Genomic DNA, 55,697 nt, shown 5'->3' on the forward strand with positions numbered 1-55,697 from the left:
GCGTCCTCCGGTTCGGGTGCTTCGGGGCACGATCCTGGCTTCCGGGGGCGCGGCTGCGCATCGCGGGAAGGCGGGAGAAAGTGCCCCCCCGATCGGGGGAGGCCACCGGTGAACTGCCCGGTCATACTGGCCCGATCATGATCAAGGGACTCCGGCCGCTGCTGCGCGGCTCCACGTACTCGGGCATGCTGTTCGCCTCTTGCGGCGCGCTGGCGAGCCTCTCGCTGCTGCCCTTCGCATTGCCGGTGCTGGCATGGCGATCCGCTCCCGAGGGAGTGCAGACCGTACTGGTCCTGCTGTCTGGGGGGCACTGATCGGCGTGGCGGGGCTGGCCCGCTTCACGCGGCGGGCGCTGATCGTGTCCGCGCGCCGACTGCTGAGGGTGCCGTTGCCGGATCCGGTGGCGCCCGGTGTGCCGTCGGCCGCCGACCGCTGGCGGACTCCTCTGTGGCTGCTGCTGCACGTGGCACTGGGGTGGGCGGGGATGCTGGTGAGCGGACTGCTGCTCCTCGCGGGCCTGACCCTCCCCGGAGGCCGGCTCGGTGCCGAGGTGGGACTGAGCCTGTTCGGCCGGTCGGTGCGGGTGGAGGGCGGCTGGCAGAGCTGGGCGGTGGGGCTCGGCTGCCTGCTGCTGGCGGCGACCGTGTGCGCGCTCGTGACGAACGCCCTGCGGTGGCTGGCGCCCAGGCTGCTGGGGCCGTCCTCCGCCGAGCAGCTCGCGCTGGCGGCCGAGCGGGAACGGCGGCTGGCCGAACGCAACCGACTCGCCCACGAGCTGCACGACTCCATCGGACACACGCTGACCGCGACCACGATCCAGGCCGCGGTGGCGGGCGAGGTGCTCTCCGCCGACCCGGTGGCTGCGCGCGCCGCACTGCGCAGCATCGAGGAGTCGTCCCGGGCCGCGCTGGAGGACCTGGACTACGTACTGGGCGTGCTGCGCGAGGGGAAGGCGGAGGCGGCGCCGACCCGGACCCTGGCCGACCTCCCCGAGCTGCTGGACCGGTTGCGGCACGCGGGCGCGGTGGTGGAGCCGGAGCTGTCGGGCGAGTTGGCGCAGGTGCAGGGGACGCTCTCCCGGGCGGCGTACCGGATCCTGCAGGAGGGGCTGACGAACGCGCTGCGGCACGGGGCGGGCGGTCCGATCGAGGTCCGGGTGGCGGCCGCACCGGACGGACTGGAGCTCAGTGTGGTCAACCGGACCGGGGCGGGGCCGAAAAGGGGCCCGGGCCAGGGTGCCTTCCCGACGTCCGGACACGGCCTGCCCGGGCTGGCCGAGCGCGTGCGGCTGCTGCACGGCGATATCGAGGCGGGTCCGCAGGGGCCGGCGCACTGGCGGTTGGCGGTCCGGCTGCCGGTACGGTGGTCGGCATGACCGGCACCCCCGTCACCCTCCTGATCGCGGACGACGACGAGGTGACCCGCAGCGGGCTGGGCACGCTGCTCGCGGCACAGCCGGGGATCGCGGTGGCCGGGGAGGCAGCCGACGGCGTCGAGGCGGTCGAGCAGGTACGGCGGCTGCGGCCGGACGTGGTCCTGATGGATGTGCGGATGCCGCGTCTCAACGGGATCGAGGCCACGCGGCAGTTGCTGGCCGAGTCGGCCGAACCGCCGAAGGTCGTGGTGATCACCACGTTCGAGAACGACGACTACGTCACCGCCGCGCTCAGTGCGGGGGCCAGCGGGTTCGTACTCAAGCGGCGTCCGGTCCCGCAGATCGCGGAGGCGGTGCGGGTGGTGGCGGCTGGGGAGGCGATCCTCTTCCCGACGGCACTGCGCAGGATGGTTGCCGCCCGCCCGCTGGATTCCGCCCGGGCGTTGCCGAAGGCGGCGCTGACGGGGCGCGAGGAGGAGGTGCTGCGGTCGATGGCCACCGGCCTGTCCAACCCGGAGATCGCGGAGTCGCTCACGGTGAGCCTGGAGACGGTGAAGACGCACGTCGGGAACGTGCTGACCAAGCTCGGCGCGCAGAACCGCACCCACGCGGTGGTGATCGCGTACGAGTCCGGTCTGGTGGTGCCGCGGTTCGCCGGCTGACGCGGACCGGCCGGCCCCGCCACCGGGTACCGGAGGTCCGGCCGCGGGCCGGACCGCCGGTACCCGTCAGGTCAGGCCGGTTGTGTGACGGCCCCGCCGAGATGGCGGACGAAGAAGCGGACCGCGCTGTCGGCCTCGAACCTGGGCAGGTCCTTGTGCAGGCCCGCGTTGGCATGCAGCGTCTTGTCCTTCGAGGCGAAGGCGTCGAACAGTGCGAGACCGGACTCGCGCGGGATGTGCTCGTCGTCCCACTGGAGCGCGAACTCGATCGGCACGGTGATCTGCCGCGCCGCCTCGACCAGGGACTCGGGCCAGAAGAGGCCGAAGACCGCGGCGGTGATCCGGGGTTCGACCGCCGCCAGGGGCACGCCGATCGCGGTGCCCATGTTCAGGCCGTAGTAGCCGACCTGTCCTTCGGCGCCGATCTCGGGCAGTTCCTGCAGGGCGTCGAGCGTCGCCTGCCACTCCGGTACGGCGCGCTCCGCCAGGTGGGCGTTGTACCGCCGGACGATCGGGCCGACGGGCTCGCCCGCCGCCATCGCCTGCTGCATCACGGCGATCTCCTGCTCGTCGTGCGCCGTGCGCGGCCGGCCGCCGTGGCCGGGCGCGTCGATGGCGGCGACATGGAAACCGCCGTCGGCCACGAGACGTTGCGCACGGCCCGTCATGGCCGGAGCCTTCCTGTGCATGCCGCCGCCGTGGCCCATCAGTACCAGAGGCGTGCGATCGGAGCCGGAAGCCGGCGACCAGAGTGCGCCGGTGACCTCACCCACGGTGAAGTCGCGTTCGATGACACCGTTCGACGATGTCTCCGCAGTGAAATGCGCAGAATGCATGGGGTGTTGCCTTTCGGGAGGGCCTTGTCGAGGCGCTCCCGGCGACACCGGTGTCAGTCGCCGACCGAGACGAAGAGGGGGAGCACCCACATGAATACTGCGTTCACGGGTCTCACCTCCTCGCACGATGTCACGGCCTTGCCGCACGCTACCAACGCGGCATCGCCGCGCCCAACTCCTTTTCCGGGGTGGTCGCGGATCAGCTGCCGGCAGCCAGGGCCGAGGGCGGGGCAGCGCCACTCCGGAGACCGGGCGGCGCTCAGTCCGTGCCGGATCCGGTCTTCCACGCGAGGCGGAGATGCTCTGAGGCATCGGCGGCTTGGCGAAGGCCCGCCTGGTAGGCCGGTTCCCAGGCCGTCCGGTCATTCAGGTCCGAGCCGAAAGCGCGTACTGATGCCGGATCGGGCTCGATGGTCACCGCTGTGTGCGCACCGGCGACCGCCAACTCCTGGTGGAGCAACTCGCGGGGAAACAGGTGCGCCTGCGGGTCGATCACGACGAGCGTGCGGGCTCCGGCCGCGAGCCGGGCGTTGGTCGCCGACTGCAGGGCGCCGTCCATGTACCGGCGGCCGTTGACGGTGATCGGTGGGTAGATGCCCGGGAAGGCCGTGCTTGCCGCCACGGCGGAGGGCAGCGGTGCGCCACTGGCGCGGTCGAAGACCTCCTGCTCGCCGGTCTCGGCGTCCAGTGCGGTGATGAGCAGCTTCCGGTCCGGCCATTGGTCAGCGCCGACCATGGCGCGCATCCGGGCGACATGTGCCTGCTCAGGGCCGGTCTCGGCGGCGAGCGCGATCCGGCCCGCTCGGCGCCGCGCCTCGGCCGGGTTCGACGCGGCATCGCCGAGCACGGCGAACGCCTCGCCCAGCCGGCGCCCGTCCACCTGGGGTGGGGTGCCGTCGGAGCCGGCGGGGCGCACAGGGGTGGCGAGTCGGCATGGGTCCTGACCGGTCGCCAGCACCGTGCCGACGATCGCGCCAGTCGACGTGCCGACGATCAGGTCGGCCTCGCTGAGATCCACTCCGCCGCGGCGCAGGCCGCCGGCCAGTCCGGCCATCCAGGCCGCGCCGACGGGGCCTCCGGCACCCAGTGCGAGCGCCCGGTCGAGCGTGTACATGACTGTCTCCTCCCGTTGTTGAAACAGTCGTACCATATATTGACGCAGGCTCAGATCCGAAGTACGGAGAGGACGATCCACCGTGGGGCGACCCTCAGATCCCACCCGGCGAGAGCGCACGCTGGCGCGAGCTACCGACTACGTACTGGGCCATGGCCTGGCCGGGTTGAGCCTGCGGCCGCTGGCCGCGGCTCTCGACACCAGCCCGCGGATGCTGCTCTACGACTTCGGCAGCAAGCAGGAGTTGGTATCTGCGGTCCTCGCCGAGGCCCGCCGCCGCGGTGCGACACGACTGGCCGAGAACCTCCCGCCGGAGGCAGCCTCTCCGGAGGAACGACTGCGCGGCATCTGGACCTGGATCAGCGCACCCGAGCGCGCCGCGTTCGTCCGGCTGTTCTTCGAGGTGCACGCCGACGGCCTGGCCCACCCCGAGCACTACCCGGACCGGGCCGAGGCGATCACGGACTGGTTCAACACGCTCAGCGCCACGTTCCGCGACATCGCCACCGGCTCTGACGACACCGTCACCCCCACGCTGGTCATGGCCGTCATCCGGGGCCTCCTGTTCGATCTCACGACCACCGGCGACCGCCGCCGTACCGACCGCGCCCTGGACCGCTTCTGCGAACTCCTCCGGCCTTGAGCGGGCCGTCAACGAGTTCGCGCAAGGACTCCGCACGTTGGACGATGTAGGGGCAGCCTCGGCGGTAGGCCTGCGGCTTTCGACCGCGAGCTCCACAAGCAGCGGAACAGGTCGGGCGATGCATCGGAGTCCGGTCTCCACCGCCGCTGTGAGCGCAAGGCAGCGCCACCGGTGTCCGAGTGGGTGAGCCGGTTCATGCAGCTCCGAGGAACCCCGGGTCGGCGCCGTCGAACTGGAGGCCGGAGTCGCGGCTCAGGTCGAGGAGTTCCGCCATGGGGACGGCACGACGGCTGGTCGCCGGTATATCCCGGCGAGCCTCGGCCGACCACGACGGCGGGAAGAACGACAGTCCTTGCCGGCCGTTCAGCATGGAGACCTCGCTGCGCCAGCCGTCCCATCGCAGGCCCTGGTAAAACTCCTCCAGCCCTCCGGAGAGGGTCCAGGACAGCCATGCCGAGTGGCCGGCACCCAGGGCCTCCCAGCGAAGGGCGTCGGGGGCGAAGTAGAGGATCTCGCCCGGCTCGCCGGGCCGACCGGCCTCACGGGGGTTACTCCCGTTGAGGGCGAAGACCCCGCCCAGTACATCGTGCGCAACCACGAGACCTGCACCAGGCTGCCATGCCGGATCGAACGTCGAGGGCATCGCGTTGATCTCGGCCAGGCCGGGCAGTGCCCGTCCTGGCCGGGCTCCTCGGCGACGCGCAGACAGCGGAGTCGGCGGCCCGGAATCCGGCGCTGCCGATGGCGGTCATGCGGCGCATGACCGCCTGAGCAGGCGGCTATCCGGCCGTGGGCTCCGTGTAGCCGTACGGGCGGGTGATGATCTCCATCCCGTGGCCCGAAGGGTCCAGGAAGTAGACGCCGCGGCCGCCGTCGTTGTGGTTGATCTTGCCCGGCTGCTTCATGTACGGGTCGGCGAAATACGGGACGCCGCCGTCCCGGATCTTCCCGAACGACACGTCGAACTCCTCCTCGGAGAGGAGGAACGCGTAGTGCTGGGAGGTGATGGAACCGGCCGGGACGGTCGCGAAGTCCAGGGTGACCCCGTTACCGGTGTCGACGGGGACGAACGGGCCCCACTCGGCCCCGACCTCAAGGCCGAGGATGTCCGCCAGGAACTCGGCGGCTTCCCGGTTGTTCCGGGAGTGGATGATCGTGTGGTTCAGCTGCACTGTCATGAGTGAATGCCTCCGCAAGGCACATCACGGGCACCTCCATGCCTCACCCGGTCGGTGACCGACACGCGATGCCGTGATCATGATCCTAAACGCCGCTTCCGGGCGGAGTCCACCGCATTCCGGTCACGGTCAGCCCCCGTACACCGCCTTGACATTGTCCTGAGCGGGATGCGTGCGCCCCGCCGGGCCCGCCGCGAACGCCCGCAGCAGGTTCTCCGTGACCCGGGTGGTCAGCGCCCCCGCCTTCGCGTCGAGGCCGTGATTGGCACCGCTGCGGCCGTCGCCCGTCGCATCGAGGGCCTCCACCCAGCGCATGGTCCCGGTCGCGAACACCCCGGCGCCGCTCGGCACGGTGTAGTACGCCGTGTCCTGGTGGCTGGGACGGCCCTCGCACACCACGGGGGAGTGCGCCAGGATCTCGATCGGCCGCGGCGTCGGGAAACCGGTGTTGACCTTGTCGTACTCCACCCCCACCAGGTGCGCGAAGTGGTCGCCGGCCCGCACGCCGGTGCCGTCGAACAACCAGTGGCCCGGGTTGGTCACCACGTACGGGGCGTCCACCGGGTAGCCGTCGTAGATCACGCCGAGCAGGGAGCTCTCCGGGTCCGCGCCGGGCGCGGAGCGGAAATCGACGGTGGCCGGGTGGCCCCGCTTGAACCCCGGGTCCTGGTCGTAGGAGGACTTGTAGCAGACCACCGTACGGTCCGGCCCGAGGTCGGACGGCTCCAGTCGGATCCTGCGGAAGCAGCAGTTCGCGCCGAGGAACGCGAGGTTGGTCCCGGAGTCCCGGGCCGTGGTGAAGTGGGCCCGCTGCTCGGGTGACCAGTACTCGTCGTGGCCGAGCGAGAGGACCGCCGCGGCCCCTTCGAGCAGCCGCTTCTCCCGTGCCACGTCGCTGGTCGTCGTGTAGGCCAGGGGTATGCCGAGCCGCTCGGCGAGGGCGAGCAGCGGGGCCTCGTACACCAGGAACAGGCCCGCGCCGTCGTCGTACTCGTACGGCCGGTCGAAGGTGACGGAGAGGGAGCGCGAGGCGTAGCCGCCGCCGGGGCCGTCGTAGCTGCCGTAGCCGCCCCAGCGGTTGTACGCCTGCCAGGTCGCGACCGCGTTCACGACGACCGTACGGCCGGCGGTCGCCGCCGAGCGGACGGTGACCGGGACGAAGCGCTGGCCCTCGCCGCCCTGTGCGTCGAGCCGCAGCAGGTAGCAGCCCTCGGGCCAGTCCTTGGTGTCAACGGTGGTCGTACGGGGCCACCGGGTGCGGACCATCCGGGTCGCGGAATCGACCGTGTGCTCGGGCTGGCGCACGCCCGGCAGGGCCTCGGACTTCCACACCAGGCGGGCCCGGGCGCCGCCGTACCAGCCCATCCGGTAGGCGGAGACGGTGAAACGGGGCGCGGTGGTGGACACGTGTAGTCCGAAGGACTCGCCGGGCAGGACGCTGACCCTGTCGGCGAAGCCCTCGATGGCCCGGGCCGGACCGGCCTTGGTCACGTGCCAGTCGCCGTGCCCCGGCTTGGCGTTCTCCGCCTTGACGTCGAAACCGGCCGGGCCGTCCTTCCTGTCAGCCCCGCCGGGCGCCGGCCCCCTGCCCTTCCCCTTGCCCGCTGCCGCGCCGTCGGCCCCCTCGGCGGCTCCGTTCGCGCAGCCGGCCGCGGCTCCGAGTCCGGCGGCGGTGGCTGCCCCCGTCGCGAGCGCGAGGAAGCGCCGCCTGCCCGCGCCGTCGCCGTCCCCAGCTATGTGCTCCTGATCCATGGTGGGCACGTTATGTCACGCTTGACGCCCCTCTGGCTACCGGCCCCGGCGGTCCCGCCTCACTCCAGCCGCACCACCACCTGCTGGCCGGCCCCCGCCGCCGTGGTGAGGTCCCCGAACCCGAGCCGCAACCGGGCGCCGACGGCCTCGGAGACCACACTCGGCGGCCGGGACAGCACTGCGGCGACGGGCCGGTTCCACACCAGGGTCAGCGAGGTCAGCACCCGGGCCGGGTCCGAGACGCAGACCGAGGCCGTACCGTCCGGTTTCTCCCGGACCGTCACCGAACAGGCTCCTCCCGCCTCCAGCGGGCCGGCCGATCCGGCCTGCCAGAAGTTGACCCCGGTGAAGCCCAGCGACGGTACCGAGACGCCCTGGGCCGTATCCGAGTTGGCGAGCACGGAGAGCCAACCCGGAGAGGCGGCCCGGGCGGCGGTCTGCGCCGCCCCCGCCCCCGGCAGCAGCTGGTGGACGTATCCGGCGCCGGCCGGGGCCGTGCCGTGGTCGTACCAGAGGGTCAGGTAGCGCCGGGTCAGCGCCGTGCCGGACCCGCCCCGGTTGACATCGCTCCACCGGCCGGTGCGCGCCTCCCGCAAGGCATTGAACGACCCGCCGCCCGACATCACGTACCCGCCGAAGCCCGCGAGGTGCGCCCATCCGGGGGAGGGGAAGGCCGCCGACCAGCCCAGGGCGGAGGGCTGGCCCCTGCCGTTCACGGTCAGCGCATGGGTCCCGGCGGCTCCCAGGTTGCGGTTGTCGACCACGGACTCGACCGCGGCCCCGTCCGTACAGCGGATCCCGGCTCCCAGACAGACGATCGTGTCGTCGAGGAAGAACCAGGACTTGCGGGCCGTGAGCGTGCTGCCCAGGCCCCGCAGGTGCTGGCCCACCGAGGCGTACTCCCCGTCGGTCGTACCGCCCACCCAGGCGGTGTCGGGCCGGGACGCCCCCCAGTCACCGCCCGCCCCGTCGGCGAGCACCTTCCGCGACACGGTGGTCCCGGGCAGCCGATACGGGTCCACCGTGGGCCAGAAGGCGTCCGAGTACTGGCCGTTGCCGTACGCGGCCCCCCACCAGGAGAGCATCCCGCTCCCGGTGTGCCAGCCGCGCAGGTTCTCCCCGTTGCCCGTCTCGTAGTGGGCGATCCGCTTCGAGGCCATGGACAGCGACGCCGCCCAGCCGGGCCGCCGGTGCGTGGCCCGGTCCATGGAGGCGAACAGCCGGTGCCCGACCGGCTCGGGCAGCGGCGTGACCGACGTGTCGGAGTCGACCTCCGCCAGCCGGGCGAGCGAGGACAGGGCGAGCGCCGGGTCCGCGAGGGGGCGGCTGTAGTGGTCCCGGGCTGCCCAGCCCTTCACCAGCCCCCGCCAGCGCGCCCGCTCGGCGACGCTCGCACCCTCCGCGAGGAGCAGGATCGCGGCGAGCACCGCATGCCCCCGGGCATGGTCGTCCTGCTGGACCTGCCGCGCGTCGGCGACCATCAGACCCCGGCTCACCGCCCGCCCCGACACGGCGTCCATGACCAGCCCGTTGAACAGGAACGGCGCCCAAGCCCGCTCGACCGCGTCGAAGACGATCTGCGCCCCGGGGTCCGTGACCTGCCACGGCGTGCCCTTCAGCAGCGCGAACAGCAGCCCCAGCCCGCCGAGCAGCACCGCCCCGTACGTCCCGGTGTACGGCACCCAGGTGTGCTGGACGAACGACCCGTCCCGGTAGAGCCCGTCGCCCGCGGTGACGTACGGGAACACCGGCGCGAGCGCGTCCCGGGCCAGGGCGGTCTTCGCCGAGTCCCCGCCGACCACCCCGCGCAGGGCCAGCACCCGGCACAGGTCCACCCGGTTCGCCCCCGTACTCGTCCCGGTGTACGAGCCGACGGCCGAGTCCGGGACGAAGTGGTCGACGGCCGCGCAGTACTCGGCGACCCGGGCGGCCGGCAGCTCCTCGTACAGCAGCACGCACAGGTCCAGCAGGGCCTGCGGGGCACCGATCTGCCAGCAGTACCAGTTGCCGTACCGCAGCCGGCCGGCGTGGTAGACGTCCGTGTGCAGATGGTCCAGCCCGGTCAGCAGGGCCGAGCGCAGAACGCCGTCCCCGGTGAGCCCGGTCCCGGGCCGGAGCCAGGCCTCTGCCATCGTCCGCAGCCGCTGGTAGCTCTGCATCATCATCTCGGGGTCGCTGCCGTACCCCAGGTCGGGCCAGAGCGAGCCGGCCTCCGGGGCCATGGCGGACCGCCATCCGCCGGCCAGGGCGCCCAGATCGGCGAGCCTCGAACGGAACGGCTCGGCCGTGGCGATGATGTCACCGCCCAGGAAGAGCCCGTGCCACACCGCCCGCATGGCGTCGTGGACCTCGTCCGCCGGCGTGGCTCCCGCCCGCGCGGAGGGAGCCCCCAGCAGGAGCCCCCCGCCCGCGGCGGAGAGAAAAGCGCGCCGACTCCACACGTCTGTCATCGCATGCTCCTTGTCCGATCCCGTACCCGGGCCCGCAGGCCCGTCGCCCGTCCCACTCGGAGTGCCTCACGCCACGTGCTCCCGGTAGCGGTCGATCACCTCCCCCAGCACCTCGGAGCCGTCCCGCTCCCACAGCCCCGGATGGAAGATCTCCACCTCCACCGGGCCCCGGTAGCCGGCCGAGTCGGTCAGCTTCCGGAAGGCCCGCAGATCGATGCAGCCGTCGCCGAGCTGCCCCCGGCCCAGCAGCACCCCCGCGGGGAGCGGGGTCACCCAGTCGGCCACCTGCACCGACACGATCCGTCCGCCCGCACCCGCCCGGTGCAGGTCGGCCGGCAGCCGCTCGTCCCACCACAGGTGGTACGCGTCGGCGACGACCCCCACCTGCCGTGCCGGGAACTGCTCGGCGATGTCCAGCGCCTGGCCGAGGGTGGAGACCACGCAGCGGTCCGAGGCGAACATCGGATGCAGGGGCTCGATCCCCAGCCGTACCTCGTGCGCGGCGGCCCACGGGACGAGCTCGTCCAGGACGTCGACGATCCGCCGCCTGGCCCCCACCAGGTCCCGGTCGCCGACGGGCAGGCCCCCCGAGACCAGGACCAGCGCGTCGGCGCCCAGCTCGGCCGCCTCCTCCACGGCTCGGCGGTTGTCGTCGAGGGCCGCCGCCCGCCCCGCCGGATCGGAGGCGGTGAAGAACCCGCCGCGGCACAGCGAGCTGACCCGCAGCCCAGCCCCGGCGATCAGCTTCGCCGTCTCGCGCAGCCCGAACTCCCGGACCGGATCCCGCCACAGCCCGACCGCGCTCACCCCGGCCGCCGCGCACCCCGCGACCAGCTCGGGTATCGACCACTGCCGGACCGTCTCCTGGTTGAGGCTGAACCGGGCAGGGGCCGGCCCCCCGCTCACGAGGCCACCCCGTACATCGCGAGGAGTCGTCTCATCCGCGCCTCGGCGAGCTCGGGATCGGGGAACAGGCCCAGCAGGTCTGCCTGTTCGTACGCGGTGGCCAGATGGGGGAGCGGCCGGGCCGACTGGAACCCGCCCACCATCGTGAAGTGCTCCTGGTAACCCGCCAGCCAGGCCAGCAGCACCACGCCCGTCTTGTAGTAGCGGGTCGGCGGGGCGAACAGGTGCCGGGACAGCGCCACCGTCGGATCCAGCAGCTCCCGGAAACCGGCGGGGTCGTCCCGGTCGAGGGCGAGCGCGGCCCGGGCGGCCAGCGGGGCGATCGGGCCGAAGATGCCCAGCAGCGCATCGCCGGTGAACTCCCCGTCGCCGGCGATCAGTTCCGGATAGTGGTGGTCGTCGCCCGTGTAGCAGCGCACGCCCGGCGGGAGTCTGCGCCGGATGTCCCTCTCCCGCTCCGCGTCCAGCAGCGAGATCTTGACCCCGTCCACCTTCTCCGGGCAGTCGGCGACGACCTTCAGGAAGACCCCGGTCGCCGCTTCGAGGTCGCGGTGGCCCCAGTACCCGGCCAGCTCCGGGTCGAACACCGGGCCCAGCCAGTGCAGTACGACCGGCCGGGCACTCTGCCGCAGCAGGCCCCCGTACACCTCCAGGTAGTCCTCCGGGCCGCGCGCCGCGGCCGCCAGGGCGCGGGAGGCCATCAGCACGGCCCCCGCCCCGCACGCCTCGGCGTGCGCGAGCTGCTCCTCGTAGGCGGCGGCGATCTCGCTCAGCGCATGCCCACCGGCCGGGTCGAGCTGGTCGGTGCCCGCGCCGCACAGGATCCGGCCGCCCACCGCCCGGGCCTCGGCGGCCGACCGGCGGATCAGCTCCGCGGCCGTCGGCCAGTCCAGACCCATCCCGCGCTGCGCCGTGTCCATGGCCTCCGCCACTCCGAGGCCCTGCGCCCACAGCCGGTGCCGGAACGCCAGCGTCGCCTCCCAGTCCACCACCGGACGGGCCTGCATCGAGGCAGCGAGCGGATCGGCGACCACATGCGCCGCCGCGTAGAACCTGCGGCTGCGCGCCGGACCGCAGACCAGCGGCGCGAGCGGGTCGGCACAGGGCCGGTGCAGGCGGTATCCGCCATCCGCCGCAGGGAGCCGGATGCTCACAGGACCACCTCCGGCACCGGCAGCCGCCGGCCCTCCGCAGAGGACCGCAGCCCCAGCTCGGCGAGCTGCACCCCGCGCGCGCCGGCGAGCAGGCCCCACTGCCAGGGCTCGTCGAGTACGACATGGCGCAGGAACAGCTCCCACTGGGACTTGAAGCCGTTGCCGACCGGGCCGTTGTCCGGGACCTCCTGCCACTGGGCGCGGAAGGCCTCCGTCTGGGGCAGATCGGGGTTCCACACCGGCTTGGGCGTCGCCCCGCGGTGCTGGATGCGGCAGCCGCGCAGCCCGGCGACCGCCGACCCGAGCGTCCCGTCCACCTGGAACTCCACCAGCTCGTCACGGTGGACCCGCACCGCCCACGAGGAGTTGATCTGTGCGACGGTTCCGCCGTCCAGCTCGAAGACTCCGTAGGCGGCGTCGTCCGCCGTTGCCTCGTACGGTTTTCCCTCCTCGTCCCAGCGGCGGCCGATGTGGGTGCGGGCCAGGGCCTGCACGCTGCGGACCCGGCCGAACAGCTCGTGCAGCAGGTACTCCCAATGGGGGAACATGTCGGCGACGATGCCCCCGCCGTCCTGCGCCCGGTAGTTCCAGGACGGCCGCTGGGCCGGCTGCCAGTCGCCTTCGAACACCCAGTAGCCGAACTCCCCGCGCACGGACAGGACCTCACCGAAGAAGCCGCCCTCGACCAGCCGCTTCAGTTTCAGCAGGCCCGGCAGGAACAGCTTGTCCTGGACCACACCGTGCTTGACCCCGGCCGCCGCGGCCAGGCGGGCCAGCTCCAGCGAGGAGGCAAATGTCAGGGCCGTCGGCTTCTCGCAGTACACGTGCTTGCCGGCCGCCACGGCCTGCCGGACCGCGGCCTCGCGGGCGCCGGTGACCTGCGCGTCGAAGTAGATCTCGACCTCGGGGTCGGCCAGCACGGCCGCCAGGTCCGTGCTCACGTGCTCCAGCCCGTGCTCTTCGGCGATGGCCCGCAGCGCCGCCTCCCGGCGCCCGACCAGCACCGGCTCGGGCCACAGCACCCTGCCGTCGCCCAGGTCCAGCCCGCCCTGTTCGCGCAGGGCGAGCAGTGAGCGGACCAGATGCTGGCGGTACCCCATCCGCCCCGTCACGCCGTTCATGGCGATCTTGATCGTCCTGCGCTCCACGGTGCCCCTCCTTCGTGCTCGCCGTACTCTCCGCCGCGCTCTCGTGGTGGTGCAGAGAACTCGATAGAAAGCGCTTTCACTCTCATCAGGCTAGGCCCGGGAATCTCTGCCGCGCAACACTCGTTCGAGTGATAGAAAGCGCTTTCTGAATGAGAGAGTATGGAGATCCACACACCGGATGAGACGATGACCCGGGACGAGCAGGAGGGTGCAGGATGGCGGTGACTCTCGCCGAGGTCGCGGCGCACGCGGGCGTGTCGCCCGCGACGGTCTCGCGGGTGCTCAACGGCGGATACCCGGTGGCCGGCGGCACCCGGACGCGGGTGGAACAGGCCGTCGAAGAGCTCGGCTATGTGGCCAACGGCCCCGCCCGCGCCCTCGCGGCCGCCAGCTCCGACCTGGTCGGCGTCCTCGTCCACGACGTCTCGGACAGCTTCTTCGGCATCCTCGCCGGATCCTTGCAGAGCGCCCTCGCCCCGGCCGGCCAGGGCGACCCCCGCCGGCTCGCCGTCGTCTGCAACACCGAGGGCGCCCCCGCAGCCGAACTCGCCTATCTCACCCTGCTGGAGGGCCAGCGCGCCGGCGGGGTGGTCCTGACCGGGGGCGCCGTCGAGGAGCCCGGGCACACCGCCGCGCTCACCACCCGCATCACCCGGCTGGCGGGCACCGGCGCCCCCGTCGTCCTGTGCGGGCGGCCCCCGCTGCCGGTACCGGCCGCCCTGCCCGTCGCCACCGTCATGTTCGACGACCGCGGAGGGGCCTTCCGGCTCGCCGAGCACCTGCTGACGCTCGGCCACCGGCGCATCGCGTACATCGCCGGACCCCCGGGACTGAGCACCACCCGGGAGCGGCTCGGAGGACACCGCGAGGCCCTGAGGCGGCACGATCCCGCCCTGCCCGAAGCCTGCGACCCGCTCACCGTGCACGCCGGCTTCGAGCGCTCCGCCGGCTACGACGCCACCCGTGAACTGCTGCGCCGCGGGGCATCTTTCACCGCCGTCGCCGCGGCCAACGACACCGTCGCCACCGGAGTTGCCGCGGCTCTGCGCGAGGCCGGCCTGCGCATCCCCGAGGACGTCTCCGTCGCCGGCTTCGACGACCTCCCCTTCTGCGCGGACACCGCCCCCGCGCTGACCACCGTCCGCGTGCCGCTGCGCGAGGCGGGCATACTCGCCGCCCGCCTGGTCACCGGCCGCAAGCCGCTGCCCCCGGGCGGCATCACCACCCTGCCCACCGAACTCATGGTGCGCGGCTCCACCGGGCCGCCCCCGGCCGACGGGAGCCGCCCGTGAGATACGCCTTCTCCACGCTCGGCCTGCCCGGCACACCGCTCGACCGGAGCGCCGCCCTCGCCGCCGCCCACGGCTACCAGGGCCTCGAACTGCGCGCCCACGCCGAGGAGCCCCTCCACGCCGACAGCCCGCCGGCCGACCGCACGGCGGCCCGGCGCACCCTCGCCGCCGTCGGCGTCCGCGCCCTCGGGGTGGCGGGGTACGCCCGGGTGGCCGCCTCCGGCGCGGACGAGCCGGTCCTCGCCGAGCTGCACGCCCTTGTCCGGCTCGCCGCCGACCTCGAAGCCCCCTACCTCCGGGTGTTTCCCGGCGGAGGCGGCCGGCCCGAGGCAGTCGCCGATGCCCACGCCGTCCGCCGGCTGGCCGCCGCCGCGCCGTTCGCCGAGCGGCACGGTGTGCGGATCCTTCTTGAGACGCACGACTCGCACCGGACCGGGGCCGCCGTCGCTCGGGTGCTGGACCGGGTCGCGCATCCCGGCGCGGGCGCGCTGTGGGACGTACTGCACACCTGGCTCGGGGGCGAGCAGCCGGCCGAGTCGCGGCAGGCGCTGGACCGGCATCTGGGGTACGTACAGGTGAAGGACGTGGCGTCGGCGCACGAGCTCACCCCCCTCGGGCTCGGCACCGGAGTGCTGCCGCTCGCCGAGGCGGTGGCCGCCGTACCGCCGGACGGCTGGCTGTGCTGGGAGTACGAGAAACGCTGGTATCCCGGCGCCGCCCAGCTGCCGGGGCAGCTTGCGCGGGGCCGGGAGTACCTGGAGCATCTGGCGGCCTAGGCGACGGCGGCAGCGGCAGTGGCAGTGGAGGCGGCCCCTCAGGCCGAGTAGGCGAGCCGCCCGCGGTCGACGGCGTAGCGGAATTCCAGACCCAGGGCGTACCGTTCCAGCTCCTCGACCGCCGTCGCCGCCAGCCGGTCCAGCTCCCCGCCCAGCGAACCCGCCACATGCGGGGTGAGCAGCACGTTCGGGAGGTCGTACAGCGGGGATCCGGCGGGCAGCACCTCGGGCTCGGTGTGGTCGAGTACGGCGTGCAGCCGCCCCGCGACCAGCTCCCCGGTCAGGGCCGCGGTGTCGACGAGCGAGCCCCGCGCGGTGTTGACGAGCGTGGCGCCGTCCGGCATGAGCGCCAGCCGGGACGCGTCCAGCAGATGACGGGTCCCGGGCAGCTCGGGGGCGTGCAGGCTCACCACGTCGCTGCGGCGCAGCAGTTCGTCCAGCGCGCAGGACTCGGCGCCCAGCGCGGCGAGCCCGGCCGTGTCGGCATACGGATCGTGGACGAGCACCCGCAGATCGAAGGGGCGCAGCAGTTCCATGACGCGCCGGCCGATGAGGGAGGCACCGACGATGCCGACGGTGCGCCGGTAGTTGCCGACGGCCGGGTAGCGGCGCAGCAGATCGATCGGGCGGCGCGCCGCACGGTAGGCCTGGGCGGATTCCAGGACCCGCTTGTTGGCGAACAGGATCGCGGCGAGCGTGTACTCGGCGACCGGCACGGCATTGGCGGCAGCGGCGCTGGAGACCAGCAGCCCCCGTTCCCAGCAGGCCTCCGTGACATGGTGTTTGACACTGCCGGCGGCATGCACCACGGCACGCAGCCGCGGCATCAGCTCCAGCGCCCCGGCGTCGAGCGGCGGGCAGCCCCAGCCGGTGAACAGCACCTCGGCCTCCGCGAGACGGCGGCGGAGCTCGGGCACGTCGTGCTCGAAGCCGGTCAGCAGCAGGTCGGTGTCCACATCGGCGACCCGGACGAGCTCGGGCAGCATCCGGCCGCTGAGGACGGCGGCCCTGGTTCCGGGGCTCATGGCGAGCACCGTGGCGGGGCGGCGCCGGTGCGGGAGGGAATGGTGGGTCACTTGATGGCTCCTGCGGTGAGACCCGAGCGCCGGAACCGCTGCAGGCCGAGGAATGCCGGCGCGAGAAGGACGACGGCGACGAGTGATCCGGTGATCACCAGGGGACAGAGCTCGCGCTGCCGGCAGACGCTGCGGTTCCACATGTACAGGCCCAGGCCGACGGGGTAGAGCCGTTCGTCGTTCAGCATGGTCAGCGCGCCGTGGAAGTCGTTCAAGATGGCCGTGAAGGTGAACAGGAAGATGGTCACAAACCCCGGCCGCAGCATCGGGAACGACACGTGTGCGAAGAGCCCCGGTTCACCCGCACCGTCGACGCGGGCGACGTGTCCGGCTGGGGCACCGGACTCGGCCGCACCACCGTCGTCACCCTCCGGTGAACCCCGCCGGCCTTCCCCGAGAGATGCTCTTCCCGTGAAGCGAACCAGCACCCGCCTGGCCGACGGCCGCGAGATCCTCTACTACGACGCAGACGCAGACGACGGCGCAGACGGCGGCGCGGCCCGCGCCGTCCCCGACACCCGGCCCCTCGACGCGTCCGCCACCCCCTGCGAGGTACGCCGCGACCCGCTGCTCGGCGACGCCGTCGTCATCGCCTCCCACCGCCAGGCGCGCACCTACCTGCCCCCCGCCGACGCCTGCCCGCTGTGCCCCTCCACCGAAGGGCACGCGAGCGAGATCCCGGCCCCCGACTACGACGTGGTCGTCTTCGAGAACCGCTTCCCCTCCCTCGCCGGCGACACCGGCCGCTGCGAGGTCATCTGCTTCACCTCCGACCACCGGACATCCTTCGCCCAGCTCGACGAGGAACGGGCCGCACTCGTCCTGGCCGCGTGGACCGACCGCACCGCCGAACTCTCCGCCCGCGAAGGGGTCCGGCAGGTCTACTGCTTCGAGAACCGGGGCACCGAGATCGGCGTGACCCTCGCCCACCCGCACGGGCAGGTCTACGCCTTCCCCTTCATCACCCCGCGCACCACCCGCATGCTCGCCACTGTCGCCGCCCACCGCGCCCGCACCGGCGGCAACCTCTTCGAGGAGGTGCTCGCCGCCGAACGCGCCGAGGGCACCCGGGTCGTCCTCGAAGGGGAGCACTGGACCGCCTTCGTGCCCTACGCCGCACGCTGGCCTTACGAGGTCCACCTCTACCCGCACCGCCGTACCGCCGACCTGACCACCCTGGACGACGCGGCCCGCGCCGAGTTCCCGCGCCTCTACCTGGAGCTCCTGCGCCGCTTCGACCGGCTGTTCGATGCGCCCGCACCCACCCCCTACATCTCCGCCTGGCACCAGGCACCGGCCTCCGGCGAGGGCCGGGCCGACTTCGCGCTCCACCTCGAACTCTTCACGGTCCGCCGCACCGCTGACAAGCTCAAGTACCTGGCGGGAACGGAATCCGGAATGGAGGCTTACATGAACGATGTCCGGCCCGAGGACGCGGCCGTGCGGCTGCGGGAGGTGGCGAGCCGATGAACCACACCGCGGACGGATTCCGCCGGTTGTACGGGTCGGCGCCCGAGGGAGTCTGGGCGGCTCCCGGACGGGTCAACCTGATCGGCGAACACACCGACTACAACGACGGCTTCGCGCTGCCCTTCGCGCTGCCGCAGCGCACGGAGGTGGCCGCCGCCCGGCGCGCCGACGGGACCGTCCGGCTCCACTCCGCCGACGTTCCCTCCGGCGTGGTCACCCTCCGCCCCGCCGACCTCGACCCGGCCCGTCCGCCCACCGGCCCCGAGGGCTGGGCCGCGTACCCGGCCGGGGTGCTCTGGGCCCTCCTGGACGCCGGCCTTCCCGTCGGGGGCGCCGATCTGCACGTACGGTCCGACGTGCCGGCCGGGGCAGGCCTGTCCTCCTCCGCCGCCCTGGAGGTGGCCACCGCACTGGCACTCACCGACCTGTACGGCATCCCGCTCACCCGGCCCGAACTGGCCGCGCTCGCCCGCCGCGCCGAGAACGCCTACGTCGGCGTGCCGTGCGGGGTGATGGACCAGGCGGCCTCGGCCTGCGCCACCGAGGGCCACGCCCTCCACCTCGACACCCGCACCCTCGCACGACGACACATCCCCTTCGACTGCGCGGCGGCCGGACTGCGCCTCGTGGTCATCGACACCCGCGTCAAGCACGACCTCGCCGACGGGGCCTACGCCGAGCGCCGCGCCACCTGCCACGGCGCGGCCGCCGCACTCGGCCTGCCGGCCCTGCGCGACCTGCCGTACGAGGAGCTGGAGCAGGCCCTGTCCCGCCTCGACGACCCGCTCCGGCGCAAACGGGTCCGGCACGTGGTCACCGAGAACGAACGGGTCGTACGGGTGGAGGAGCTGCTGCGCGCCGGACGGCTGCGCGAGGCGGGTCCGCTGCTGACCGAGGGCCATGCCTCGCTGCGCGACGACTACGAGGTGTCCTGCCCGGAGCTCGACCTGGCGGTCGCCACCGCCAACGCGGCGGGCGCGTACGGGGCCCGGATGACCGGCGGCGGTTTCGGCGGCTCGGCCCTGGCCCTGATCGACGCGGCTGCCGAACCGCTGGTGGCCGAGGCCGTGACCGAGGCCTTCGTACGGGCGGGCCACAAGCCGCCGCGCATCACGGCGGCGGAGCCCTCCGCCGGCGCGGGCCGCAGGGTGTGACGGACGGCGGGACGGGAGGTCCGGGGCGGCCGGCAAGGCCGGACCGGGCTGCCTAGACTGGCCACTTCGCCGATCAGCAGCCGGACGCCGGGCCCCGGACGAGTGTGGAGGAACCCACCGCATGCGCTACATCCCGCTGGGAAGTTCAGGTCTTCAGGTCTCCGCCGTCGGACTGGGCTGCAACAACTTCGGCGGCCGCCTCGACGCCCGGGCCACCCGGGCCGTCGTCGACGCGGCCCTCGACGCGGGGATCACCCTCCTCGACACCGCCGACATCTACGGCGGGCGCGGCGGCTCCGAGCGCCACCTCGGACAGGCCCTCAAGGGCCGCCGCGACCAAGTGGTCCTCGCCACCAAGTTCGGCTACGCCGGCATGGACATGGAGTACGGGCCCGCCGCCGGATCCCGCGGCGGCCGCGCGTACATCCGGCGGGCCGTCGAGGAGTCCCTGCGCCGTCTGGACACCGACCACATCGACCTGTACCAGCTGCACAGCCCCGACCCGGCCACCCCCGTCGCCGAGACCCTGGCCGCGCTCACCGAACTCGTCGCCGAAGGCAAGATCCGCTACATCGGCCACTCCAACTTCAGCGGCTGGCAGCTCGCCGAAGCCGCCCACGTCGCCCGCGAAACCGGCGCGGCCCCCTTCGTGTCCGCGCAGAACGAATGGTCGCTGCTCCAGCGGAGCGCGGAGCAGGAACTCGTGCCGGCCGCCGTGCACTACGGCCTCGGCGTACTCCCGTACTTCCCGCTCGCCAACGGCCTGCTGACCGGCAAGATCCGCCGGGGTGCGCCCGTCCCGGCCGGCTCCCGGCTGGAGGGCCGCGACACCTACCTCACCGAGGAGCGGCTCGACACGGTCGAGGCACTGGCCGCCGTCGCCGACAAGCACGGCCGCAGCATCCTCGAACTCGCCATCGGCTGGCTCGGCGCCCAGCCCGGCTGCTCCTCCGTCATCGCGGGCGCCACCTCCGCCGAGCAGGTACGGGCGAACGCGGCCGTCGCCGACCGCCCCCTGGAGCCCGCACTGCTCGCGGAGATCGACGCGATCGCAGGGGAGTGAGCCCCGGCGCGGACGCTCAGACGGGCGAACCCGACAGAGCCTCCACCTTGCCGGTGACCAGTGAGTAGTAGGCGCCGACGACGCCCAGGGCGCCCTTCTTCACGAGGGGCCCCAGGTCGGCGTTGGCCCGCAGATCGTCCGCGGTCACCTTGATCTGGTGGTGGGTCATGGTGTCGACGGGGTCGGCGCCCGGGTTCTTCACCGTCAGGTCGTACGCCGGCACCATGGCCTTCGCGATGGCCTGCAGATTGCCGGGCAGTGGTTTGCCGGACTTCAGCGCCTTGTACGAGGCCTCGACGGCGCCGCAGCGCTGGTGGCCGAGCACGACGATCAGCGGAGTGCCGCCCGTCATCGGCCCGTACTCGACCGAGCCGGTCACCACCGGGCCGACCGCCTGCCCGCCCGTTCGCAGCACGTACAGGTCCCCGAGCCCCGTGTCGAAGATCAGCTCGGGCGCCACCCGGGAGTCGATGCACGAGAGGACCACCCCGAACGGGTCCTGTGCCTCGGCGACCAGCTCGCGCCGCTCGGGATCCCGGTCGGGGTGATCGAGGTTCCCGCTCACCCAGCGCTTGTTGCCCTCCATCAGGCGCACGAACGCGGCCTGCGGGGTCGCCGGCCGCGGCTGCGGGGCGGCGGTCGTCGCCCTCGGGGCACGCGCGGCCGAGCATCCCGACAGTGCGACGGCGGTGGCCGCCGCCAGGCCGCCGGCCAGCACGGCCCTGCGATCCGGAAGTCCTGCTGTGTGCATCGGTGGTACCCCTCGGTGCCGCGCAGACGTGTCCGTACGTCGTGACGACGACGATTGTTCAGCGTGCCGGGGGACCCGGACGGCAGGCGCACGCGGGCGGGGACCCCGTTGCCACGGACGGCCCACCCGCCGGCCAGGTCCGTCCGCCGGCCGGGTCCGTCCGCCGGCCGGCCGTCCGACGGGCGGCTCAGGACACGATGTCCTTGCGGGAGAACCCGCGGAACGCGAGCGCGAACAGCACCAGCGCGTACGACGCCGACACCGCCGTCCCCTTGATCATCCCGTCCCACTCCAGCTGCGGTTGGAGCGCATCGGCCCACGCGAACTGCCAGTGGGCGGGCAGGAACTCCCGCCAGGATCCGAGGGCCGTCACCGCGTCCAGCACGTTGCCGACGATCGTCAGGCCGACCGCGCCGCCCACCGCGCCCAGCGGCGCGTCCGTCCGCGTCGACAGCCAGAACGCCAGTCCGGCCGTGACCAGTTGCGACACGAAGACATACGCCACCACCAGGGCGAGGCGCGGCACGGTGTCCGCGGCCGCCAACGAGCCTCCCGTGGGCAGCTTCAGCGGACCCCACCCGTACGCGGCCGTGCCCGCCGCCAGCGCCACCACCGGCAGCAGCACCATCGCCGCGAGGCTGAAGCCCAGCGCCACCACCAGCTTGCTCCACAGCAGCCGGGCCCTCGGCACCGGAGCGGCCAGCAGGTAGCGCAGCGAGGACCAGCTCGCCTCCGACGCCACCGTGTCCCCGCAGAACAGCGCCACCGGCACGACCAGCAGGAAGCCGGCCGACACGAACAGGCAGGTGGCCGCGAAGTTCGCGCCCGAGGCCGTCGCCGTGTCGATGAGCGTGACCCGGCCGTTGCCGCCCGCGCCCCCACGGCCGCCGTCCTGCCCGCCGCCCACCGCGAAGGCGATGATCATGACGAAGGGGAGCGCGGCGAGCACCCCGCCCATCACCAGCGTCCGCCGCCGGCGCCACTGGCGCAGCGCCTCCACGCGCAGCGGCAGCGTACGGCTCGCCCGGTAGCCGGCGGCCACCTCTGTCACGGCGCTCACGCCGCACCTCCGATCAGGGTGAGGAACGCGTCTTCGAGGCGGCGGTGCGGCCCCACTGCGGACACCGGCACCTCCAACCGCACCAGTTCGGCGATCAGCCCCGCGGCCGTCGCACCCTCCAGCCGCACCAGCAGTCCGTCGTCTGCCGCCGCCACCGACCCCACACCCTCCAGCGCGGCCACCTTCCCCACGATCGCCTCGTCCGCCGGCCCGGCCAGCGTCACCAGCAGGGTGTCCCCGCCGCCCGTGATCTCCGTGACCTCGCCGGCCTGCACGAGCCGGCCACGGTCCATGACCACCAGGTGGGTGCACGACTGCTCGACCTCCGACAGCAGGTGGCTGGAGACGATGACCGTCCGCCCGCCCGCCGCGTACCGGATCATCACGTCCCGCATCTCCCGGATCTGCGGCGGGTCCAGACCGTTCGTCGGCTCGTCGAGGATCAGCAGGTCCGGCATCCCGAGCATGGCCTGCGCGATCGCGAGGCGCTGCCGCATGCCCTGTGAGTACGTGCGCACGGCACGCTCCAGCGCGTCGCCGAGCCCGGCGATCTCCAGGGCCTCCGCCATGTGCGCGTCCTCGGCCGGGCGCCCGGTGGCCTGCCAGTACAGCTCCAGGTTGGCCCGCCCCGACAGGTGCGGCAGGAAGCCGGCGCCCTCGACGAACGCCCCGACCCGCGACAGCACCGGAGCCCCTGCCCGTACGGGGTGCCCGAACACCCGGATCTGCCCGGCGTCCGGCGAGATCAGCCCCATCAGCATCCGCAGCGTGGTCGTCTTCCCGGCGCCGTTGGGCCCGAGCAGGCCCAGGACCTGCCCCTTCTCCACCCGGAACGACAGGTCCCGCACCGCGTACCGGTCCTGTGCCTTCGCGTACCGCTTCGTCAGACCGGCGATTTCCAGTGGTACGTCGGCCAGCGCGGGGTCGGGCTGCGCTGCGTCGGCCCGCGTCCCCGCACTCTCCCGGCCGGCCCTCCGGATCCCCAGCAGCGCCGCGGCCAGCAGCGCCGCACCCAGCGGCAGCCCCCAGGTCCACGCCGGCAGCCCCGCCGGGGCCGTCCGCACCCCGTCGGCCACGGGAACGGCCAGGGCGCCCTGCACCCCCACCGTGTAGGTGGCCGGCGCAGCCGGGGACCCGTAGCCGAGGTCGGTGGCGGCGACGACGAGCCGCAGCCTGTGCCCGGCCTGCACGGCGTGGTCGACGGCGGGAAGCCGCAGCTCCACCGTCGTCCCCTGCTGCGCGTTCTCCACCCGCACCGGGGCGACCAGCTGGCTCGGCAGCACCGCCTGGCGCCCGTCGGGCCCGACGTCGTACACCTTTCCGAACAGGACGGCCGAACCGTCCGCCGCCGTCGACCGCACGTTCAGGGTGACGGTCGGGGTGCCGGTGATCCGCACCTCCTCGGTCAGCAGCTGCGATTCGAACAGGGCGTTCTGCCCGGGGAAGTCCAGCGACAGTCCGGCCCCGAAGGCGGCGAGCTGCCCGCCGATCCCGGGCAGCGAGGACAGTGCGGGCGGGGCGCCGCCCGCCGGATTGGCGAAGCTCTGCTCCCGGCCTGTCAGCGCGAACGGCCGGGGACCGGCGGCGAGCCCCGGGTAGTGCTCACCGCTCGCGCCGCGCAAGCGGACCGCCCCGTCGGTGGAGTCGATGCCGCCGGAGCGCGAGACCCGGAAGGCCGGGCCGGTGTCCGAGCCCGGGTCGTCCTTGAGGTAGCGGTCGAACCAGGCGGCCACACGGGCCTCGACCCGGCCGGACTCGCGCATGCCGCCGTCGTGCCCGCCGGCCGCCCAGTCCACGGAGACGGGCGCGCCGTTCGCCGAGATGGCCTTCGCCATGGCGTCGGCCTGGTCCAGCGGGAAGAGGGAGTCGTCCTGGCCCTGCACGATCAGGGTCGGCACCTTGATCCGGTCCCCGACCGCCGACGGGCTGCGCCGCTCCAGCAGGGCACGGGCCTCGGCGTCGGGCTTTCCGGCCGCCGCGACCCGCTCGTACATGGCGCACAGCTCGGGCCGGAACCGTCCGCAGGCGGCGGAGGGCTCGGACGGGGCGGAGGCACCGGCCCGGGCGGGGGCGCCGGAGGGGGCGGCCGCCGCGCCGGGTCTGTCCTCGGGCTGCAGCCCGCCGGTCGAACCGGTGGTGAAGAACAGCCCCGCCCACAGCTTCTTGAACACGCCCTGCGGGAAGAGGGAGTCCGCGAGGTTCCAGTACGTGATCTGCGGGGCGATCGCGTCGACCCGGCGGTCGTATCCGGCGGCGAGCAGCGAGATCGCCCCGCCGTACGAGGCACCCGCGACGCCGACGCGCGGGTCGCCGTCCCCGTCGAGCCGCACCTCGGGCTGCCGCGCGAGCCAGTCGACGAGCCGCGACACGTCCTTGACCTCGTAGTCGGGGTCGTTCAGTCCGATCTGCCCGCCGGACCGGCCGAAGCCGCGCGCCGACCAGGTCAGCACGGCGTACCCGTCCCGGGCCAGCCGCTCGGCCTGCGCGCGGACGTCGTCCTTGCTGCCGCCGAACCCGTGCCCGAGGAGCACGGCAGGCCGCTTCCCCGCGCCCCCGGCCGTGAAGTACGAGGTGTCGATGCCGGCACCCGGCATCTCCAGCACCTCGTCCCGGCGGTGCACCGCGGGCGCGGCCCCGGACGCGGCGGCGGTCCACGTGCCGGCCCCCGCGACGACGGCGAGCGCGGCGGCGCCCGCGAGCAGGCGGGTCCGGCGGCGCCGGGGCAGCCGGGGCTTCGGCAGTCGCAGCTTCATACGGGAACCCTAGACGCCGGGCACCCGGGCCCTGAGCGACCCCAGGCGGAACCGCCCACCTCCTGCAGGACTACCCGGGCGGCCCGGTGTACCGCGCCTGCGGTATCCGTACCCGACCTGCGCCGGACGCCGGGCGGCGGGAGGATGACGGCATGCTGCTCGCCGAGGTCGCGCGCGTGTCCCGGGAGGTCGCCGCGACCTCCGCCCGCTCACGGAAGACCGCCCTGCTCGCGCAGCTGTTCGCCGCCGCGCCCCCCGAAGAGGCCGGGCTGGTCATCTCCTACCTCGCCGGGCGCCTCCCGCAGGGCCGTCCCGGCATCGGCTGGCGCACGCTCGGCCGGGAGGTCGAACCCGCCGCCGAGCCCACCCTGACCGTCACCGCCGTCGACGCGGCGGTGACGGAGTACGCCGCCGTGGCGGGCTCCGGCGCGCAGGCCGGGCGGAGCCGGATACTGGGCGCCCTGCTCGGCGCGGCCACCGCACCCGAGCAGCGGTTCCTGCGCAGCCTGCTCTCCGGCGAGGTCCGCCAGGGGGCCCTCGACGCGGTCGCGCTGGAAGGGGTCGCCGCGGCCGCCGGGGTGCGGGCCGCCGAGCTGCGCCGGGCGGTGATGCTCGACGGCTCGCTGCCCCGGGTGGCCGCCGCGGTCCTGGCCGACGGCGCGGAGGCCCTGCGCGGGATCACCCTCCGCGTCGGGCAGCCCGTACAGCCGATGCTGGCGAACACCGCCAAGTCGGTGGCCGAGGCCCTGGCGGCGCTCGGGCCCTGCGCGGTGGAGGAGAAACTCGACGGGATCCGGGTGCAGGTGCACCGCGACGGGGACGACGTACGGGTGTTCACGCGCTCCCTGGACGAGATCACCGACCGGCTGCCGGAGGTGGCACAGCGGGTGCGGGCGCTGCCGGGGGAGCGGTTCATCCTTGACGGCGAGGTGATCGGGCAGACGCCGGACGGCCGCCCGGTGCCCTTCCAGGAGGTCGCGAGCCGGGTCGGATCGCGGGTCGACGTCGAGGCGGCCCGGCGGACGCTGCCGGTGGTCCCGTACTTCTTCGACGTGCTGGCGGCCGGGGACGAGGTGCTCCTCGACCTCCCGGTGCGCGAGCGGTACGCGGCGCTCTGCGCCCTCGTGCCGCAGGACTGCCGGGTCCGCCGGCTCGTCGTCGAGGACCCGCAGGGGCAGGCGGCCGCCGCCGAGGAGTTCTGGGCCGAGACCCTGCGCCGGGGCCACGAGGGGGTGATGGTCAAGGCCCTCGACTCCGTCTACGCGGCCGGGCGGCGCGGCAGGCACTGGCTGAAGGTGAAGCCGGTGCACACCCTCGACCTGGTGGTGCTCGCCGTCGAACGGGGCCACGGCCGGCGCACGGGACTGCTGTCGAACCTGCACCTCGGGGCCCGGGCCGCCGACGGCACGTACGCCATGCTCGGCAAGACGTTCAAGGGACTCACCGACGAGATGCTGCGCTGGCAGACCGGGCGGCTGCGGGAGCTGGCGGTGGAGGACGACGGATTCACGGTGCGGGTGCGGCCCGAACTGGTCGTGGAGATCGCCTACGACGGCCTCCAGCGCTCCCCGCGCTACCCGGCCGGGGTCGCCCTGCGCTTCGCGCGGGTGCTGCGGCACCGCCCCGACAAGAGCGCGGACCAGGCGGACACGGTGGAGACGGTGCTCGGCGAGGGCCGCAACGGCGACTGAACGTCTTTTGCCTCAGAGGCAAGGCAAATTGCCACACAGGCAGGATTCTGGCTCAATCGGGGTATGACTTCCGGTCCTGCCCCCGGCCCCGAAGGGCCCGACGAACCGGTCGGCCCCGACCTCGGCCCCGACCCCGGCCACGCCGCCGAAGAGCTGCCCTCCGTGGCGCCGCAGCTGCGGGAGCTGCGGCGTCGTGCCGGGCTCACCCTGGAGGCCGCCGCTGCTCGGGCCCGGCTCTCGCCCGCGCACCTGTCCCGGCTGGAGACCGGGCGGCGCCAGCCCTCGCTGCCGCTGCTGCTCGGACTCGCCCGCACCTACGGTACGACGGTCTCGGAACTGCTCGGCGAGACCCCTGCCGTCGCCGATCCCATCGTACGGGCGGGCGGTCCGGGTGCCCGCGAGGCCGACGGGTGGACGTACTGGCAGGCCGGCGGCTCCGGCCGCGGGATGCAGGCGCTGCGCGTGCACGTCCCCCATGGCCGCAGCCAGGGCGAGCTGGTCCGCGTCCACCCCGGTGAGGAATGGCTGTACGTCCTCAAGGGGCGGCTGCGGCTGCACCTGGCCGAGGCCGAGCACCTGCTGGAGCCGGGGGACAGCGCGCACTTCGACTCGCTCACCCCGCACAGGATCGGCGCGGCCGCCCCGGGCGGAGCCGACCTGCTGTTCGTCCACACCCTGCTGCAGAGCAGCCTCGCCGGGCTGTGCCTCGGCGGCGGTGCCTCCGGCGCGCCCGCACACCACCCCTAGCCCAGGAGCCCCACCATGAAGCTGCAGTCCAAGTTCCCCCGCGGCCTGCTGATCCGGCTGATCGCCTACTTGTTCGTCGGCCACCTCTTCGCCTTCTTCGTCTACCTCCTCTTCGTCCTGGGCGGCCAGAACCAGTAGCGGCCAGAACCAGTAACGGAACGCCGGGGCCCGCGACTCTGGAAACGTGCAGGTCCTGTCGCTACCCTCCGCGCATGATTTCCACGGTTGTCTGGGGTACCGGCAACGTCGGCCGTTTGGCCATCCGTGCCGTAGAGGCCCATCCGGCGCTGAAACTGGCCGCCGTCATCGTCCACCATCCCGACAAGATCGGCCGCGACGCGGGCCGGCTCGGTGAACTCGACCGCGACACCGGGGTCGTGGCCACCGACGACATCGAGGCGGTCCTCGCCGCCGGGCCGCAGGCCGTCGTCTACGCGGCCTCCGGCGACACCCGCCCCGACGACGCGCTCGCCGACATCACCCGGGCCATCCGGGCCGGCGCGGTCGTCGTCAGCCCCGCGCTCTACCCGCTCTACGACCACCGCAACGCCCCGCCCGAATTCCGCGATCCGGTGGCGGCCGCCGTCGCGGAGGGCGGCGGCTCGCTGTTCGCCTCCGGCGTCGACCCCGGCTGGGGCAACGACGTACTCCCGCTCCTGCTCAGCGGACTCGGCACCACCATCGACGCCATCCGCTGCCAGGAGATATTCGACTACTCCACCTACGACCAGCCGGACTCCGTCCGCCACCTCGTCGGCATGGGCCAGCCCATGGACTACGAGCCGATGATGCTCATGGCGTCCGTCCCGACCATGGTGTGGGGCGGGCAGATCCGCATGATCGCCCGGGCGCTGGGCGTCGAACTCGACGAGATCCGCGAGACCGTGGACCGCCGTGCCCTCGACGCGACGGTGACCACCCGGACGATGGGCGACTTCGCGGCCGGCACCCAGGGCGCCATCCGCTTCGAGGTGCAGGGCATCGTCGACGGCGAACCCCGCATCGTCATCGAGCACGTCACCCGCATCCACGCCTCCTGCGCCCCCGACTGGCCGTCGCCGCCTGACGGCGGCGACGGCGCCCACCGGGTGGTCATCGAGGGCCGCCCGCATATCGAGGTCACCATCGAGGCCACCGACGAGGGCGAGAACCGTTCGGCGGGCGGCAACGCCACCGCCGTCGGCCGCCTGGTCGGTGCCATCGACTGGCTGGTGGGGGCAGAACCCGGCCTCTACGACGCCCTCGACGTCCCCCTGCGTCCCGCCGTCGGCAAGCTCGGAAGGAAAAAGCCATGAGGATCGACGTACCCGAAGGCCGGCACCCGATCGAGTACGTGTGGGGCGACATGGTCCCCGGGATCGGGATGGCCGCCGCGAACTTCTCCCTGTCGGTGTACGCCCACACCACCCTGGGGCTGCGCGAGTTCGAGGCGGCCCGGCTGCGCGTCGCACAGATCAACGGGTGCGTGTTCTGCCTCGACTGGCGGACCGAGCGCGACGGGGAGAAGGTCGAGGAGGAGTTCACCGACGCCGTCACCGAGTGGCGCACCACGGACCGCTTCGACGAGCGGACCCGGCTGGCAGCGGAGTACGCGGAGCGCTACACGCTCGACCACCACAACCTCGACGAGGAGTTCTGGGAGCGGATGACCGCGCACTACAGCCAGCTGGAGATCGTGGAGCTGACGATGAGCATCGGGTCCTGGCTGGCCTTCGGCCGGCTCAACCACGTGCTCGGCCTCGACAGCGTGTGCGTGTTGCCCGGGCACTGAGGCCGGCGGAACGGCAAGGGGTCCGGGGCCGGCCGGTACGTCCGGCGGCCCCGGGTCTGCGTGCGGATCGCCTACAGGTCGGTGGCGATGATGTTCTCGATGTTGCGCTCGGCGAGCGCCGTGATGGTGACGAACGGGTTCACGCTGGTGTTGCCGGGGATCAGCGCGCCGTCGATCACGTACAGACCGGTGTAGCCGTGCAGGCGGCCGTGGTTGTCGGTGGCCTTGTCCAGGACCGCGCCGCCGAGCGGGTGGTAGGTGAGGTGGTCGCCCCAGATCTTGTCGGTGCCGAACAGGTCCGTCCGGTAGATCGTCCCCTCCTTGGAGTTGATCTTGTCGAAGATGGTCTTGGCCATGTCGATGGACGGCTGCTTCCACGCGGTCTGCCAGTTCAGCTCGACCGCGCCCGACGCCGCGTTGTACGTGAACTCGGCGCGGTTCGGGTTCTCGGTGATCGACAGGTAGAAGGAGGCGTACGTCTCGATCCCGGTCGGCAGCGGTGCCACCTCGGCGAACGCCCCGCCCGCGTCCCAGTTGTCGATGCCGCCGCAGGGGATGGCCGCCTGGACCTTGCCGGTCGGGTCCCAGAGGTGGTTGGCCCGGCCGCACATGACGTTGCCGTTGTCGCCCCAGCCCTTGCCGATCTCGCTGTTCAGGGCGGGCAGCGCGCCGGTGGCCTTGAGCTTCACGAGCAGCTTGCTGGTGCCCACGCTGCCGGCCGCGAAGAACACCTTGTCGGCGACCACGGTCTTCGTGGCGGTCGTGGCGCCGGTGGTGTCGATCTGGTCCATGACGACGGTGTAGCCGCCGCCGGCCGCGGGGGAGACGGAAGTGACCTTGTGCAGCGGGGAGATGGTGACCCTGCCGGTGGCCGCGGCCTGGGCGAGGTAGGTCTTCTGCAGCGACTTCTTGCCATGGTTGTTGCCGTAGAGGATCTCCCCGGCGACCGCGGACTTGGTGACGGTCCCGGCCGCCTCCTGCTTCATGTAGTCCCAGTCGTACACGTCGGGGACGAAGACGAAGGGGAAGCCGGAGCGCTGGGCGTGCTTGCGGCCGACGCGCGCGAACTGGTAGCAGTCGACGGTGTCGAACCAGGCCGGGTCGACGAGGCCGACCCCGAGCCCGGCGTTGGCCCTCGGGTAGTAGGTGGAGTACATCTCGTCGGCGTTCACCGACGGGAGGATGGCGCCGAAGTTCGCGCGCTTCGGGGTGACCGCCATGCCGCCGTTCACCAGCGATCCGCCGCCGACGCCGCGGCCCTGGTAGACGATGATGCCGCCCATCTCCTCGGCGTCCAGGATCCCGGTGTAGCGGGGGATGTCTCTGTCGATCGGGAAGCCGAGGAAGTTGCTCAGGGGCTGCTTGGTCCTGGTCCGCAGCCAGTAGGAGCGCTGGTCCGGGCTGGTCGTGTTGCAGAAGATCTTGCCGTCCGGACCCGGCGTGTCCCAGGCCATGCCCATCTCGATCATGTGGACGTCGACGCCGGCCTGGGCGAGCCGCAGGGCGGCGACGGACCCTCCGTAGCCCGTGCCGATCACCAGGGCCGGTACGTGCGCGCCATTGTCTACGGGGCCGGCGGCCGCTGCGGTCGAGGCGAAGGTCCGCGCATGGGCCGGGGTGATCTGACCGGCGAGGGCCGCAGCGCCGATAATGGAACCTGTTCTGGTGATGAATCGGCGACGCGAGATTCCATTGGGGCCGTTTATGTTCAGGGCCTTGTCGCCCATGTGGCCTTCCTCACTCTTGGCGGAATGGGAACGAGTTCTACTGCTGGGCGCATGGGAAGTCACTACATACGTCTAGGTAACTTTCGGCCGGTCACGTCACGGGGACGCCCGGCCCGGGGCGCCGGACCCAGCCCAGGACCAGCAGGGACGCGACCGCGGCGAAGGCGCACCAGGTGGAGGCGAATTCCAGCCGCCACAGCGCTGAGCAGGCCAATGCTCCGGAGCCGAGCACCGCGCCGAGGAGTCGCAGCAGCCGGTCGCCGGACAGTGCCAGGGCGCCCAGCGTGGCGAAGAGGTAGCCCGCGAGGACGAGCGGCATCCACGGAACATTCACGCCGTAGCCGAGGGTGTGGCCCCGGATCCCGGCGACGGCCGGCCGGGTCGCGAGGCAGTACGCGAGCACCGCGGCGGTGGCGAGGCCGGCGGCGGCCGGCCCCCACAGGCGGCGGCGGTCCTGCGGAGCTGCCGCGAGCAGGACCCCGAGCGGCACCCACAGCGGCAGTACGGGCAGGGCGACCACCGCCCAGGCCGTGGCGGCCGGGCCGCAGCCGCCGCCCGCGTGCCACACGGCGGCCTCCACCAGCTGGTGGACGCCCAGCAGCAGCGGCAGCGCGGCGACGGGCAGATCGCGGGGCCGCCGTACTCGGGCCAGGCACACGATTCCGGCGGCGGCGATGACCGTACCCGCCGTCAGATCGGCCGTGGCGTTCCAGCACATGGCGCCTCCGCGGAGGGCCCCCTCCCACCGTACGGGCAGCCTCCGCGCCTTCGCGCGGCGACCGTCAACCCCGGAGCGGACCGGGGCCGGGCCCCGCGCCGGTCACTGCTCCGCCGTCCGCGGGGGTTCCAGCGGCGGGGACGACATCGCGCAGTACGTGCGGCACTGCGGGTGGCACGCTCCCGGGACGGGCGTGCGTACGGTCGCCCAGGCCACCGCGGCCCCGAGCACCAGCGCCCCCGCGCACCACGGCATGGCCCGCCCGAAGGCCGCGTCGAACTCGGACGCCGAGCGGTACGCCTCCGGCCCCATGCCGGCCAGCAGCGGCAGCGCCGCCACGGCCAGCAGTCCGGCCGCCCGCGCGGCCGCGTTGTTGATGCCGCTGGCCAGACCCGCCCGGCCCGGGTCCACCGAGGACAGCACGGTCGCCGTCAGCGGGGCCACCAGGGTCACCATGCCCATGCCCAGCACCACCATCGCCGGCAGCACGTCCCGTACGTACGCGGCGTCCGGCCCCACCCGCAGCGACAGCAGCATTCCGGCCGCGCACAGCAGGGGACCGACCGTGAGCGGGATCCGTGGCCCGATCCGCTCCCCGAGCGCCCCCGACCGGGACGACAGCAGCAGCATCAGCACGGTCGTCGGCAACAGCGCGGCCCCGGCGGCCAGCGCCGAGTAGCCGGAGACCACCTGGAGCTGGAGCACGATGAGGAAGAAGAACCCGGCGAAGGCCGCGTACACGCACAGGGTGACCAGGTTGACGGCGGTGAACTGGCGGGACGCGAAGATGTCGGGCGGCACCATCGGATCGTCCCGGTGCCGCTCGACGTACACGAACGCGGCGGACAGCAGCAGGCCGCCGGCCGCCGCGGCGATCACCAGCGGGGCCCCGGACCGGGCCTCGATCAGCGCGTACGTCAGCAGGGCGAGGGCCGCCGCCCCGAGCACGGCGCCGAGTACGTCGAACCGCCCGTGCGCCTGCGGATCACGTGATTCCGGTACGTGCCGCAGGGCGACGGGCACGCATACCGCGGCCACCGGCACGTTCAGCAGGAACACCCACCGCCAGCCGGGCCCGTCCACCAGCCAGCCGCCGAGGAACGGTCCCACCGCCGCGCCCACCCCGCCGAACCCCGACCACAGCCCGACGGCCCGGGCCCGGTCCTCGGGGGCGATCGAGCCCTGGATCAGCGCGAGCGAACCGGGTGTCAGCAGTGCGCCGCCGATGCCCTGAAGGGCCCGCGCGGCCACCAGCACCCCGGCGTTCGGCGCGATCCCGCACAGCAGCGAGCCGCCCGCGAACCACACCACCCCGAGGACGAAGATCCGGCGTCGCCCGAAGCGGTCGCCCAGTGCCCCGCCGACGAGGATCAGCCCGGCCAGGGTCAGCAGGTAGGCGTTGACGGTCCACTGGAGCACGGCCAGATCGGCGCCGAGATCCTCCCCGATGCGGGGGAGTGCGACGTTGACGACGGTCGAGTCGAGCAGGGCCATGGTCGACCCGAGCACGGTGGCCAGCACGATCCATCGGCCCCGGGCGGACGCGAGTGCGACCCCGGGCCCGGCCGGCGCGCCCTCTGCCACACCCGGAGCCGGATCGGTCATGCCTTCAGGCTGGCCCGCCGGGGCCGGAAGGGCCACCCGGGCGCGCAGCATACGGCTCATTAGGCCCTCTTGTAATGAGCATGACCCCTCCTTCACCATGACCGCGCACGTCGCGCACGCCCTTCGCGCACAACCTGCACACGGCGTCCGAGGAGGACCACACGTGGCCCAACGCAACAGACGACGATCCTTACGCGCGGCGCTCGCCGCTCTCACCGCAGCCCTGCTCCTGCCCGTCGGAGCAGGTGTCGCAGCGGCGGCGCCGGAACCCGGCCCCACCCCCGGGGCGGCCGAGCGCAAGATCGAGCCGAAGCTCCGCGCCCAGCTCGACGACTCCGCCAAATCCGTCTTCTGGGTCTACCTGGACAGCGCTGCCGACCTCACGGCGGCCGGCCGGCAGCAGACCCGCGCCGCCAAAGCTGAAACGGTTCTTCAGGTCAAGCGGGAACACGCCGCGCGCACCCAGGCCGAGGTGGTCAAGGCCCTGGACGGCGCCAAGGCCGAGTACACCTCGTACTGGATCGTGAACGCCGTCCGCGTCGTCGGCAGCCGGAAACTCGCCGACACCCTCGCGCAGCGCCCCGAGGTCTCCCGGATCGACGCCGACGACAAGGTCACCCTCCCCCGGCCCGCCGAGGGCAAGCGGGAGAACGCCGCCGCCGACGCCGTCGAGTGGAACATCGACCGCATCAAGGCCCCGCAGGTCTGGGACCAGCTCGGGGTGCGCGGCGAGGGCATCGTCGTCGCCAACATCGACAGCGGCGTCGACTACACGCACCCGGCCGTCAACGGCCAGTACCGCGGCAAGAGCGCCGACGGATCGTACGACCACAACTACAACTGGTTCGACCCGGCGGGCGTCTGCCCCACCGCGGCCCCCTGCGACAACAACGACCACGGCACCCACACCATGGGCACCATGGTCGGCGACGACGGCGGCGCCAACAAGATCGGCGTGGCCCCCGGCGCCAAGTGGATCGCCGCCAAGGGCTGCGAGAGCAACTCCTGCTCCGAGGCCTCCCTCCTCGCCGCCGGCCAGTGGATCGTCGCCCCGACCGACCTGAACGGCCGGAACCCGCGCCCCGACCTCGCCCCGCACGTCGTCAACAACTCCTGGGGCAGCGCGGCGCACGACGACTGGTACCGGCAGATCGTCGACACCTGGCGCGCCGCCGGCATCTTCCCCGCCTTCTCCAACGGGAACGCCGGACCCGGCTGCGCCACCAGCGGCTCGCCCGGTGACTACGCGAGCTCCTACAGCTCCGGCGCCTTCGACATCAACGGCGCGATCGCACCGTTCTCCTCGCGCGGCGCGGGCCCCGGCGGCATCATCAAGCCGAACATCGCGGCCCCCGGCGTGAACGTCCGGTCCTCCGTTCCCGGCGGCAGGTACGAGGCCTTCTCCGGCACCTCCATGGCCTCACCGCACACCGCGGCCACCGTGGCCCTGCTCTGGTCCGCCGCACCCGCCCTCGAAGGCGACGTCACGCAGACCGAGCAGCTGCTGAACGGCACCGCGCAGGACACCGACAACGGTCAGTGCGGCGGCACCGCCACCGACAACAACGTCTTCGGGCAGGGCAAGCTCGACGCGTTCGCCGCCGTCTCCGGCGCCCCGCGCGGCGCAATCGGCGCCGTCTCCGGCACCGTCCGCTCGGGCGGCGCACCGGTCGCGGGCGCCAAGGTCACCGCCACCGGCCCGATCGGGCGGACGACGACCACCGCGGCCGACGGCACCTACACCTTCCGCTCCCTGTCGGTCGGCGCCTACACGCTGACGGCCTCCAAGTTCGGCTACGGCCAGGAGACCGCGACGGCGACGGTGACCGAGAACGCCACCGCCACCGGCGACTTCACCCTCACCCAGGCCCCCTCCGGCAAGCTCACCGGCACCGTCACCTCGGCCGCCGGACCCGCCGCGGGCGCCACCGTCACCGTCACGGACACCCCGGTGACCGCGACCGCCGACGCACAGGGCCGCTTCGAGGTCACGCTGCCGCACGGCACGTACGAGGTACGGGCCGCGCACTCCTCCCGGTGCGTCACCGACGGCAGCGCCCGGGCCACCGTCGCCGGCGACACCGCCGTGGCGGTCACCCTGCCCGAGCGCACGGACGGCTACGGCTACGCCTGCTCCACCGCGGGCAGCCACCCGTACGCGGCCGGGGACCGGCAGCTCGCGCTGACCGGCGACAACACCACCGAGCGCGTCGACCTGCCGTTCCCGGTCCCGCTGTACGGCAAGACGTACGGCCAGGCCTGGATCGGGACGAACGGCACCGTCAGCTTCGGCGGCAACAACACCGGTGACATCAACGGGGACATCCCGAGCACGGCCACGCCCAACGCGGCGCTGTACCCGTTCTGGGACGACCTGGTCGTCGGCGCGGCCGGCAGCGGCTCGGGCGTTTTCACCGCCGTCACGGGCACCGCCCCGCACCGGACGTACGTCATCGAGTGGCGCGACGTGGCCCACTGGTCGGCGCAGACCGACAAGTTCTCGTTCTCGGCGGCGATCGGCGAGGACGGCACTGTCGCGTACACGTACAAGGGGACGGGCGGCACCGGCATCAAGGGCGGGTCCACGGCCACGGTCGGCGTGGAGAACGCGACGGGCACCGACGCCTTCAAGTACTCCTTCAACCAGGCGGTCATCACCGACGGGCTGGCCATCGCCTTCAAGACGACCAAGAGCGGAGTGGTCGCGGGCCGGGTGCTCGACGCGAACGACGGAAACGGCGTCGCCGGAGCCACGGTGACCGTCGGCACCGGCGACACTGCGGTCTCGGCGACCACGGCCGCGGACGGCGGATACGTCGTCCAGAGCCCGTCCGGCTCGCGCGCGGTGTCCCTCGCCGCCCCGTCGTACGAAACCGCGGCGGCGACGGTCGACGTCAAGGCGGCCGACGTCACGACGGTGACGCAGTCCCTGCGCACGGGCCGGGTCACCGCCTCCCGGCCGGCGGTCGAGGTCGTCCTCCCCGCCGATCAGAAGCGGACCCGTACCCTCGACCTCACCAACCCGGGCCTCGGCACGGACTTCACGGTGACCGAGGACGCGGCCTGGCTGACGGCCACCCCGGGGACGGGGAACCTGCCGACGGGTGGCAAGGCCGTGGTCACCCTGGCCGTGGACACGACGGGCCTGGCCGCCGGGACGGTCCTGACGGCCGACCTGAAGATCACCTCGGCCAGCGGCCGCGCACCGGTGCTCACGGTGCCGGTCAAGGTCGTGGTCCCGCGCTACCAGGTCGCCCTGGACGCGGGCTCCGACTACGCGGGCACGGACACCCTGGGCGACAGCTGGTCCCCGGACCGCAAGTACACGCCCGGCTCGTACGGCTACCAGGGCAGCTCCTCGGTGCACTCCACCGGCCGCACGATCGCCGGCACCGCCGAGCAGCGGCTGCTGCGCAACGCCCGTGAGGGCATGTACGAATACCGCTTCGACAACGTCCCGAACGGCACGTACACCGTGGAGCTCGGCTTCGCGGAGCTGTCCTCGACGAAGCCGAACAAGCGCGTCTTCGACGTCCTGGCCGAGGGCACGCAGGTCCTGCCCTCACTGGACATCTCGCTGGAGGCGGGCACGTACACGGCCCTGACCCGGACGTACACGGTCACGGTCACGGACGGCGTGCTCAACGTCCGCTTCGTCGCGCACGGGGGTTACGGCAAGCCGCTGCTGAACTCCCTGCGGGTGACGGACCGGCCCGACAAGAGCTAGCCGGGACCGGCGGGGCACGGAGTACGGGGGCGGGGCGCCGCGGGGCGCCCCGCCCCTCGTGCCAGAGCCCTCTGGTTCAGCGCAGGAACGGCCGGTCGCGGTCCGCGACGCAGTGGTGCGGGGCGGCCGCGCGCAGGACGACGTCGAGGGCGCGCTGCGGATCGCACGAGTACGTGCCACTGGCCCAGGCGGCGTTGGCCTCGATCACCGACCAGCGGCCGTCCGCGACACCGACGTCGACGACGATCGCGGACGGGAGGGTGGCGAACGGCAGGCGTTCGGCGAAGGCCACCGCCTCGCGGGCCGCCGGACCCAGGCTCAGGCGGCCGTCCTCGGCGTACCGGCTCGCGGTGTGCACGACGCCGTCGAGGAGGTACGTCCGGTACTCGGCCGTGAAGCGTGTGACATCGCTGACCAGCACTTCGGTCCCAGGGTCCACCGCGTCGGGGCCGGGGAGGCGGGAGCCGTCGGAGTAGACCAGGGCCGGGATCGACTTGTCGTTGGGCGACTTCACGAAGACGGGCCGGCGCAGGGCGTAGGCCTCGCGGATCGGGACCAGGCGGATCTCCCGGCCGGTGAACTCCCGCGGCAGCCGCGCCAGCCAGTCCGTCGGGGCCTCCAGCAGCCCGATCCCGAGCAGCGGGGCCACGGCGTCGGCGAAGGCCGGACCGGCATGCAGGTGCCCGGCGCGCAGCCCTTCGGGCACGGCGAAGGTGTCCAGTCGCACGGTGCCCAGGCCGCGCGCGTGAGCGGCGTCCCGGAGCCGGGCGGCGGAGTCGGTGATGCGGGGCGGAAGGATCAGGTTCACGCGGACGACCCTGCCAGGTGTCCTGGCGGACGGCGCGGGGTTTTCCGAGGCTCCGGGGGCGGCCGTGCCCTCGGGCATTCGGGTGGCCCGGGGTGAATCCGCCACGACTCCGGGGCGGCGCACCTGCGCGGGCGCTCGGGCGGTGGCTAGCGTGGGGCGCCATGACGCTCCAGAGCGACCGGTCCCGTACACCCGAAGCCGCCACCCCGACCGACCGGCCCGAGGCAGCCGACGGGGCCGACCGGCCCGACCCGGCCGACGTGGCCGACGTGGCCGGGGCAGTCGAACCGGCCTACGTGGCCGATGCGGCCGACGGGGCCGGGTCCGCCGATGTGGGCGGGCGGGTTCGGGGTGTGCTGCAGGGGGCGGATCAGGGTGCGGGATGGGCGTTCGGTGGGCCGGACGGGATCCACGGCGGGTCGGTGGCCGGCGGCCGACTCCTCGACGTCGGCGGCCTGGTCCCCGTGCTCGCCCTGTGGCCCGTGATCGGGAGCCTCGTGGCCGAAGAGGCCCTGCGGCTCCACACCCCCCTCGCGGCGTACGGGGCCGAAGCGGCCTCCGGCACGCCCGTCGGCGCCACCACGCACCACCTGCTCAGCCATTCCACCGGCCCCGCGGCCCACGCCGCCCTCACCCGCCTCGCCGAGCACCTCACCGGCAGCCCCCTCGCCGAGCTCGCCGCCACCCGCATCTGGCACCCCCTCGGCATGACCGGTACCCGCTTCGCCGACGGGACCCTGTACGCGCCCCTGACCGATCTCGCCCGCTTCCTGGGCCACCTCCTCTCCCCGGCGGATCACGCCGTCTCCCGCGGCTGGGTCAGCGAGTCCCTCCGCATCCGCACCGGCGAACTGAACCCCGCCCGCGGCCTGCTCTGGCACCCGGCCCCCCATGGCACGTGGTCCTACGGCGAATCCCCGACGGTCTGGGTCTCCCCCCGCGTCCACCGGTGGGCGATCCTCCTCCCCACCCACCTCCCGGGCCCTCTCCGCCAGGCCTTCCGCGAAGCGGTCTTCGCCCCGACTCCGTACGCTTGACGGCGCATTGACGCGACGGGGGGGAGTGGCCGGGATGCGGAGAACCCGACAGACCGTCGTGGTCGGCTCCGAGTTCGACCTGGTGATCAGCCTGTACACCCGGCCCGGGCACGGCCCCGACCCCCGGGTGGAGCACCTGGTCCGTGAGATGCCCGACGGACCGCTGACCGCCGGGGAATCCGTGGCACTCGTACGGCGGCGCCCCCCTGGGCTCTGGACAACGACGCCTTCACCTCGTACCTCTGCGCCGGTCTCGACGTGGCCGAGCTCCTCGTAGGGCTGGAGCCGCCCGGGTAGCGCTCGGAGCGCGGCTGCCGCGAGGCCGACGTACGGTGAGCTCGATGTCACCGACCGTTGGTTTCCGGCTGCGCGCGGAGGTACACGGATGCGCACGCTCCACGAGGCCGCCCAGGACGTGCTGGGCCTACGGCATCGGCGCCCGCCGGAGGCCCTCGCCGCCCGGAACGGCGGTCCGGCGCGGTCCCAGGCGGCCCGATCCCAGGGAGGTGCAGCCATGACCGGTCCCGGTACGACCCAGTCGGCCGTCTCACGCGGGCAGCAGGCGCGGGCCGGGCGCACCCGGTCCGTCCGGTTGGCCGCCGCCCGCGCCCTCCCGCTCTTCGCCCGCGGCTCCGGCGGCACCCGGCCGGCGTTCTCCGCCGACACGCTGCGCGCCCTGCGCGCCCGCCACGGCGGGGCGCCCGTGCTGGTGCGCGGGCTGTCCGGGGCCGTGCTCGTCCTGCTCGACCGGCAGGAACTCCGGCAGTTCTACGACGCCGAACCCGGCGGCGCACCACCACCGTCCCCGCCGGGCACGGGCGGAGCCCGGTCCTGCGGCGCCGTCCGCGGCATCATCGCCGAGGAGGCCCGTTACCTGACGGCCGCCGCGACCCTCGACCTGGCCCGCGCCCGGCGCACCGTGGCCCGCGCCGCCCGCCGGATCGTGCTCGGCGACGGTGCGGCCGCGGGGGAGGAGCAGCTCACCGGCCTGCTCGGCCGGCTGCGCCGCCGCGGCAGGGAGCGCGCCGGGGCAGCCGAGGGGCACACCCTGCTCGGCCGGGCCGGCGCGTACGCCGACCGTGGGGACCAGGTCCTGCGGGCCATGGACAGCATCCCCGCGACCCTGCTGCGCACCCTGCTCCTGCTCGCCGCCCACCCCGCCGAGCAGGATGCGGCGGCCGCCGAAGCCGCCGGACACGAAGCCCGCGGGGAACTGCCCCGGCTGCGCGCCTGCGTACGGGAGTGCCTGCGCCTGTACCCGGCGGTGCCCGACCTGATCCGCATCACCTGTGCCGAGACCGAGTGGCGGGGCGTGCGCCACCCGCCCGGCACCACCGTCCTGCTGCCCGCCCACTTCCACCAGCGCGACCCGGAGCACGTGCCCGCCGCGCACGTCTTCGTACCGGGCCGCTGGAAGACCCCGGGCGCGGACGAGGACATCCGGATGGCCCCGTTCGGCCACGGCCCGGGCCGCTGCCCGGGCGACCGGCTGGGCCTGCTGGTCACCACCGCGCTGTGCGCCGAGGTCCTGCGCCGCCGCCGCATCACGGCCACCCGGCCGGTGCTCGACCCGCCCGGACCGCTGCCGCCGGCACTGGACCCGCGCGGCATCCGGCTCACCCTCACCCGTCGCTGACGCCTCCCTCCCCACCGACATCCCGCGAGGATTCCATGTCCGACGCCGCGACCTGCGCGACCACAGACCCGGACGTCGAACTGCTCGACGCCCTGTGCCGCGAGCTCGCCGAGGCCGCCGACGCCGTCGGCGAAGCCGCCCGGCACGCCTCCGAACTGGCCCTCGGCGCCCGTCTCCCGGCCGCCGCCCTGGGCCGCCGCCGCGGCCGCTCCCGGCTCGGCTGGCGCACCCTGCTGCGCACCCTCACCGACCCGGCGGGCCTGGGCTGGGGCCCGCGGGGCAGGGGCGTCGCGCGGGCCGGCTGGTTCGCCGGGGTCCTCACCGGCCGGGAGAGTCTCGCCGTCAGCCTCGCCGTCTGCGGACTCAAGGCCCGTATCCGGGCGGCGAGCACAGACCGTCCCGATCTGCTGGACGACCCCGACGGTGCGGCGATCCTCCGGGCCGTGGCCGAGGACCGGCAGGGGGCGGCCGTCCGGGTTTTCCGCCGGGTCATGCGGGACCAGGGCGCCGAGCGGGCGTTCGCGCTGCTCTCCCCGTCCTTCGCCGACCTGTTCGCCTGGAACGCCCTGACCGATGCGAATCCCTTCAACGACCATGCCGGGTGGCAGGTGGCCACCGGCCGGGCCGTGCCCGCCGAACCGCTGCTCGGACTCGGCGCCGCCGTCCGGGCCTTCTTCGACCGGGACCGGGACCAGGGCCGCGGCCGGGGCCGCCACCGGGGCCCGGGCCGTCGCCCCGCACCGGCCGCCCCGGACAAGGGCTGCGTCCACACGATCGGCCTCATCGGGACCGGCGGCATCCTCCTCGTCCAGCCCTGGCGCAGCCGGTGAGCCCCGCCACCCGGCTGCGCCAGGGCCCACCGGACCCGGCCGGCGGCCTGCGCGGCCACTCCGCCGTACTGCGCGCCCACGCGCTCCGGCTGCGCGCGGCAGCCGAAGCGCTGGACTGGCAGGGCCCGCAGGCCGACGCGTTCCGCGCCGAGGTGGCCGCGCTGGCCGACCGCTGCGCCACCGCCGCGAACGGGCTCGCCGTGGCAGCGGCGCAGCTGGAGGACGAGTGACGGCAGCAGGACGAAGCCCAGGCGCAAGGGCAGTCTGCCGAGGATCGCGCCGAGTGCGATCAGTACGCGCTGTCACGCAGGGGGTTCCTTCAGCTGTCCCGGGAGAGGGAAGGAGAGGGGGGCCGGTGGAGGCCGGGCAGCGCGGACAGCGCGGCCAGAGCCCGCTCGGTGATCTCCTCGGGCGATCCGGACACGTCGACGACGACGCCGAGTTCGTCCTGCTGGAGCGGCTCCAGCGTGGCGAACTGCGAATCCAGCAGGGTGGCCGGCATGAAGTGGCCAGTGCGGGCCGCGATCCGCCGCTCGATCAGCGGCCGTTCGCCGGTCAGGTGCACGAACACCGCGTCGGGCGCGGCCGCGCGCAGCCGGTCGCGATAGGCGCGCTTGAGCGCCGACGAGGCCAGCACGACGCCCCTGCCCGCCGGCCGGGCGCGGATCCACGCGCCGATGGCGTCCAGCCAGGGCTGCCGGTCGGCGTCGTCCAGGGGAATGCCGGCGGACATCTTGGCGACGTTGGCCGCCGGGTGGAAGGCGTCGCCCTCCACGTACGGAATGCCGAGCGCGTCCGCGAGCAGCGTGCCCACGGTCGTCTTGCCCGTGCCGGCCACGCCCATCACCACCAGCACGCGCTGGGTGCCGCTCACGTCGTACCTCGCCGTTTTCGTCGACATCGGTTGGTGCGCCCTCACTGAAGCTATTGAGTAGTACTTATTCAAGATTCCGGTCCTGCGCACCGGCGAGATCGCCGACCGCCCGCGCCGGCTGCGCTCCCTGACCGTGCTGCGCTCCGCGATCGAGCCGGTCGCGGCCGGCCTCACCGCCGTGCGGGCCACCCCCGACCAGTGCGCCGGGCTCGCCGAAGCCGCCCCCGGCAGATCGCGGTGGGCGGCCTGGGGGAGCCCGACGTCCTCGCACCGGAGCCCACGTCCCCCTGACGGGCCTGCCGGCTCAGGAACTCCGGGGCGTGCCGCCGGGCTTCCGGCATGCCGTGCGGAGCCGGCCGTCCAGTCCGCGGGGCCCCGGCGCGCGGGGCCCCGGCCGGCGTCCGGACGGCCCCGGCGGTCCGCCGCCAGGGCCGCCTCCCGCCGTGGCGGTGGTCTCCGCGCTGTGCGGGGACCGATCAGCGGGGCGAGTCCGGGGGACCGGCGAAGTAGGCGGCCGCCATGTCCTGCGCGCCGTGGCCCCGGGCCGCGGCGCGGTCCAGCCGGGCGGCGGTGGCCCGGGCCAGGTCGACGGCCACGCCCGCCCGGCCTGCCGCCTCCGCGATCAGGGCGGTGTCCTTCTGCGCGCTGTGCACCGTGAAGCTGGGGGCGAAGTCCCGTTCCAGGACGGCCTTCATCTTCGCCTGGAGGTACGGGTTGTCCATCGGGCCGCCGGTCACGGCCCGCGCGAACAGGTCCGGGTCCACCCCCAGCCCCTCCGCCAGCGCAAGGGCCTCGCCGACCGCCGCCGTCAGGGTGATCGCGTACCCGACCGTGGCCAGCTTGAGGCGGGTCGCGGCCCCCGCCTCCTCCCCGGCCCGGAGCGTCTTGGCGCCCACCGCGTCGAACACCGGGTCCAGCCGCGGATCCGCCGGTCCGGAGGCCAGCACCACCAGCGTCCCGGCCTCCGCCGGCTGCCGGGTCCCCTGCACCGGGGCGTCCACGAACACCAGGCCGTGCTCCCGGGCGAAGCCGGCCAGCTCCTCCAGCGCGACCACGCCGACCGTGCTCATCTGCGCCCACACCTGACCCGCGCGCAGCCCCGGCACGGCGGCGGCCATGGCCTGCGCCACGGCTGCGCCGTCCGTCAGCACGGTCAGCACCACACCGGCCCCGGAGACCGCCTCGGCCGGACTGTCGGCGACCGCCACGCCCTCCGCGGCCAGCGGTTCGGCCTTCTCCCGGGTCCGGTTCCACACCCGCAGCCCGAGCCCGGCCCGCAGCAGGTTCCGAGCCATCCCGGAGCCCATGATCCCGGTGCCCAGCAGCGCGACAGTCTCCACGGCGTCACTTCCCTTCCGGAAACGTCCAGTCCGTCCAGTCTCGGCGCCGCGCCCCGCCCGGCGGGTCATCCCACGCCCGGCGCCGCCCGGACGCGGAGCGCGATCACCTCGCCCAAGGCCGACTGATCGCGGTCCGTGAGGCGGCGCTCGGCATGGAGCATGCCCAGGGCAGCGGTCAGCCGATCCGACCTCCTCCGGGCGGGCGGGCGGGCAGGGCGACGGGCATGACCAGCGTCGTGAAGCAGCCCTGGTCGGCGGAGCGGACCAGGACCGGCCGGGCGGGCGCCGCGGAGATCTCCAGCAGGACGTCCGGACCGACGGCGGCCTCCAGGGCCGACGCCAGCACCGCCGGGTCGAAGCCGGTCCGCACCGGCTCGGCCTCCTCTCGTACAGCGGCGAGCCGGGACGCCGGCCCGCCGGTGTCCGGCCGGGACACGAGCAGCCGGTCGCGGCCCAGTTCCACCGCCACGACCGGGACGCCGCCGCAGGCGTCGAGGGCGGCGATCAGCGCGGCCCGGTCCACGACCACCCGGTGGGCGGGACCGTCGAGGGCCGCCAGCATCTCCCGGTACGCGGGGAACGCGCCGTCGGCCGGTACCACCTCGCGGGAGCCGCCCGGATGCCGGACCGTGAGCGGCGTCCCGGCCCCCTCGGCGCCCGCCGCCACCGTCACCTCGGCGGACCGGGCGGCCCATGCCCCCAGGGCGGCCAGGGCGTCCGCGTCGATCAGGAACCGGCCCGGCGGCCCGGTCAGGGCCGAAGGCCGCAGCGTGCGCAGGGCGAACCGGTAGCGGTCGGTGGCCACGAAGCGGACCTCGTCCTCCTCGAACTCCACCAGTACGCAGCCCAGGACGGGATGCCCGGGATCGCGTCCGGCGGCCGGCGCCACCTGCCGGGCCGCACTCGCCAACTCGGCTCCGCCGAGCGTGAACTCGGTGACCGGCGGCCCGCCGGGCAGCGCGCCCAGCACCGCACCGATCGCCGCGTCGGCGGCCCGCCCGCGCTCCCGGACCGCCGCCCGGTGCCGCTCCAGCACCTCGCGGGCCCCTTCGGCGGGCCCGTCGAGTACGGCGACCACGTCGGTCAGCGCCAGCCCGGCGGCCCGCAGGTCGCGCAGCAGCACGGCCCGGGGCTCTTGCGCGGCGGTGTAGTGGCGGTAGCCGGTCACCGGGTCGACGTGGGCGGGCAGCAGCACGCGGCAGTCGTCGTAGAAGCGCAGGGCGCTGGGTGCGAGTGCGACCCTGCGGGCGAACGCGCTGATGGTCATCAGATCGGGCGGGGTGTCGTCCATGACGGCGATTGTCGACTTTCATCCCGCTCGAAGGTCAACCCGGCGCCGCCGAGCCGTTGGCGCTAGCTCTCGGCGGCCGCGGTGCGCGGTGTCGTCTGCTGCACCGCCCAGCCGTTGCCGTCCGGGTCGGAGAAGTAGACGAACGAGCCCCACGGCATGTCCTGGATCTCCGTCACCTCGATGCCCCGGCCGCGCAGGTCCTCGTACGCCTCCTCGATGTCGGCGACGACGACCTGCACGTTGTCCAGCGATCCCGGGGCCATCCGGGTGAGGCCTTTGCCCAGGGCGATCGAGCAGGCCGACCCCGGCGGGGTCAGCTGCACGAAGCGGATGTCCTCGCTCACGGTGACGTCGTGATCGGCGTGGAAGCCGATCCGCTCGTAGAAGGCCTTGGCCCGGTCGACGTCGGTGACGGGCACGGCGACCAGCTCCAGCTTGATGTCCATCGGTTGCTCCACGTGCTCCACGGTCGGCAGCGGCCCGCCGCATGAGGGCCTCCCGGCATCATGCTCCCGCCGCCGGTACGGCGCCGCCCGGCGCGGCGTCCGCCGGTGCGAACTGGGTCCGGTACAGCTCCTCGTACCGTCCGCCCGCGGCCAGCAGTTCCGTGTGCGTACCGCGCTCCACGATCCGGCCCTCCTCGACCACCAGGATCAGGTCCGCCGCCTGTACGGTCGACAGCCGGTGTGCGATCACCACCGCCGTCCGGCCCGCGAGTGCCTCGCCCAGGGCCTCCTGCACCGCCGCCTCCGAGGTGGAGTCCAGGTGCGCCGTGGCCTCGTCCAGGATCACCACCCGCTGACGGGCCAGCAGCAGCCGCGCGATGGTCAGCCGCTGGCGCTCGCCGCCCGAGAGGCGGTAGCCGCGCTCGCCGACCACCGTGTCCAGGCCGTCCGGGAGGGAGGCGACCAGCCCCTCCAGGCGCGAGCGCCGCAGGGCCTCCCAGATCTCCTCCTCGCCCGCCTCCGGCCGGGCCAGCAGCAGGTTGGACCGCACGGACTCGTGGAACAGGTGCCCGTCCTGGGTGACCATGCCGAGCGTTTCCCGGATGGAGTCGGCCGTGAGGTCCCGTACGTCGACCCCGCCCAGGCGGACGGTGCCGGCATCGGCGTCGTACAGCCGCGGCAGCAGCTGCGCGATCGTCGACTTGCCGGCGCCGGACGAGCCGACCAGTGCGACCATCTGCCCCGGCTCGGCGCGGAAGGACACCTCGTGCAGCACCTGCGTACCGCCCCGGGCGTCGAGTACGGCGACCTCCTCCAGCGAGGCCAGCGAGACCTTGTCGGGGGAGGGGTAGCCGAAGGAGACCCGGTCGAACTCGACGGCCACCGGCCCCTCCGGCACCCGGCGGGCGTCCGGCTTCTGGGCGATCAGCGGCTTCAGGTCGAGGATCTCGAAGACCCGCTCGAAGCTCACCATGGCGCTCATCACCTCGACGCGGGCGCCGGCGAGCGAGGTCAGCGGGGCGTACAGCCGGGTCAGCAGCAGGGCGAGGGCGACGACGTTCCCGGCGTCCAGGGTCTCGCGCAGGGCGTAGTAGCCGCCGAGCCCGTAGACGAGGGCGAGCGCGAGGGCCGAGACGAGGGTGAGCGCAGTGATGAAGGCCGACTGGGCCATCGCCGTACGGATCCCGATGTCCCGTACGCGTGCCGCGCGCGCCGCGAACTCGGCCGACTCGTCGGCGGGCCGCCCGAACAGCTTCACGAGGGTGGCGCCCGGCGCGGAGAAACGCTCCGTCATCTGTGTGCCCATCGCCGCGTTCAGCGCCGACGCCTCCCGCTGCATGGCGGCCATCCGCGCCCCCGTCCGGCGCGCCGGCAGCACGAACACCGGCAGCAGGACGAGGGCGAGCAGGGTGATCTGCCAGGAGATGCTCAGCATCACGGCCAGCGTCAGGACCAGGGTCACCGTGTTGGCGACCACCCCGGACAGGGTGTTGCTGAACGCCCGCTGGGCGCCGATCACGTCGTTGTTGAGCCGGCTGACCAGTGCGCCGGTGCGGGTCCGGGTGAAGAAGGCCACCGGCATGCGCTGGACGTGGTCGAAGACGGCCGTCCGCAGGTCCAGGATCAGCCCCTCGCCGAGGGTGGCCGACAGCTTGCGGGTGAGCAGCCCGAGCCCCGCCTCGGCGACCGCGATCAGTGCGATGAGCAGGGCGAGCCGGGTGACCGCAGCGCTGTCCCGGCCGTCCACGATCGCGGTGACCACCCGGCTCGCGAGGACGGGGGTGGCCACCGCCAGCAGCGCGGTCACCACGCTGAGAAGCAGAAACAGGGTGAGCCCGCGGCGGTGCGGGCGGGCGAAGGCGGCGACCCGGCGCAGGCTCGCCCGGGAGAGCGGGCGCCGGTCCTGCTGGGCGTTCATCGCGCTGTGCAGCGATGTCCAGGCGGTGACTTCCATGTCCATGATGGGAACGCTAGGACCTCAACCAAGCTTGAGGTCAATCGTTTGGTCGGATCCGTACCGAACTCCCGCCCGTACGGGGCGCGTTCACGTATCCTGTGGGCTGTCGGCGGTGGGTGCCATCATCGGGGGATGACGCAGGGATCGACGCAGGACCCAGGGTCCGGGCGCTCCGGACGGACGACCGCCGACACCGTCTTGGACCTGTTCGGGCAACAGGTACGGGACACCCCGCAGGCACACGCCGTCATCGCCGGCCAGGACAGCCTCACCTACGGACAACTGGACGCCCGTGCCAACCAGTTGGCGCACCACCTCATCGCCGGCGGACTGCCGCCCGGCGCCGTCGTGGCCATCGGGACCGTCCGCCGGTCCGAAATCGTCATCGCCCTGCTGGCCGTCCTCAAGGCAGGCGGGGCCTACGCCGTGATCGACGTCGAGGTCCCGCTCACCGGGCAGCGCCAGCTGTCCGCCCTCACGCCGTACGTCCTGCTCACCCACGCCGCGCACCACGCCCGGCTGGACGACGGCAGCGGCCTGCGGGTGATCCGCCTCGGCGCGGAGGCGGCCGGGATATCCGGCCGGCCCACCGGACCGCCGCAGCGGCCCGAGCCCGGCAGCGCCGCCGCCGTCCTGTTCACCGGAGCCGCGGTCCCACGCGCCGTGACCCTCGGCCACGCCCGGCTGCTCGCCGCCCACGAGGCCTGGGCCGAGGTCATCCGGCCCGTTCCCGGGGACCGCCACCTGATCACCCCGAGCCCGGACCTCACCGCCTTCGCCGCCGGCTGGACCCGGGCCCTGTGCACGGGCGGCGCCCTCGTCCTGCCCGAGCGCCCGCCCTGGACGCCCGAAGGGATCCGCCGGGCGGTGGAGACCGAGCGCGTCAGCATGCTGCACACCGACCCGGCCGGTGCGGCCCGGCTGCTCATACGGGAGGCCGCGGCCGCCGCCGGATCCGGTTCCGGAGCCGCCGGCGCGCCCGGCCGCCGCAACCCCGACCCGGCCCTGCGGTCGCTGCGCCTGGTCACGGTCACCGGCGACCGGCTCTTCCTCGACGAACTGGACGCCCTGCAGGGCAGGCTCCGGGCCGGCGCCCGGCTGCTCAACGTGTACGGACCGACCGAGACCGCGGGCACCGGCACCTGGTTCGAACTGCCGCAGATGCCGGGCCCGTTGGACGACCCCGAGCAGCTCTGCCTGATCGGCACCCCGTTCCCCGGCTGCCGGGTGGACCTCAAGGACGGGCAGATCCGCCTCACCCCGCCCGACGGCGGCGACGCGGTCCTCACCGGCGACCTGGCGGAGCTCCGCCCGGACGGGCTGCTGGAGTTCCGCGGCCGGATCCGCGACCGGATCGCCTCAGCCGACGGCGTACTCGACCCGCACGCCGTCGAAGCCGTCATCCGCAGCCACCCGGACATCGGCGCCGCCCTCGTGGCCGAGGTCCCGGACGGCACCGGCGCCGCGCAGCGGCTGGTCGCCTACGTGGCCCCGCCCGCCGACGCGCAGGCCTGGCCCCCGGCCGCCGACCTGCCGGACAGCGGGCAGCTGCGCGACCACCTCGCGGGCAAGGTGCTCCGGGCGCAGAGCCCGCAGGCCGTGGTCCGGCTGCGCACGCTGCCCCGCAACCGCGCGGGCCAGGAGAACCGGGACGCCCTGCCCCAGCCCGTGCTCACGGCGAAGCCGGGCAGGGGGAGCGCCGCGCGGGGCGCCGGCAAGTACGGGGCCGCCGGCGGGCGCCCGGTGCCCGGACGGCCGAGCGTCGGCTGCAGCACCCTGGTGTCGGCCCTCGGCGCCCTGTTCCTTCTGGGGCTCGCGAAGCTCCTCTGGCCGGGCTCGACCGATCTGGGGGGTGTGCCCAACCCATGGGCGTTCCTCTTCTCCGTGCTCTACCTGTGCGAGGGAGCCGCGTTCACCGCGGGGCTGCTCTTCCTGCTCGGGGGCCGCGCACTCATGCTGCGCCACGTCCGCAGCCGCGGCCGGGGCCTCGCCACGGCCGCGCACCTGGCGGTGGTGTACCTGCTCGTCGCCTGGTGGCCGCAGGACAACCTCTACCGGCTCGCCGCCAAACGGGACTGGCCGCTCCAGGCCGCCCTCGTCTACGCCTTCAACATCCCGCTGATGATCGCGGCCGCCATCGTCGCCGTCTACGTCACCAGAAAGCCGCCCTCGCCCTTCGACTTCGACGACGCCGACGACACTCCCGGGGGCTCCGGCGGCTGACCTCAGGCGAACGCCGCGCCCACGGCGAGCGCCTCCGCCCGTACCAGGGCCTCGGCCGCGTCCAGCACCTTCCTGCCGTGCGCGGCCACCAGCACGCCCAGCCACGGCGCCGGGTCGAAGGCGCCCGTCGGGATCGCGGGCACGAACAGCGCACCGAGCTCGGCGCAGCCCCGGGACAGCGTCTCGCACAGCTCGTCCAGCGCGGCCCCCGGCAGCCTGGCCCCCAGCTCCACCCGGTCGGCGATCCGTACGAGGTGCCCCGCGCCCCGCAGCGCGTCGAGCCGGGCCGCCACCATGAAGGCGACCGACGGCCCGGTGAGCCGCAGGTTCGCCTCGGTCGGCGCCAGCCGGCCCGCCCCGTCGGCGACGAAGTCCACGTCGAACCAGCCCCGGTAGCCGGCGGCCGCCAGCTCCCGGCCCACCGCATCCCCGAACGCGAGCAGCGGCTCCTCCGCCCACGCGGGCACCACCCCGGGGCCCACCGTCGCGCCGCGGTACCCGGCGCCCGCCACGTCCATCACCGCGCCGCCCACCTCGTGTACCCGGCCCGCCTCGTCCACGAACCCGTCGTACGTCAGATCGCGCGGTGCGCCGGGCTCGGCCGGGCCGGACACGTACTCCTCCACCAGCAGGGGCCCGCGCGGGAGTCCGCGCAGCACCGCGCGGGCGCCGCCGGCGGCGCGGACCCCGTCGGGTGTCACCACGGTGGTGCCGGAACCGCCGACACCGTGCTCCGATTTGAGAACGGTGCTCTCGCCCGCCTCGGCCCGGGCGGCCAGCAGCCGGGCCGCCGCCCGCCGGGTGGGGGCCGGCCACTGCCCGGGGAGCACGATCCGGGGATGCCCGCCGCCCGAGAGGATCCGCTCGAACAGGCCGTGCGCCGCCGACTTGGACTCGTACCGCAGCTCGCGGGGCCGCCACGGCCGTCCGGTCAGCCGCGCGAAGGCCGCCGTCCGCCCCCACGGTACGAGCGGCAGCCCAGCCGAGGTCAGCCGCCCGGCCAGCGCCGCGCGGGCCCGTACGGCATCCGACAGCCCCCGGCGCCCGTCCGCCGGGCCCCCGTCCACCAGGCCGTCGTACACCTCGACCCCCTCCCACTCCATCACGCGGCAGACCCGCTCGATCCAGCCCGGCGGCACCGCCCCGGGCAGCACCAGCGCGGCCGGCCACGGGCTGTGGAAGGCGGCCAGGCAGGCGTAGTGGTGCGCGGCCCGCTGGTCGCGGTCCAGGGAGGCGTCGGTGAACTGGGCGTTGTATTCGGCGACATTGCCCACGTGCACGGCCGGTCCGCCGCCGGTCCAGGCCCGCGCCCAGTCGGCGAGCGGCACGGGCGCCGCCTCGAACCGCACGAGGCCGGCGGGGACCTCGTCGTCGCCCGGACCGGCGCAGGACACCGGTGAACTCTGCGCGCCCATCGCCCGGTAGAACCCCGCCGCATGCGGGTCGGCGTCGATCAGCAGCCTGCGGAACCCCAGTCCGGCGGCCCGGTGCAGCGCGTCCCGGTACAACCGCCGCCCGACACCCCGCCCGATGGCTTCCGGTTCCACGAACAGCAGTCCCAGCCGGGCCACGGGCGGCGCGCCCTCCAGGGACGCGAGCCCCAGCACCCGGCCGCCAGAGGCGTCCTCGGCGACCACGATCCGGCGGGCCGCCACCTCGCCGGCCCGGATCCGCAGTTCCCGCGCGCAGGAGGCCAGGAACCCCGCGTCGTACCCCCAGTGCGCTTTGGAACGGAGCACAAGCCCGGTAAGCGCCTCCGCCTCACCGGCCCCCGCCGTCCTGATCTTTACCATTCCCTGACCTCCCCATGGTCTGCCACAAGGCCGTGCGATAGATTCGGCCACCCTGGCCGCAGGTGCGCGCCGGGCACGGCAGGTCCTTCCCACCCTCGCGGAGAACGGCTTCTCAATGAGCGACATCATCAACGGACTTGGCCGCACCAGCGCCTTCGGCCTCCTCGGCCTGGTGCTGCTGATCCTCGGCATCGTCCTGGTGGACGTGCTGACGCCCGGGAAGCTCGGGAAGCAGATCTGGGAGGAGCGCAACCGGAACGCGGCCGTCATGCTGAGCTCCGCGCTCCTCGGCGTCGGCGGGATCGTCTTCACCTCGATCTGGACGACGTACGACGACTTCGGCAAGGGGATGCTGTCCACCGCCGCGTTCGGCCTGCTCGGCCTGGTCCTGATGGGTGTGGCCTTCCTGGTGCTGGACTGGGTGACCCCCGGCAAGCTGGGTGCCATCGTCGTCGATCCGGACCCGCACCCGGCGGTGTGGGTCACGGCCGCCTGCAACCTGGCGGTGGCCGCGATCGTCGCCGCCTCGATCGCCTGACCCGTCTGCCGTCTGCCGTCTGCCGTCTGCCCGGTCGCGGTGGGCGGGGGTCCTGCCGCTCGATCCGGTCCTGTCCTTCAGGCGGGCACGGGTAGGCTGCTCACGGTCGATCACGGGGGGAGCCGGTGGGCATGGGCACGGCAGCCGCACTCGAAAAGCTCGTGCCGGTGCTGCTGGCCTTCGGCGGCGGAGTGCTGCTCGCCCGCCGCAAGACCGTGCCGGTCGAGGCCTCCAAGGCCTTCGCCGACTACGCCTTCCTGTTCGCCGTCCCCTGCTACCTCTTCGGCAACATCTACGGCAGCGACCTCGGCGCCCTGTTCAACTGGCGGGCCATCGGCGCCTACGCCGTGGCCGCCGCCCTCGCGGTGCTCGCCGTCGCCTTCGTCTCGGCCGCCCAGGGCGTACGGGACCCCCGCGACGTGGCGCTGCGCGTGATGGCCGGAGTCCAGGTGAACACCGCCTACTTCGCCGTCCCCGTGTTCATCACCCTGTTCGGGACGGCCGCGCCGATCTTCCCCGTGCTGCTGTTCCAGGTCTGCGTGCTCTCCCTCGTCGTCATCGCCATCATGGAGCTGGGTCGCGCCGGTCCGGCCGCCGGGGGTCCCGTGCAGCGGCTCTCCCGGGCCGTCGGCGCCTCGCTCGCCACCCCGCTGGTCCTCGCCTGCAACGCCGGTATCCTGCTCAACCTCTTGTCGGTGCACCTCCCGAAGGTGGTCCTGGACGGGGCCGCGTTCGTCGGGGACAGTGCCTCGCCGATCGCACTGTTCGCCCTCGGACTCCACCTCGGCGGCCTGGGGCTGGACATCCGGGGCACCGGCCGCGAGGAGCTGGCCCTCATCACCTTCAAGTGCCTGGCCTTCCCGCTGCTGGCCTGGGCGGTGTGCGGGCCGCTGTTCGGCGTACGGGGGGAGTGGCTGACGTACCTCGTCCTGATCGCCGCGATGCCCACCCCGCAGAACCTGTTCATCTTCGCCCAGCGCTACGACGTCGGCGTCGACCTCTCCGCCTCGCTCGTGATCAAGAGCTCGGTGGTCTCCCTGCTGCTGCTCCCCCTCTGGCTGCAGATCGTGGTCGCAGCGTGAGCCGCCCCGCGAACAGGTGGCGGTCCGCTCGTTCCCCGCGGGGGCTTCGGTCGTTGACCCGGCATGGAGCTGTTGCCGACCATCGCGGCGCCGGGCGTCGGTGAACGGGCCGATGCCGCGGCCGATGCCGCCTGCCACCTCTACGACGCCGTCGCCCCGTGGAGTTCCGCCGAGCCCGGCGGGTGGAGCCGTACGGCGGCCGAGGACGCCGCCGAGACCATCGAGACCACCGCGCACGCCCTGGCGTACGCCCATCCGCGTGCCGAGGCCGTCCTGGCCCCGGTGCACGCCGCCCTCGCCGACCTGCGCCGCCGGCTCGGGCTCCCGCCCGCCGACCAGCTGACCGCCGACGGGCTCCCGGCGACCCCGCGCACGGTGGGGAACCCGCGGCGCACCCGCCGGGGCCGGGTGCTCACCCCGCCTGTGCCCCGGCAACCGCCTGCTCGTACAACTTCTTGACGTCCGCCCCGAAGTACGAGCTGTACGAGGTGTCCGCGGTGTCCCCGCCCGTCTTCCAGCCGCCGATGACCCCGACGACGTCCCCGGTCTCGGTCACCTTGTCGTAGTTCTTCAGGAAGGGTCCGCCGCTGGTCCCGCCGGGGTATCCGGTGCAGTCGATCCGCAGGAACGATCCGGGGATTCCCGGATCGTTGCTGGTGAACTTGGTCGTCCGGTTCACACACAGCCGCGGGCGCGCGGCCGATGCCGGATAGCCGATCAGCGACACCTTCGCGTGTTCGTAACCGGCGCCGGTGACCAGGCGGTTCCCGCCGACGACGGCTTCGACGGGGAACCCGTCCGCGTCCGGCCCCACCTGCGCGAAGGCCACGTCGAGGGAGGCTCCCTTGTCGGCGCCCAGGCTCTTGTAGCGCGGGTCGATCCACACTTTCGAACGCCCGTCGGCGGCGCGCAGCACCGGGAACATCCCGTACGGCTGCGGGTTGTCCGCCGTGTACAGCGGTACGAAGGCCACCTGCCGGGCGTCGGTGCCGAGCAGGCAGTGCGCCGCGCTGAGCACCAGGTTGCGGCCGGGGGAGGCGACCACGCTCGCGGTGCAGAAGTACGCGCCGCCGTCCTTCATCACGAACATCCGGCCGACGACCGGGATCCCGTCGAAGTCCTGCCCGGTGCCGGGGTCCGTGGCCCCGGCCGCCGCGGGGGCCATGGGGGCCGCGGATGCCATCCGGTCGGCCGTCCAGAAGTCCTCCGCCTCGCGGGCGGACCACCTGCCGGGGGGCGGCATGGGGCTCCCGGCCTCGGCCACCGGCAGCGGCCCGGCGGGCAGCAGCAGGGCGGCCGTCATCACCGCCACGGTCAACGTACGTCGCATGTCGAGCTCCTCTAGATGGCCTGCGGGAAGCGGAACAGCCGGTCCGGGTCGTAGGTGCGCCGGACCTCTTCGAGGCGGGCGAGGTTCGGCCCGTAATAGGCCTCGCGCCAGGCGGGCAGTTTCGGATCGATGTAGTTCTGGTAGGCGCGGCCGCTCGCCCACGGGCGCAGGTCCTGCCACAGCCCGTCGAGCCAGCCCTGGTGCCCCGCCACCTCCGCGGGCGTCGCGGACGCGGGCCAGTAGGCGAGGTACTGGGTGAGGAAGGCGCTGTCGCGGTGCACGAACGCGGTGCTGGCCGCGGCCGGCCGGTTCACCGCCCCGCCGCACTCGCCGGCGAACTGGACGACGCCCAGCCCGCCGCCCGGCACGGTCTGCCCGTACCGCCGCACGGCGGCCAGCACGGCGGCGATCCCCGCGTCCGGCAGCCCGGCGGCGCCCCAGAAGTCGCTGCGCCCGCTGTACGAGTCCCGGCCGGTCCGCCCTTCGGGGGTCCGGCCGGGCAGGGTGCCGGGCAGATGGCACTGCGCCGCGCTCTGCTCCGCACAGCCCGACATGGCCCGCAGCGTCTCCTCGTAGCCCCGTACGACGCTCCAGCTGTCCCGCGGCGGCCGGCCGACCAGGTCCGACAGCCGGGTGAGCTCCCGGTCCAGCTCGCCGCGCCCGTCCAGGCACAGGACCCGGACGGCCGGGGCCGTGACCGGGGCCGACGCCGGACCGCCGTCGAGGAGGAACTCGACCTGGCTCCAGAAGGGGTCGGGCAGGGTGGCCAGCCAGCGCTGCCAGCCGCGCAGCAGGGAGGCGGAGTCGGCTTCGGCCCAGTGGAGTTCGGCGTAGGCGCAGTCGGCGGCCGGGTGGGTGCGGAAGCGGAACTCGGTGACCACGCCGAAGTTGCCGCCACCGCCTCCGCGCAGGGCCCAGAACAGCCCCGGGTCCCGGGCGGCGTCGACCTCGCGCACGATCCCGTCGGGGGTGACCACGGTGGCGCCGGTGAGCCGGTCGGAGGTGGTGCCGTACGCCCGGGAGGCTAGCCCCAGCCCGCCGCCCAGGGTGAGTCCGGCGATCCCGACGGTGGGGCACAACCCGGTCGGGATGCCCAGGCCCTGCCCGGCGAGGGCCCGGTTGACGTCGCCGAGCCGGGCCCCGGCGCCGATCCGCACCCCGGCCCCCTCGACGGTCAGCCGGTCCATGGCGCCGAGGTCGACGACGAGCCCGCCGGCGCAGGTGGACCAGCCGGCGTAGCTGTGGCCGCCGCCGCGCGGCACCACGGGGATTGCGGAGCGGCGGGCGAAGCCCAGGCAGACGGCCACGTCGGCGGCGTGCGCGGGATAGGCCACCGCGCCCGGCGCGACGGCGTCGTACCGGGGCTGGAACAGCTGCCGGGCCTCGGGGTAGTCGCCCTCGCCCGGCAGCACCACCCGCCCGTCGATCCCGCGGGCGAGCACCGCCCAGTCCGGGCCGCGGGCCGCCGCCCCGGCAGCCCCGGCCGCCCCGAAGGCGGCGAGGACGGCTGCGGGGGCGCTGACCAGGATCTGGCGGCGGTGGAGGCTCATTTCTCCTTCCTGCCATCGCCTGGGCCGATCGGAGCGAAGGCGGGCCCACGGCGGCCGTGTTGCCCCCCGAACGGCCCACGGTCCGCCTGCCCGCGAGGCCCTGCGGCGGTCGCGTGGCTGCGGGTGCGCCGGACCGGGGCGAAATCGCCCCGGTCCCGGCGGCGTTGACCGGGATCACGGCCATCGGCCCGGCCGCTGTCTCCGCGCCACAGCGGGATCTCGGCAGGCCCGGCCGCGTCCCGCGGGCTACGCGTCCCACACCCTGCGGTACAGCCCGGTGATCTGCAGCGTGCGGGCCGCAGCGGGCCCGAGGGCACCGAGTGGCACGGCGGCGACCGCCTCTTCCGTATCGTCCGGCTCACG

49 protein-coding genes and 2 pseudogenes are annotated in these 55,697 nt (G+C 73.9%); 25 read left to right on the top strand and 26 right to left on the bottom strand.

All coding sequences use genetic code 11. From position 1 onward, the window contains the following. Positions 1–137 precede the first annotated feature (137 nt). The 3 genes from ABTY04_RS12595 to ABTY04_RS12605 are packed head-to-tail and all read left to right on the top strand — an operon-like array spanning position 138 to position 2,037. Positions 138–314 (top strand): hypothetical protein, encoded by a 177-nt coding sequence (locus tag ABTY04_RS12595; protein ID WP_352213341.1) that lies wholly within the window; start codon positions 138–140, stop codon positions 312–314. Positions 315–319: 5 nt separating this feature from the next. After that, entirely contained in the window at positions 320–1,375 is a 1,056-nt protein-coding gene (locus tag ABTY04_RS12600; protein ID WP_352213342.1) for a sensor histidine kinase, read from the top strand. Next, positions 1,372–2,037: a response regulator transcription factor gene (locus ABTY04_RS12605; RefSeq protein ID WP_352213343.1), complete on the top strand. Its 666-nt coding sequence runs from the start codon at positions 1,372–1,374 to the stop codon at positions 2,035–2,037. The genes ABTY04_RS12600 and ABTY04_RS12605 overlap by 4 nt, the downstream gene beginning before the upstream one ends. A gap of 71 nt (positions 2,038–2,108) precedes the next feature. Here the strand turns inward: ABTY04_RS12605 and ABTY04_RS12610 are convergent, their stop codons facing one another. Both ABTY04_RS12610 and ABTY04_RS12615 read right to left on the bottom strand, forming a co-directional pair. Beyond that, entirely contained in the window at positions 2,109–2,873 is a 765-nt protein-coding gene (locus tag ABTY04_RS12610; protein WP_352213344.1) for a dienelactone hydrolase family protein, read from the bottom strand. Positions 2,874–3,132: 259 nt separating this feature from the next. Beyond that, positions 3,133–3,987, bottom strand: a complete 855-nt coding sequence (locus ABTY04_RS12615; protein ID WP_352213345.1) for a patatin-like phospholipase family protein — start codon at positions 3,985–3,987, stop codon at positions 3,133–3,135. Positions 3,988–4,069: 82 nt separating this feature from the next. On the opposite strand from ABTY04_RS12615, the gene ABTY04_RS12620 reads away from it, so the two are divergent. Further along, complete coding sequence (locus tag ABTY04_RS12620) at positions 4,070–4,630, top strand: TetR/AcrR family transcriptional regulator (RefSeq protein ID WP_352213346.1); 561 nt, start codon at positions 4,070–4,072, stop codon at positions 4,628–4,630. Between the two features lie 193 nt (positions 4,631–4,823). Here the strand turns inward: ABTY04_RS12620 and ABTY04_RS12625 are convergent, their stop codons facing one another. The 7 genes from ABTY04_RS12625 to ABTY04_RS12655 all read right to left on the bottom strand — a co-directional run bounded on the left by ABTY04_RS12625 (position 4,824) and on the right by ABTY04_RS12655 (position 13,191). Next, complete coding sequence (locus ABTY04_RS12625) at positions 4,824–5,339, bottom strand: DUF2625 family protein (protein ID WP_352213424.1); 516 nt, start codon at positions 5,337–5,339, stop codon at positions 4,824–4,826. Between the two features lie 70 nt (positions 5,340–5,409). Further along, the gene (locus tag ABTY04_RS12630; RefSeq protein ID WP_352213347.1) at positions 5,410–5,808 is read right to left on the bottom strand and encodes a VOC family protein; all 399 of its coding nucleotides are present in this window, start codon (positions 5,806–5,808) and stop codon (positions 5,410–5,412) included. A gap of 129 nt (positions 5,809–5,937) precedes the next feature. Continuing rightward, the gene (locus ABTY04_RS12635; protein ID WP_352213348.1) at positions 5,938–7,560 is read right to left on the bottom strand and encodes a N,N-dimethylformamidase beta subunit family domain-containing protein; all 1,623 of its coding nucleotides are present in this window, start codon (positions 7,558–7,560) and stop codon (positions 5,938–5,940) included. A 59-nt stretch (positions 7,561–7,619) separates the two neighbouring features. Next, a complete protein-coding gene (locus tag ABTY04_RS12640) occupies positions 7,620–10,010 on the bottom strand; it encodes a polysaccharide lyase 8 family protein (RefSeq protein ID WP_352213349.1) in 2,391 nt (796 codons plus the stop codon). Between the two features lie 66 nt (positions 10,011–10,076). Beyond that, a complete protein-coding gene (locus ABTY04_RS12645; protein ID WP_352213350.1) occupies positions 10,077–10,916 on the bottom strand; it encodes a sugar phosphate isomerase/epimerase family protein in 840 nt (279 codons plus the stop codon). Beyond that, on the bottom strand, positions 10,913–12,070 hold the full coding sequence (locus ABTY04_RS12650) for a dihydrodipicolinate synthase family protein (protein ID WP_352213351.1): 1,158 nt from the start codon (positions 12,068–12,070) through the stop codon (positions 10,913–10,915). Before ABTY04_RS12650 ends, ABTY04_RS12645 begins: the two co-directional genes overlap by 4 nt. Beyond that, entirely contained in the window at positions 12,067–13,191 is a 1,125-nt protein-coding gene (locus ABTY04_RS12655) for a Gfo/Idh/MocA family protein (protein WP_502996624.1), read from the bottom strand. Before ABTY04_RS12655 ends, ABTY04_RS12650 begins: the two co-directional genes overlap by 4 nt. 242 nt (positions 13,192–13,433) lie before the next feature. Here ABTY04_RS12655 and ABTY04_RS12660 point away from each other — a divergent pair, with 242 nt between their 5' ends. Continuing rightward, positions 13,434–14,510, top strand: coding sequence for a LacI family DNA-binding transcriptional regulator (locus tag ABTY04_RS12660; RefSeq protein ID WP_352213353.1), 1,077 nt, complete (start codon positions 13,434–13,436; stop codon positions 14,508–14,510). Then, positions 14,507–15,286, top strand: a complete 780-nt coding sequence (locus tag ABTY04_RS12665; protein WP_352213354.1) for a sugar phosphate isomerase/epimerase family protein — start codon at positions 14,507–14,509, stop codon at positions 15,284–15,286. Before ABTY04_RS12660 ends, ABTY04_RS12665 begins: the two co-directional genes overlap by 4 nt. Positions 15,287–15,324: 38 nt before the next feature. Here ABTY04_RS12665 and ABTY04_RS12670 read toward each other — a convergent pair whose 3' ends face one another. Beyond that, entirely contained in the window at positions 15,325–16,311 is a 987-nt protein-coding gene (locus ABTY04_RS12670; RefSeq protein ID WP_352213425.1) for a hydroxyacid dehydrogenase, read from the bottom strand. 47 nt (positions 16,312–16,358) lie between these two features. Beyond that, positions 16,359–16,682, bottom strand: a pseudogene (locus ABTY04_RS12675) (ABC transporter permease family protein); the annotation flags it as partial. Between the two features lie 91 nt (positions 16,683–16,773). Here ABTY04_RS12675 and galT point away from each other — a divergent pair. The 3 genes from galT (at position 16,774) to ABTY04_RS12690 (ending at position 20,049) form a co-directional block, all read left to right on the top strand. Continuing rightward, the gene (gene galT, locus ABTY04_RS12680; RefSeq protein WP_352213355.1) at positions 16,774–17,832 is read left to right on the top strand and encodes a galactose-1-phosphate uridylyltransferase; all 1,059 of its coding nucleotides are present in this window, start codon (positions 16,774–16,776) and stop codon (positions 17,830–17,832) included. After that, on the top strand, positions 17,829–18,986 hold the full coding sequence (gene galK / locus ABTY04_RS12685; RefSeq protein ID WP_352213356.1) for a galactokinase: 1,158 nt from the start codon (positions 17,829–17,831) through the stop codon (positions 18,984–18,986). The genes galT and galK overlap by 4 nt, the downstream gene beginning before the upstream one ends. Before the next feature lie 121 nt (positions 18,987–19,107). Then, positions 19,108–20,049 (top strand): aldo/keto reductase, encoded by a 942-nt coding sequence (locus tag ABTY04_RS12690; RefSeq protein WP_352213357.1) that lies wholly within the window; start codon positions 19,108–19,110, stop codon positions 20,047–20,049. A gap of 16 nt (positions 20,050–20,065) precedes the next feature. Here ABTY04_RS12690 and ABTY04_RS12695 read toward each other — a convergent pair whose 3' ends face one another. From ABTY04_RS12695 to ABTY04_RS12705, 3 genes are all read right to left on the bottom strand, one after another. Continuing rightward, a complete protein-coding gene (locus ABTY04_RS12695; RefSeq protein WP_352213358.1) occupies positions 20,066–20,800 on the bottom strand; it encodes a carbonic anhydrase in 735 nt (244 codons plus the stop codon). A gap of 187 nt (positions 20,801–20,987) precedes the next feature. Continuing rightward, positions 20,988–21,860: an ABC transporter permease gene (locus ABTY04_RS12700; protein ID WP_352213359.1), complete on the bottom strand. Its 873-nt coding sequence runs from the start codon at positions 21,858–21,860 to the stop codon at positions 20,988–20,990. Beyond that, positions 21,857–24,613, bottom strand: a complete 2,757-nt coding sequence (locus ABTY04_RS12705; protein WP_352213360.1) for an alpha/beta fold hydrolase — start codon at positions 24,611–24,613, stop codon at positions 21,857–21,859. Before ABTY04_RS12705 ends, ABTY04_RS12700 begins: the two co-directional genes overlap by 4 nt. Before the next feature lie 152 nt (positions 24,614–24,765). Here ABTY04_RS12705 and ABTY04_RS12710 point away from each other — a divergent pair, with 152 nt between their 5' ends. From ABTY04_RS12710 to ABTY04_RS12730, 5 genes are all read left to right on the top strand, one after another. After that, entirely contained in the window at positions 24,766–26,304 is a 1,539-nt protein-coding gene (locus ABTY04_RS12710) for an ATP-dependent DNA ligase (protein WP_352213361.1), read from the top strand. Between the two features lie 63 nt (positions 26,305–26,367). Further along, positions 26,368–27,051 carry a helix-turn-helix domain-containing protein gene (locus ABTY04_RS12715; RefSeq protein ID WP_352213362.1) on the top strand — a complete coding sequence of 228 codons (684 nt, stop codon included), beginning with the start codon at positions 26,368–26,370 and terminating at the stop codon, positions 27,049–27,051. 15 nt (positions 27,052–27,066) lie between these two features. Next, a complete protein-coding gene (locus ABTY04_RS12720) occupies positions 27,067–27,189 on the top strand; it encodes a DUF6126 family protein (RefSeq protein WP_352213363.1) in 123 nt (40 codons plus the stop codon). A gap of 74 nt (positions 27,190–27,263) precedes the next feature. Beyond that, positions 27,264–28,346, top strand: coding sequence for an NAD(P)H-dependent amine dehydrogenase family protein (locus ABTY04_RS12725; RefSeq protein WP_352213364.1), 1,083 nt, complete (start codon positions 27,264–27,266; stop codon positions 28,344–28,346). Then, positions 28,343–28,822 carry a carboxymuconolactone decarboxylase family protein gene (locus ABTY04_RS12730; protein ID WP_352213365.1) on the top strand — a complete coding sequence of 160 codons (480 nt, stop codon included), beginning with the start codon at positions 28,343–28,345 and terminating at the stop codon, positions 28,820–28,822. Before ABTY04_RS12725 ends, ABTY04_RS12730 begins: the two co-directional genes overlap by 4 nt. Positions 28,823–28,893: 71 nt before the next feature. Here the strand turns inward: ABTY04_RS12730 and ABTY04_RS12735 are convergent, their stop codons facing one another. The 3 genes from ABTY04_RS12735 to ABTY04_RS12745 all read right to left on the bottom strand — a co-directional run bounded on the left by ABTY04_RS12735 (position 28,894) and on the right by ABTY04_RS12745 (position 32,872). Then, complete coding sequence (locus ABTY04_RS12735) at positions 28,894–30,549, bottom strand: GMC oxidoreductase (RefSeq protein ID WP_352213366.1); 1,656 nt, start codon at positions 30,547–30,549, stop codon at positions 28,894–28,896. A 91-nt stretch (positions 30,550–30,640) separates the two neighbouring features. Next, positions 30,641–31,267 (bottom strand): DUF6629 family protein, encoded by a 627-nt coding sequence (locus ABTY04_RS12740; protein ID WP_352213367.1) that lies wholly within the window; start codon positions 31,265–31,267, stop codon positions 30,641–30,643. Between the two features lie 102 nt (positions 31,268–31,369). After that, positions 31,370–32,872, bottom strand: a complete 1,503-nt coding sequence (locus ABTY04_RS12745; protein ID WP_352213368.1) for an MFS transporter — start codon at positions 32,870–32,872, stop codon at positions 31,370–31,372. A gap of 163 nt (positions 32,873–33,035) precedes the next feature. Between ABTY04_RS12745 and ABTY04_RS12750 the strand changes: the two genes are divergently transcribed. Continuing rightward, positions 33,036–36,599, top strand: a complete 3,564-nt coding sequence (locus ABTY04_RS12750) for a S8 family serine peptidase (RefSeq protein ID WP_352213369.1) — start codon at positions 33,036–33,038, stop codon at positions 36,597–36,599. 76 nt (positions 36,600–36,675) lie between these two features. Here ABTY04_RS12750 and ABTY04_RS12755 read toward each other — a convergent pair whose 3' ends face one another. Continuing rightward, positions 36,676–37,407, bottom strand: a complete 732-nt coding sequence (locus ABTY04_RS12755) for an ATP-grasp domain-containing protein (RefSeq protein ID WP_352213370.1) — start codon at positions 37,405–37,407, stop codon at positions 36,676–36,678. Between the two features lie 161 nt (positions 37,408–37,568). On the opposite strand from ABTY04_RS12755, the gene ABTY04_RS12760 reads away from it, so the two are divergent. From ABTY04_RS12760 to ABTY04_RS12780, 5 genes are all read left to right on the top strand, one after another. Continuing rightward, a complete protein-coding gene (locus ABTY04_RS12760) occupies positions 37,569–38,444 on the top strand; it encodes a serine hydrolase domain-containing protein (RefSeq protein ID WP_352213371.1) in 876 nt (291 codons plus the stop codon). Positions 38,445–38,478: 34 nt separating this feature from the next. After that, entirely contained in the window at positions 38,479–38,721 is a 243-nt protein-coding gene (locus ABTY04_RS12765; RefSeq protein ID WP_352213372.1) for a hypothetical protein, read from the top strand. Between the two features lie 237 nt (positions 38,722–38,958). Next, entirely contained in the window at positions 38,959–40,080 is a 1,122-nt protein-coding gene (locus ABTY04_RS12770; protein WP_352213373.1) for a cytochrome P450, read from the top strand. A 35-nt stretch (positions 40,081–40,115) separates the two neighbouring features. After that, a complete protein-coding gene (locus tag ABTY04_RS12775) occupies positions 40,116–40,910 on the top strand; it encodes a hypothetical protein (protein ID WP_352213374.1) in 795 nt (264 codons plus the stop codon). After that, the gene (locus ABTY04_RS12780) at positions 40,907–41,140 is read left to right on the top strand and encodes a hypothetical protein (RefSeq protein WP_352213375.1); all 234 of its coding nucleotides are present in this window, start codon (positions 40,907–40,909) and stop codon (positions 41,138–41,140) included. The genes ABTY04_RS12775 and ABTY04_RS12780 overlap by 4 nt, the downstream gene beginning before the upstream one ends. An 89-nt stretch (positions 41,141–41,229) precedes the next feature. Here the strand turns inward: ABTY04_RS12780 and ABTY04_RS12785 are convergent, their stop codons facing one another. Beyond that, positions 41,230–41,754 (bottom strand): gluconokinase, encoded by a 525-nt coding sequence (locus ABTY04_RS12785; RefSeq protein ID WP_352213426.1) that lies wholly within the window; start codon positions 41,752–41,754, stop codon positions 41,230–41,232. Between the two features lie 130 nt (positions 41,755–41,884). Here ABTY04_RS12785 and ABTY04_RS12790 point away from each other — a divergent pair. Continuing rightward, positions 41,885–42,013, top strand: a pseudogene (locus ABTY04_RS12790) (GntR family transcriptional regulator); the annotation flags it as partial. Positions 42,014–42,260: 247 nt separating this feature from the next. Here ABTY04_RS12790 and ABTY04_RS12795 read toward each other — a convergent pair. From ABTY04_RS12795 to ABTY04_RS12810, 4 genes are all read right to left on the bottom strand, one after another. Beyond that, the gene (locus ABTY04_RS12795; RefSeq protein WP_502996621.1) at positions 42,261–43,124 is read right to left on the bottom strand and encodes an NAD(P)-dependent oxidoreductase; all 864 of its coding nucleotides are present in this window, start codon (positions 43,122–43,124) and stop codon (positions 42,261–42,263) included. A 175-nt stretch (positions 43,125–43,299) separates the two neighbouring features. Beyond that, a complete protein-coding gene (locus tag ABTY04_RS12800) occupies positions 43,300–44,415 on the bottom strand; it encodes a DNA polymerase III subunit beta family protein (RefSeq protein ID WP_352213377.1) in 1,116 nt (371 codons plus the stop codon). A 62-nt stretch (positions 44,416–44,477) separates the two neighbouring features. Further along, positions 44,478–44,861 (bottom strand): VOC family protein, encoded by a 384-nt coding sequence (locus ABTY04_RS12805; protein ID WP_352213378.1) that lies wholly within the window; start codon positions 44,859–44,861, stop codon positions 44,478–44,480. Positions 44,862–44,919: 58 nt separating this feature from the next. After that, positions 44,920–46,821, bottom strand: coding sequence for an ABC transporter ATP-binding protein (locus tag ABTY04_RS12810; RefSeq protein WP_352213379.1), 1,902 nt, complete (start codon positions 46,819–46,821; stop codon positions 44,920–44,922). Between the two features lie 129 nt (positions 46,822–46,950). Here ABTY04_RS12810 and ABTY04_RS12815 point away from each other — a divergent pair, with 129 nt between their 5' ends. Next, positions 46,951–49,041: an AMP-binding protein gene (locus ABTY04_RS12815; protein ID WP_352213380.1), complete on the top strand. Its 2,091-nt coding sequence runs from the start codon at positions 46,951–46,953 to the stop codon at positions 49,039–49,041. Between the two features lie 2 nt (positions 49,042–49,043). On the opposite strand, the gene ABTY04_RS12820 is transcribed toward ABTY04_RS12815, so the two are convergent. Beyond that, entirely contained in the window at positions 49,044–50,780 is a 1,737-nt protein-coding gene (locus ABTY04_RS12820; RefSeq protein WP_352213381.1) for a GNAT family N-acetyltransferase, read from the bottom strand. A 169-nt stretch (positions 50,781–50,949) separates the two neighbouring features. On the opposite strand from ABTY04_RS12820, the gene ABTY04_RS12825 reads away from it, so the two are divergent. The 3 genes from ABTY04_RS12825 (at position 50,950) to ABTY04_RS12835 (ending at position 52,913) form a co-directional block, all read left to right on the top strand. Then, positions 50,950–51,372: a DUF350 domain-containing protein gene (locus ABTY04_RS12825; protein ID WP_352213382.1), complete on the top strand. Its 423-nt coding sequence runs from the start codon at positions 50,950–50,952 to the stop codon at positions 51,370–51,372. A gap of 131 nt (positions 51,373–51,503) precedes the next feature. Next, entirely contained in the window at positions 51,504–52,454 is a 951-nt protein-coding gene (locus ABTY04_RS12830) for an AEC family transporter (RefSeq protein ID WP_352213383.1), read from the top strand. 63 nt (positions 52,455–52,517) lie between these two features. Continuing rightward, the gene (locus tag ABTY04_RS12835; protein WP_352213384.1) at positions 52,518–52,913 is read left to right on the top strand and encodes a hypothetical protein; all 396 of its coding nucleotides are present in this window, start codon (positions 52,518–52,520) and stop codon (positions 52,911–52,913) included. Here ABTY04_RS12835 and ABTY04_RS12840 read toward each other — a convergent pair. Together ABTY04_RS12840 and ABTY04_RS12845 are read right to left on the bottom strand one after the other, a co-directional pair. After that, the gene (locus tag ABTY04_RS12840; protein WP_352213385.1) at positions 52,867–53,784 is read right to left on the bottom strand and encodes a S1 family peptidase; all 918 of its coding nucleotides are present in this window, start codon (positions 53,782–53,784) and stop codon (positions 52,867–52,869) included. The genes ABTY04_RS12835 and ABTY04_RS12840 overlap by 47 nt on opposite strands. A gap of 11 nt (positions 53,785–53,795) precedes the next feature. Beyond that, entirely contained in the window at positions 53,796–55,334 is a 1,539-nt protein-coding gene (locus ABTY04_RS12845; RefSeq protein ID WP_352213386.1) for an FAD-binding oxidoreductase, read from the bottom strand. Between the last annotated feature and the right edge of the window lie 363 nt (positions 55,335–55,697).

It is taken from the genome of Streptomyces sp. NPDC097981, from assembly GCF_040302565.1.
In the GTDB taxonomy this organism is placed as follows: Bacteria; Actinomycetota; Actinomycetes; order Streptomycetales; family Streptomycetaceae; genus Streptomyces.

What these genes read in the sequence shown, in the direction of transcription:
- ABTY04_RS12595 (WP_352213341.1), top strand. Translation starts at nt 138, where the DNA reads ATGATCAAGGGACTCCGGCCGCTGCTGCGCGGCTCCACGTACTCGGGC.
- ABTY04_RS12605 (WP_352213343.1), top strand. Translation starts at nt 1,372, where the DNA reads ATGACCGGCACCCCCGTCACCCTCCTGATCGCGGACGACGACGAGGTG.
- ABTY04_RS12610 (WP_352213344.1), bottom strand. Translation starts at nt 2,873, where the DNA reads ATGCATTCTGCGCATTTCACTGCGGAGACATCGTCGAACGGTGTCATC.
- ABTY04_RS12615 (WP_352213345.1), bottom strand. Translation starts at nt 3,987, where the DNA reads ATGTACACGCTCGACCGGGCGCTCGCACTGGGTGCCGGAGGCCCCGTC.
- ABTY04_RS12630 (WP_352213347.1), bottom strand. Translation starts at nt 5,808, where the DNA reads ATGACAGTGCAGCTGAACCACACGATCATCCACTCCCGGAACAACCGG.
- ABTY04_RS12635 (WP_352213348.1), bottom strand. Translation starts at nt 7,560, where the DNA reads ATGGATCAGGAGCACATAGCTGGGGACGGCGACGGCGCGGGCAGGCGG.
- ABTY04_RS12640 (WP_352213349.1), bottom strand. Translation starts at nt 10,010, where the DNA reads ATGACAGACGTGTGGAGTCGGCGCGCTTTTCTCTCCGCCGCGGGCGGG.
- ABTY04_RS12655 (WP_502996624.1), bottom strand. Translation starts at nt 13,191, where the DNA reads ATGAACGGCGTGACGGGGCGGATGGGGTACCGCCAGCATCTGGTCCGC.
- ABTY04_RS12660 (WP_352213353.1), top strand. Translation starts at nt 13,434, where the DNA reads ATGGCGGTGACTCTCGCCGAGGTCGCGGCGCACGCGGGCGTGTCGCCC.
- ABTY04_RS12670 (WP_352213425.1), bottom strand. Translation starts at nt 16,311, where the DNA reads ATGAGCCCCGGAACCAGGGCCGCCGTCCTCAGCGGCCGGATGCTGCCC.
- galK (WP_352213356.1), top strand. Translation starts at nt 17,829, where the DNA reads ATGAACCACACCGCGGACGGATTCCGCCGGTTGTACGGGTCGGCGCCC.
- ABTY04_RS12690 (WP_352213357.1), top strand. Translation starts at nt 19,108, where the DNA reads ATGCGCTACATCCCGCTGGGAAGTTCAGGTCTTCAGGTCTCCGCCGTC.
- ABTY04_RS12695 (WP_352213358.1), bottom strand. Translation starts at nt 20,800, where the DNA reads ATGCACACAGCAGGACTTCCGGATCGCAGGGCCGTGCTGGCCGGCGGC.
- ABTY04_RS12705 (WP_352213360.1), bottom strand. Translation starts at nt 24,613, where the DNA reads ATGAAGCTGCGACTGCCGAAGCCCCGGCTGCCCCGGCGCCGCCGGACC.
- ABTY04_RS12710 (WP_352213361.1), top strand. Translation starts at nt 24,766, where the DNA reads ATGCTGCTCGCCGAGGTCGCGCGCGTGTCCCGGGAGGTCGCCGCGACC.
- ABTY04_RS12715 (WP_352213362.1), top strand. Translation starts at nt 26,368, where the DNA reads ATGACTTCCGGTCCTGCCCCCGGCCCCGAAGGGCCCGACGAACCGGTC.
- ABTY04_RS12720 (WP_352213363.1), top strand. Translation starts at nt 27,067, where the DNA reads ATGAAGCTGCAGTCCAAGTTCCCCCGCGGCCTGCTGATCCGGCTGATC.
- ABTY04_RS12725 (WP_352213364.1), top strand. Translation starts at nt 27,264, where the DNA reads ATGATTTCCACGGTTGTCTGGGGTACCGGCAACGTCGGCCGTTTGGCC.
- ABTY04_RS12730 (WP_352213365.1), top strand. Translation starts at nt 28,343, where the DNA reads ATGAGGATCGACGTACCCGAAGGCCGGCACCCGATCGAGTACGTGTGG.
- ABTY04_RS12735 (WP_352213366.1), bottom strand. Translation starts at nt 30,549, where the DNA reads ATGGGCGACAAGGCCCTGAACATAAACGGCCCCAATGGAATCTCGCGT.
- ABTY04_RS12740 (WP_352213367.1), bottom strand. Translation starts at nt 31,267, where the DNA reads ATGTGCTGGAACGCCACGGCCGATCTGACGGCGGGTACGGTCATCGCC.
- ABTY04_RS12745 (WP_352213368.1), bottom strand. Translation starts at nt 32,872, where the DNA reads ATGACCGATCCGGCTCCGGGTGTGGCAGAGGGCGCGCCGGCCGGGCCC.
- ABTY04_RS12760 (WP_352213371.1), top strand. Translation starts at nt 37,569, where the DNA reads ATGACGCTCCAGAGCGACCGGTCCCGTACACCCGAAGCCGCCACCCCG.
- ABTY04_RS12765 (WP_352213372.1), top strand. Translation starts at nt 38,479, where the DNA reads ATGCGGAGAACCCGACAGACCGTCGTGGTCGGCTCCGAGTTCGACCTG.
- ABTY04_RS12770 (WP_352213373.1), top strand. Translation starts at nt 38,959, where the DNA reads ATGACCGGTCCCGGTACGACCCAGTCGGCCGTCTCACGCGGGCAGCAG.
- ABTY04_RS12775 (WP_352213374.1), top strand. Translation starts at nt 40,116, where the DNA reads ATGTCCGACGCCGCGACCTGCGCGACCACAGACCCGGACGTCGAACTG.
- ABTY04_RS12785 (WP_352213426.1), bottom strand. Translation starts at nt 41,754, where the DNA reads ATGGGCGTGGCCGGCACGGGCAAGACGACCGTGGGCACGCTGCTCGCG.
- ABTY04_RS12800 (WP_352213377.1), bottom strand. Translation starts at nt 44,415, where the DNA reads ATGGACGACACCCCGCCCGATCTGATGACCATCAGCGCGTTCGCCCGC.
- ABTY04_RS12805 (WP_352213378.1), bottom strand. Translation starts at nt 44,861, where the DNA reads ATGGACATCAAGCTGGAGCTGGTCGCCGTGCCCGTCACCGACGTCGAC.
- ABTY04_RS12810 (WP_352213379.1), bottom strand. Translation starts at nt 46,821, where the DNA reads ATGGACATGGAAGTCACCGCCTGGACATCGCTGCACAGCGCGATGAAC.
- ABTY04_RS12815 (WP_352213380.1), top strand. Translation starts at nt 46,951, where the DNA reads ATGACGCAGGGATCGACGCAGGACCCAGGGTCCGGGCGCTCCGGACGG.
- ABTY04_RS12825 (WP_352213382.1), top strand. Translation starts at nt 50,950, where the DNA reads ATGAGCGACATCATCAACGGACTTGGCCGCACCAGCGCCTTCGGCCTC.
- ABTY04_RS12830 (WP_352213383.1), top strand. Translation starts at nt 51,504, where the DNA reads ATGGGCACGGCAGCCGCACTCGAAAAGCTCGTGCCGGTGCTGCTGGCC.
- ABTY04_RS12835 (WP_352213384.1), top strand. Translation starts at nt 52,518, where the DNA reads ATGGAGCTGTTGCCGACCATCGCGGCGCCGGGCGTCGGTGAACGGGCC.
- ABTY04_RS12840 (WP_352213385.1), bottom strand. Translation starts at nt 53,784, where the DNA reads ATGCGACGTACGTTGACCGTGGCGGTGATGACGGCCGCCCTGCTGCTG.
- ABTY04_RS12845 (WP_352213386.1), bottom strand. Translation starts at nt 55,334, where the DNA reads ATGAGCCTCCACCGCCGCCAGATCCTGGTCAGCGCCCCCGCAGCCGTC.